The sequence below is a fragment of the Citrobacter sp. CK185 genome, from assembly GCF_030333565.1.
Lineage (GTDB): Bacteria > Pseudomonadota > Gammaproteobacteria > Enterobacterales > Enterobacteriaceae > Citrobacter_B > Citrobacter_B koseri.
Genome location: NZ_JAOWFR010000016.1, coordinates 1 through 57,233, shown reverse-complemented (window position 1 = coordinate 57,233; position 57,233 = coordinate 1). Strand labels below are relative to the sequence as shown.

The window sequence follows — 57,233 nt, the reverse complement described above, 5'->3', positions numbered from 1 at the left end:
CTGATAGCGGGTTAGCCCTTCCAGAATGAACGGCTCCGTATCGGGAATTTCACTCTCTTCCGCGCGGAAATTCACCTGTAGCCGCATCTGGAAAAACGCCCGCACCGGATGCGCCCAGAAGCGCTGAAGTTTTTCCAGCGTCAACGTCTCAGGGAGTTCATAGGGCAACGGCTGCACAAAATCAGAGTGGGCCTCGCCTGACTGACTTGCAGCAGGCAGCCATTCGCGCGCGTAGCTTTGCTGTTCACCGGGAAGATAGTTTTGCGCATCAAACGGCATCCGCGTGTGCAGGCGAGCGATATGCGCTTTCACGCGGGCCTCGCTCTCATCGCTGGTCAGTTCTTCATCTCCCGGCAAATAGTGACTTTGCCCGATATAATCCATCAGTTCCTGCACCAGGACTGACGGGAAACGTTCGCTGTTATCCTGAATAGAGCGCCCGATGTAGCTGATATAGAGCGTCTGCTGCGCAGAGATTAAGGCCTCAAGGAACAGGTAGCGGTCATCATCGCGACGGCTACGATCCCCGCGCATCGGTTTCTGACTCATCAGGTCAAAACCGAGCGGCGCCAGCTGACGCGGATAGACGCCGTCATTCATACCAAGGAGACACACAACCTTAAAGGGGATAGAACGCATAGGCATGAGCGTACAGATGTTTACCGGCCCCGCCAGAAAACGCTGGCTGATGCGTTCCTGATCCAGCCTTTGTGCCAGCTCGTCCCGTAACAGAGACAGCGGCACCGCATCGCCATACTCCGCCTCAAGCCCTTCGGTGATAATCGCCTGCCATTGCTGCTCGATAAGGGTCATCGCGGCTTCCGTTTCCGCATCGGGCAGGAAAAAGTCATTGAGCATGTCGCGGCAAACCGGGAGCCACTCTTCCAGCGGACGCGCCTGCGCCAGTCCGCGACGCCAGAGGTTCAACTGCATAAGCAGGGACGCCAGATGCCCGACCAGCTCCGCAATCAGCCCGCTGGACTCGTCATAAGGCAGCACGGACTGCCATTCGCCCTGCGCGCTTTCCATCGCGTAACCCAGCAGCATACGCGTCAGGCCAAATTGCCAGGTATGCTGCCCCGTTGCAGGAAGCGCCAGCTCGCGCACGTTGTCGTCATCAATCCCCCAGCGGATACCCGACTCATTGACCCATAAGCGAAGATAGCGCAGCCCTTCTTCGTTGATGTTAAATCGAGCCGCCAGAACCGGCACGTCCAGCAGCGCCAGCACATCTTCAGAGACAAAACGGCTGTCCGGCAACGACAGCAGGCTGATAAACGCCTGCAAAACAGGATGCGACTGACGCGCCCGGCGATCGGAGATGGCATAAGGCAGATAGCGTTCGGCAGGCGCACTGCCAAATACGGCCTGAATAAAGGGGCTATAGCTGTCGATATCCGCCACCATGACGATAATATCGCGCGGCATCAGCGTCGGGTCGGCCTCCAGCATCGCCAGCAGACGATCGTGCAGGATCTCCACTTCACGCTGCGGGCTATGGCATATGTGAAAGGTCACGCTGGCGTCATTCGGGTCAAGCAGACGCTTGTTGTCGCTTCGGGCGTACTCTTCGAGGTTCACCCCAGCCACGGCGCGACTTTCCAGCTCAAGGATGTCCGCCTGAATGTTATGAAGCAGATTGTCCGGGGGAATATCGACAAACGCATCCAGTTCCTGTGTGTTTTCCAGTTCGGAAAGCAAGTAGATGTAGTCCCGCCCCAGTTTCCCCCAGGACGCCAGCATCGGGTTCCCGACATCCTGCTCGCCGTCGCTATTAAATAACTCCCCGGCGCGTTGGTTATCGCGAAACAGCGGTAAGTCGCGCTCCTCAAAGCTGTGACGACGCTGACGAGCCACCAGTTTTGCCAGCCAGGCAGGGTCTCTGATATCCCCCCAGTAATAACGACAGGGGTTAGTGAACAGCAGATGGATTTCGATGTGCTTTCCCAGCGCCTGCAAGGCCCGGAGATACACCGGCGGCAGCGCGGAAATACCACAAATAAAGACGCGCGAAGGCAGCCCCGTCGGGCTGGTTGTCGCATTTTCCAGCGTCTGGATAAAACGCTGATACACATTCGCACGATGCCAGCGCGGCTGCCCCAGTTCAGCCGTGTATTCCACCAACGCCTTCCACAGCGGCGCCTGCCAGATCTGAGCCTCCCCTAACCCGTCAACCATCTGCCCCGCCTCCCACTGGGTAAGCCAGTCGGGGCGATAGACCAGATACTGATCGAAAAGATCGGCGGCACGCGAGGAAAGCTGGAATAGCTTGCGCTTGTCAGCGTCGTCCGTCAGATAGTGGCGCAGTAGCGTAAAATCCTCACGCTCCAGCAGTTGCGGCAGCAGCGTCATCAGCTTCCAGCTCATGTTTTGCTTGCTGAACGCGCTCTCTTTCGGGATATCAGGCAGCACGCGTACAAACATATCCCAGATAAAACTCGCGGGTAGCGGAAAATCGATATTCGCGGCGATACCAAATTTCTGCGAAAGGGTCATTTGCAGCCACTGCGCCATACCGGTACTTTGAACCAACACAATTTCGGGTTCAAAGGGATCGTCAAGCCGATCGCGCTCAACGATGAATTCCATTAACGCTTCCAGCACGTCCAGACGGTTGGAGTGGTAGACCCTTAACATAGCAACTCCTGACTACTGACTTTTCGGGCAATGTAAGCGCGACATCTGGCCTTGCCTGCCCAAAGGGGAAATGAGTTTAACGCTGATGCTGACACATCCCGCTTGTGTTGTCTGCATTCGGTTGGCCTGCCAGCTTTCGGGAGGTGAAAATGAATACAGCGCCGTTTGCTGCCAGCCGTACCGCCAGAGCTGTTGATATTGCGCCCTGACGACAAGACTCGTCATCAACGCCCGCTGATAACCCGATAACGCGGTGACGGTTATCACCAGCAGCGCCATCGCCAGTATCACTTCCGGCAGACTAAAACCACGCTGCCTGTTCAGGGTATCTGGCATAACGCCACCTCACTCAACGGGCAAAAATCGCTCCATCCATGCGGAGAAAATACAACGCCGCTTTCCTCCCGCGCTCCCAGGCGCCAGACCGATGCGCCATCATACTGCGCAATCAATAAAGCGGTGTTGTTAGCGAACAGACGCAGGCAAACGCGGGCATTTGGCGTGGCGTATTGCCGACACTCAACCGCAGCCTGCGCCGACCATGACTGCATCCTTCCCCATTCCAGCGCCGACTGCGCCACCGCCTGACGCTGCAAGGCCCGGCTTTCTGTCGCCACCAGAGTGGAAAAACTCGCCTGCTGCTGGTTTGCCCCCTGAAGCAGCAGGCTGCCCAATACCAGCAGCAAAAGCACCATCGCCAGAGAAGACACACCCCGTTCACACTTCACAGATTAAACCCGGTGACGCTGTATTGCGCCTTAACAGCGGTTTTAGAAGCCGCTTTACTGCGCCCCTGAAGAGACAGCGTCAGTACCGGCGCAAAACCGGGCATCTCCTGACGCTCAACGTTAAATGCCTCAATCTGTACCGTATCGGGATCGGTCATTTTATCCCACCCTTTATCTGCGCATGATGTTGCCCCGCGCAGTGTTTCCAGCGTTTTATTGTTTAAACGAAACCCGATCTGTTCGGCCTCTTTTCCCGGCGCAGTCTCCCAGCGCCCGTTATTATTGGCGTCCCACTGTACGATAACGCACTCCCCCTGCCCGGCAATCACCAGTCCTTTCCCTGTGCAGTTTCCCCGACAATATCCCGCGCGTTGCAGGTGTTTTGCCACGGTATAAGCACGCTGCCAGATCTCATCTTCCAGCAACAGCTGCCGCGTGGTCTGTAGAATCTCACGCTGTAGCGCGGGTAAAAATCGTGCCGCGCCGAGCAGTAGCATGCTGCTTATCGCCATCGCGATAAGTATCTCCAGCAGAGAAAAACCGCGCTCGTTCATCGACATGCTTCGGCCTCGCGTCCCTCACAGAGCCGGATTCGCCCCCAGGACGAAACCACCAGACGCCATTCGCCCGCGGCGTTTTTCAGGCGGATATGCCCGGCCCAGGCGGTATTGCGCAGACCAAAAAACGCCAGCGAGGGGGTGATCTCCACCATGTCGATATCGCGCCATGCTGGAATAAAGACAAACGGCGCGTCTGGCGTACAGGCACCTTGCGCCGCAGCAGCGCTGACAAAGCACCAGCCGCCGCGTTCTCTGATGACCTGAACAATGTGATCCCGGTTGTGCCAGTTCGCATCCTCACGCAGTTGCAGCAAATAATCCCGCAGCTGGCTGGCGGTTTGCCATAACCGTTGCTGCTGTTGCCAACGCTGCCAGCCATAGAGCCCTGTGGCGCTAAGGCTAACCATAAGAAGCATGGCGACCATTGTTTCAATGAGCGTATAGCCCTGTTGTTTTTTCATAGCGGCAGTATGCCGGGGGCGGAGAAAATGACGAGGCAAGAATGCAGATTATTCGGCGCGTTACGAGAAATAGTTATCGTATTACAGCGCGTTGCAAAAATTCGGGAAGCAGCGCCGAAGAATGGCGTACGGGATAAAAAAAACCGACGCGCAAGGGCGTCGGTTATGACAGGATGAGCTCAGATCAGATAGCGACCGGCGCTTTAATGCCAGGATGCGGGTCGTAGCCTTCAATCTCAAAATCTTCAAAACGGTAGTCGAAGATAGAGTCAGGCTTACGTTTAATCACCAGTTTCGGCAGCGCGCGCGGTTCGCGGCTTAACTGTAGGTGCGTCTGTTCCATATGGTTGCTGTACAGGTGCGTGTCGCCGCCGGTCCAGACAAAGTCGCCCACTTCCAGGTCGCACTGTTGCGCCATCATATGCACCAGTAACGCATAGCTGGCGATATTAAACGGCAGCCCCAGGAAGACGTCGCAGGAGCGCTGATACAGCTGGCAGGAGAGCTTGCCGTCCGCAACATAGAACTGGAAGAACGCATGACACGGCGCCAGCGCCATTTTATCCAGCTCGCCGACGTTCCAGGCGGAAACAATAATACGGCGGGAGTCCGGGTCATTTTTCAACTGGTTCATGACCGTGGTGATCTGGTCAATATGGCGACCGTCCGGCGCAGGCCATGCGCGCCACTGTTTGCCATATACCGGGCCTAAATTACCGTTTTCATCGGCCCATTCGTCCCAGATCGTCACATTGTTTTCATGCAGGTAAGCGACGTTGGTATCGCCTTGCAGGAACCACAACAGCTCGTGAATGATGGAGCGTAAATGGCAGCGCTTCGTCGTCACCAGCGGAAATCCTTCCCGCAGGTTAAAACGCATCTGATGACCAAAAATGGAAAGCGTTCCGGTTCCGGTACGGTCGTTTTTCTGTGTGCCTTCATCCAGCACTTTTTGCATCAGTTCTAAATACTGTTTCATGGTTCCTCAGGAAACGTGTTGCTGTGGGCTGCGGCGGTAAGCCCAAACCATCATGATCACACCAGCGACAATCATCGGGATAGAGAGAATCTGCCCCATGCTGATGTACTGTACCCATGCGCCGGTAAACTGCGCATCCGGCTGGCGGAAGAATTCAACAATGATACGAAACGCGCCATAGCCAATCAGGAACAGGCCAGAGACAGCCCCCATCGGGCGCGACTTGCGGATAAACAGGTTAAGAATAATGAACAGCACGATACCTTCCAGCACCAGCTCATACAGCTGGGACGGGTGGCGAGGCAGAACGCCATAGGTATCAAAGATCGACTGCCACTGCGGGTTTGACGGCAACAGCGCGATATCTTCCGCGCGAGAGCCCGGGAACAGCATGGCAAACGGGAAGCTCGGATCGACACGCCCCCACAGCTCGCCGTTGATAAAGTTCCCCAGACGCCCTGCGCCTAAACCAAAAGGAATCAGCGGCGCGATAAAATCGGATACCTGGAAGAAAGAACGTTTAGTGCGTCTGGCGAAGATCACCATCACCAGAATGACGCCGATCAGGCCGCCGTGGAAGGACATGCCGCCATCCCAGACGCGGAACAGATAGAGCGGATTTTCCAGGAACATCGGGAAGTTGTAGAACAAGACGTAACCAATACGGCCACCGAGGAAAACGCCGAGAAAACCGGCATAGAGTAAGTTTTCAACTTCGTTTTTGGTCCAGCCGCTGCCCGGACGGTTTGCCCGGCGAATCGCCAGCCACATTGCAAAGACAAAACCGACCAGGTACATCATGCCGTACCAGTGCAGCGCAACGGGCCCAATTGAGAAAATGACCGGATCAAATTCCGGAAAATGCAGATAGCTACTGGTCATCTGTCACCACAAGTTCTTGTTATTTCGCTGAAAATAGACAGCAATTGATATGCGCGCCAGCCGTTCACAGGCGCTCCAAAGGAGCGAATGATAGCACAAGGGGTGCATCGGTGATGCCGGGAAGATGTAAAAGATCTGTATAGGCTATCAATGACAATCCCAGGAATGCCTGATGGCGCTTACGCTTATCAGGCCTACAGCCGGCACAACATCTTTGCCTGATGGCGCTTACGCTTATCAGGCCTACGGACCGCGCAACATCTTTGCCTGATGGCGCTGCGCTTATCAGGCCTACAGACCGCGCAACACCTTTGCCTGATGGCGCTTACGCTTATCAGGCCTACAAACGGCGCAACATCTTTGCCTGATGGCGCTACGCTTATCAGGCCTACAGACGGCGCAACATCTTTGCCTGATGGCGCTTACGCTTATCAGGTCTACAGACGGCACAACATCTTTGCCTGATGGCGCCGCGCTTATCAGGCCTACAGACGGCACCGTACCGTAGGCCGGATAAGGCGCGTGCGCCGCCATCCGGCAATCAAGGGCACAGCGCCTGTCACAACCCCCCGCGTATCAGGCCTCCCATGCCACGGCGCTCCATAAACGCCGCCACCTGATGACGCACTTCCGTCGCCATTTGCGCTTCCAGACTGCGCTGCGCCAGCGTTTGCGCGTCTTCATAATCAATGTGCCGCAGCAGGTATTTCACCCGCGCGACGGAGCGACCGTTCATCGACAGATGGCGGAATCCCAGGCCTATCAGGATCGCCACGCACATCGGATCGCCCGCCATTTCACCGCATAGCCGCAAATCAAGCCCCTGTTTTTCGGCTTCCTGAGCGATCATCGCCAGCGCACGTAACATCCCCGGGTGCAGGCTGTCGTAAATACTGGCCACACGCGTATTGTTGCGATCAACCGCCAGGATGTACTGCGTCAGATCGTTAGTGCCAACGGAGATAAAATCGACCCGGTTCACCAGTTGCGGCAGCATAAATACCATCGACGGCACTTCCAGCATGATCCCAATGCGCGGTCTGGGGATCGCGTAACCGATCATCTCTTCGACTTCACGCCCGGCACGCTCAATCAGGCGTCGCGCTTCATCCACTTCATCAATGCTGGTGACCATCGGCAGTAAAATGCTCAGGTTGCCGGTCGCGGCGTTGGCGCGCAGCATCGCGCGCACCTGGATCAGGAAGATCTCCGGCTGATCGAGCGTAATACGAATGCCGCGCCAGCCCAGACATGGGTTTTCTTCGCTGATCGGCATATAGGGCAGTTGCTTGTCCGCGCCGACATCCAGCGTACGCAGAGTCACCGGTTTGTCGTTAAACATTTGCAGCATCCCCTGATACTGCGCTACCTGCTCTTCTTCCGAGGGGAAACCGCTTTGCAACATGAACGGAATTTCGGTGCGATAAAGCCCGATACCGTCGATACGGCTGCCCAGCTTCTCTTCATGTTCCGGGCTTAACCCTGCATTAAGCATCACCTTAACGCGTTCGCCGCTTTTCAGATGCGCGGGCAGATTGACATCATCTTCCGCCAGCCGGCTTAGTTCATTCTCTTCGCTGATAAGCCGCTGATATTCCTGCAACAATACCGGTTCAGGATCGACCAGCAGCTCCCCGCGATAGCCATCCACCACCAGCGTGCGGTGATGAAGAACCGAAGGCTGAATATCCGCGCCCATCACGGTCGGAATACCGAGCGCGCGTACCATAATCGCCGCATGCGAGTTAGCCGCGCCGTCGCGAACCACGACGCCGGCCAGTCTGTCCTGCGGCAGTTCCGCCAGCGTGGTGGCTGAGAGTTCGTCCGCCACCAGCACAAAACGCTCAGGCCATGTGTTCGGCCCCTGAATGGTGTCATCCAGGTGGAATAACAGACGCTGGCCCAGCGCGCGTAAATCTCCGGCACGCTCTTTGAGGTAGCCATCCGTCAGGGCGGCAAACTGCTCGGCAAACTTTTCGATGACTTTTTTGACGGCCCACTCCGCCACCGCGCCTTTATCAACTTCGGCAAACAGTTCACGACGCAGTCGGGCATCAGAAAGCAGGTGTGAATACAGATCGAAGATCGCCGCCGTCTCTTTCTGCGCGCCAGCGGCAAAGCGCTTACTGTAACGACGAAATTCGTTAGCGGCCTCTTCCAGCGCGCCGGTCAGCCGCTCGCGCTCAAGCGCCGGGTCAAGGGTGGAGGCTTCGTAGACCTGCTCCATCAGCGGCAACGTTGCATCCTGCCATCCTTCCGCTATCGCCACGCCGGGCGCGGCGGGCAGCGCACGGATGCGCGTATGGCGGTATTGACCAAATAACGCGGTTAGCTGCGTCTGCGAAAGGATAGCCGCCATCTGGGTCGCCAGCGTAACAAGGAAAGACTCTTCACTTTCATCGTACTGGCGTAGTTCACGCTGCTGTACCACCAGCACCCCCAGTAGCTGGCGGCGCTGGATAATCGGCACGCCCAGAAAAGCGCGGAAACGCTCCTCTTTTACTGACGGGATGTATTTAAAGCTGGGGTGTTTCTGCGCATCGGCAAGGTTGATCGGTTCCGCCAGCCTGCCAACCAGGCCGACGATACCTTCATCAAATGCGAGTGTGACAGTACGGCCACGCGGTTTTTTTAGCCCTCGCGTCGCCATGAGGTAGTAACAACGTCGGTCGTGATCGGCCAGATAGACCGAACAGACCTCTGTATCCATCGCAAGACAGATATCAGTGACCAGAATATTCAGCGCCTCGTTAAGGCGCGGCGCACTGGCCACCTTTTCCACTATTTCGCGCAGGCGGGTGAGCATAATTTGCGTAGCTTTAACCTCTTTTACGTCGCCAGGCAGGTGCGTTTTGTGGCTTCGGCGTACTCTCCTGAAGCGCCATCACGACACTTGCGAACTCTTTCATCACCCTGCGGTAGACATCGCGTTTAAATGACACCACCTGCCTGACCGGGTACCAGTAACTTACCCAGCGCCAGCCATCAAACTCAGGGGTGCTGCTGGTTTGCATATTGATTTCCGCATCAGCGCTCATCAATTGCAGAAGAAACCATTTTTGTTTCTGGCCGATACAAACCGGCTTCGTGTCCCAACGCACCAAACGTTTCGGTAACTTGTAACGCAACCAGTTGCGAGTAGAAGCAAGTATCCGCACATCTTTACGGCTCAACCCGACTTCTTCAAACAGTTCCCGGTACATCGCTTGTTCTGCTGACTCCCCTGAATTTATCCCGCCTTGCGGGAATTGCCAGGAGTGCTGACCAAATCGCCGGGCCCACATAACCTGCCCCTGGCGATTACAAATTACGATACCTACATTTGGGCGGTAGCCATCGTCATCAATCACCGGACTACCTCAACATAAACCTTATATATGAATGATTGTTTCACACTCCAGAGAGACGGTAAACCACTCTGTTAGGCGTACGCGCTACTAATAACAATTGAATAACTCACAGCAAATAGCCGAGTTATAAACAGAGAGGTGTGTTCACAGACGATTTTATTCACCTTTTCTGTGGATATAGTTGTGAAGAAGTACGGAATTACTACGGGAAAACCCGGAACAGTCTGAATTGGGCGGCAAACACCATCAAAAAATAGCCTCGTAAATTCATTAAGTTAAATGCAAAGCCTGCGTCTATTCGTGCTAAATCGTGACAGCCATCACATTGAAGATCGTCAGGCTGATGAAAGATCAACCACCGTCGCTTTTATCCACAGATTGTGCCAATAAGTTAGGCACAATTTGTGTAAAAATTCGATTTTCGTCGCACGTCAAGGCTGTAAATTGAAACAGTAGTGGCGGTTTTTCACAGTTATCCCATCTTTCTGTGGATAACATGGTGTAAGATCCTGTTTATTTTCAGTGACCAGATTTGGAAAACCCATTGCTCTGTTGCGCAACTTGCAGAATCAGATCCTAAAAACCAATATAAATCATGCGATTGAACATCGCGTGTGGAAATCGTTAAACTCTGTTCATACGGTATAAAATCATTGTTCACTTTTTCGCCTAAGGTATAACGTCATGCCCGGACTCCGCCCGCTACTTTCTCCGCCAGCATCTGAAGCCCTTTTGCTTGCCCAGGCGCAGCAGCTTTCAGGTTACTCGCTGGGCGAACTGGCGGCGCTGGCCGGTTTAGTGGCCCCCAAAGATTTGAAACGGGATAAAGGCTGGATTGGCGTGCTGCTGGAGATCTGGCTCGGCGCCAGCGCCGGTAGCAAACCGGAACAAGATTTCGCCGCGCTTGGCGTGGAGCTGAAAACCATTCCCGTCGATAGCCTTGGCCGCCCGCTGGAAACCACGTTTGTCTGCGTCGCGCCGCTAACCGGCAACAGCGGCGTGACGTGGGAAACAAGTCACGTCCGCCACAAATTAAAACGTGTGTTATGGGTTCCCGTAGAGGGGGAGCGCAGTATTCCGTTAGCCGATCGGCGCGTCGGTTCCCCACTGTTGTGGAGCCCAAATGAAGAAGAAGATCAGCAGCTTCGCCTCGACTGGGAAGAGTTGATGGACATGATTGTGCTGGGTCAGGTTGAGCGGATCACCGCCCGGCATGGCGAATTTTTACAACTGCGGCCAAAAGCGGCGAATGCCAAAGCCCTTACCGAAGCAATTGGCGCGCAGGGAGAGACCATTCTGACGTTGCCGCGCGGCTTTTATCTGAAAAAGAACTTCACTCGCACGCTGCTGGCCCGCCATTTCCTGTTACAGGGCTAACAGGCACAGACTGGACTTTCACCTGCCGCATTGCGCGCCTATAATTAGCGCTTCTTTTTTTTGGCAGGACTTTGTTCGATGTTATTTGCATGGGTAACCGATCCTAACGCCTGGCTCGCGCTCGGTACGCTGACGCTGCTGGAGATCGTTCTTGGGATCGACAATATTATTTTCCTCTCTCTGGTGGTGGCGAAACTTCCTACAGCGCAACGGAATCACGCCCGACGCCTTGGGCTGGCGGCGGCGATGGTGATGCGTCTGGCTTTGCTGGCTTCTATCGCCTGGGTCACACGCCTGACAAACCCGCTGTTCGAGATTTTCGGCGAAGCGATTTCCGCCCGCGATCTGATCCTGCTGCTGGGTGGGTTGTTCCTGATCTGGAAAGCCAGTAAAGAGATTCACGAATCGATTGAAGGCGAGGAAGAAGGGCTGAAAACGCGCGTCTCCTCCTTCCTGGGCGCAATTGTCCAGATCATGATGCTGGATATTATTTTCAGCCTTGATTCCGTCATCACGGCGGTGGGCCTCTCGGATCATCTGTTTATCATGATGGCGGCAGTTGTGATTGCCGTCGGCGTGATGATGTTCGCGGCGCGTCCTATCGGCGAGTTTGTTGACCGCCACCCTTCCGTAAAAATGCTGGCGCTCTCTTTCCTGATTCTGGTCGGCTTTACCCTGATTCTGGAAAGTTTCGATGTACACGTTCCGAAAGGGTACATCTACTTCGCCATGTTCTTCTCTATCGCGGTAGAGAGCCTGAACCTGATGCGTAATAAAAAGAACCCTCTCTGATTCACTCTTTCGCTCCCTGTAAGGGGAGCGAATACCCGCAATGCCTCTCCCGTTCCTCACAGTTTAAGATTTTACTGCTTTTATCAGACATAACTTCAGGTTATTACTAGACTATTATCAGACGCAGGCCACGTGAGGATAAATGGATGAAAAAATGGGCAGTTGTGATTTCCGCTGTAGGACTGGCTTTTGCTGTTTCTGGATGTAGCAGCGATTATGTAATGGCGACCAAAGATGGTCGGATGATTCTGACCGACGGTAAACCAGAAATTGACGATGATACGGGTCTGGTGAGCTACCACGATCAGCAAGGCAACGCGATGCAAATCAATCGTGACGAAGTCTCTCAGATCATTGAACGCTAATTGTTGAGGTCAGCAGCCCTGCTGGCCTTAGAATTTTCTCTTTCCCTTTTCTCTTCCCTCTGCCATTTTTATATTCCTTTGTCGGGATTTACTGACTTCATAATAAGAAGGAAACGGCTATGCACTATCACCGTATACCCCACAGCTCGCTTGAAATAAGTACACTGGGGCTGGGCACAATGACGTTTGGTGAACAAAACAGCGAAGCCGACGCACATGCACAGCTCGATTACGCCGTGGATCAGGGCATTAACCTGATCGACGTCGCCGAAATGTATCCGGTGCCTCCACGCCCGGAAACCCAGGGGCTAACAGAAACCTATGTCGGTAACTGGCTTGCTAAACACGGCAGCCGTGAGAAGCTGGTTATCGCTTCCAAGGTAAGCGGCCCATCGCGTAATAACGACAGCGGAATTCGCCCCAATCAGGCGCTGGATCGTAAAAATATCCGTGAGGCCTTACACGACAGCCTCAAACGCCTGCAAACCGACTATCTGGATCTGTATCAGGTTCACTGGCCGCAGCGCCCGACCAACTGCTTCGGCAAGCTGGGCTACAGCTGGACGGATTCGACACCGGTTGTCACGCTGCTCGAAACGCTGGACGCGCTGACGGAGTTCCAGCGCGCGGGCAAAATTCGCTACATCGGCGTCTCTAACGAAACGGCCTTCGGCGTCATGCGCTATCTGCATCTGGCGGATAAACATGACCTGCCGCGCATTGTTACTATCCAGAACCCTTACAGCCTGCTGAACCGCAGTTATGAGGTGGGATTAGCGGAAGTCAGCCAGTATGAAGGCGTCGAGCTGCTGGCCTACTCTTGCCTGGCATTCGGTACGTTGACCGGTAAATATCTGAATGGCGCCAAACCCGCCGGCGCGCGCAACACCCTGTTTAGCCGCTTTACGCGCTACAGCGGCGAGCAGGCGCAAAAGGCGGTTGCGGCCTACGTCGACATCGCCAGACGCCACAACCTCGATCCGGCCCAGATGGCGCTGGCGTTTGTGCGTCGTCAGCCGTTCGTCGCCAGCACCCTGTTGGGCGCAACGACGATGGCGCAGTTAAAAACCAACGTTGAGAGTTTGCATCTGGAGTTAAGCGAAGAGGTGCTGGCGGAGATCGAAGCGGTGCATCAGGTTTATACCTACCCGGCACCGTAATGCGTTCATCCGGCGCTTCTGCCTGATGGCGCTACGCTTATCAGGCCTACCGACAGCACCATACCCGTAGGCCGGATAAGGCACCTGTGCCGCCATCCGGCACTTCTGCCTGATGGCGCTACGCTTATCAGGCCTACCGGCAGCACCATACCGTAGGCCGGATAAGGCACTGTGCCGCCATCCGGCACCTTTGCCTGATGGCGCTGCGCTTATCAGGCCTACCGACAGCACCATACCGTAGGCCGGATAAGGCGCCTGCGCCGCCATCCGGCTCCTCTGCCTGATGGCGCTACGCTTATCAGGCCTACCGACAGCACCATACCGTAGGCCGGATAAGGCACCTGTGCCGCCATCCGGCGCTTCTGCCTGATGGCGCTGCGCTTATCAGGCCTACAGACGGCGCAACAATCACATCTGGCGGCGCTGCCAAATCCACAGCGCCGCAATCGCCAGCGCAAACAGCCCGCCAAAACCAATGCCGATCGCCACGACCGGAATGTCCACCAGTACGGCCAGCGAATAGAGACCCAGCATCAACAGCATCGCGCTGTTCTCCCCCAGGTTCTGTACCGCAATCGCGTTGCCCGCGCCGACGCTTTTCTTGCCGCGCTCCTGCAATAACGCATTGAGCGGCACCACGAAAAAGCCGCCCAGCACGCCAATAAGCGTCAACAGCGCATAGGCCGGAAGCAACGCGTGTTGCAAAGAAAAAATCAGCACCACCACGCCAATCAGAATACCCGCAGGCATACAACGCGCAACCGTCTCCAGCGTAACCAGCTTCGCCGCAGCACCTGCGCCCACAACAATACCGATCGCCACCATTGCGTTCAGGTAAGTCGGCGTGGCGTTATCGGTAATTCCCAGCGCTACCGGCACCCACAGCACCAGCAGAAAACGCAGCGTGACGCCCGCGCCCCAAAAAAGGCTGGTGCCAACCAGCGAGAAACGCGTCTCCCCGTTACGCCAGAGCGACATGCAGGCGCAGAAGAAGCTGCGCACCATCTTACGCAAATGCCAGGACTGGCCTGGCCGCGCCGCCGCAAGTTTCGGAATAAAAAGGTTAGCGACGACTGCGCCCGCATAGGCCAACGCACAGGCGACCAGCGCCGCAATCACATGCCAGTCTGCCAGTACGCCGCCTGCCACCGATCCCAGCAGAATCGCGGCAATGGTGGAGGCTTCCATCAGACCATTGGCTTTCACCAGTTTGTCGCCCGTGGTCAGCTCGCCAAGAATGCCATATTTCGCCGGAGAGTAAGCCGCCGCGCCAATCCCCACCAGCGTATAGCCGACAAAGGGATTAAAACCAAAACAGATGCTCGCAGCGCCCAACAGTTTCAGGCCGTTGGCGAACATCATCACCCGACCTTTGGCAAAGCTGTCCGCCACCTGCCCGACAAAGGGAGCAAAAAGAATGTAAGCGCCTACAAACACCATTTGCAGGATCGGCTGGCTCCAGTCCGGGTAGAACTGCGCCTTCAGCAACGCCAGCGTCGCGAACAACAGCGCGTTATCGCCAAACGCAGAGAGAAACTGCGCGGCGATAACCGACATCATCCCTTTCGACCAGATCGAAGTGTTAGTATGTACTGACTCACGCATGTTGTTTTTCCGGTTCATCAACCCAGCTTTTCAGCGTCACAAAGTCCGGCTTGCCGCTGCCCAGTAACGGAAGTTGTTTCAGATAGCGGATATCACGCGGTACGGCAAGTTCAGGAATGCCGTGTGTGCGGGCATATTGCAGCAGGCTTTCACGCGTCAGCTCGCCGTCTGTCGTGAACAGCACCAGCGCTTCGCCCTTGCTGGCGTCGCTTTTAATCGCCGTGGCGTGCATTTTATCTGGCGAGACGCCCAGCGCCAGCTGTTCGACCATCTCCAGCGAAACCATCTCTCCGGCGATTTTCGCAAAGCGCTTCGCTCGCCCCTGGATCTGCACAAAACCGTTTTCATCGAAACGCACAATATCGCCCGTGTCGTACCAGCCCTGTTCAACGTCGCCCAGCGCATTTTCCGCCGCAGGCGCTTCCAGCACGCCCGGTTTTTCAACCCGCAGGTAGCCGTTCATGATATTAGGCCCTTTGAGTTGCAGACGCCCGCCGTCATCAATGCCTGGAACCGCCAGCAAGCGCGCATCCATGCCTGGCAAAATGCGCCCAACGGTGCCCGGCTTCGCCGCCATCGGTACGTTAATCGACACGACCGGCGCGCATTCGGTCACGCCGTAACCTTCCAGAACGCGCAGGCCGAATTTGTCCTGCCAGAGCTGTCGGGTGCTGTCCTGCAATTTTTCCGCGCCGGCGACGACATAGCGCAGACGATAGAAATCATACGGGTTGGCAAACCGCGCGTAGTTGCCCAGAAACGTCGACGTGCCAAACAGCACCGTGCAGTTCCGGTCATAGACCAGCTCCGGCACAATGCGATAGTGCAACGGGCTGGGATAGAGAAACACCTCAGCGCCGGTCAGCAGCGGCGTCAACAGGCCGACGGTCAGACCGAAGGAGTGGAACAGCGGCAGCGCTGACATAAAGCGGTCGTTCGCCGTGAAATCGGCAATGGTTTTTATCTGCTCAACGTTCGCCAGAAGGCTTTTATGGCTGTGCACCACGCCTTTCGGGTGCCCTTCCGAACCGGATGTAAAGAGGATCATTGCCGCCTCTTCCGGCCGCTGTTTGACCTGCGCCAGGCGCGGCATCAGCAGATGTGCAAAAATCCAGAGCTTATCGGCGAGCGTCACATCAGCTTTTAAATCTTCGAGATAAATCCAGCGAACCTGCGTCAGTTGCTCCGGCAGATGCCAGAGCTTGCCTTTCTCAAGAAACTGACGGGAGGTGAATACGGTTTTGATCTCCGCAGCGGTAATGGCGCTGGTCAACCCTTTCACACCCGCCGTGTAGTTCATCATCGCCGGGATACGGCCACGAGAAACCGCGCCAAAAATGACGGCGGCGCTGATGGCCGCGTTTGGCAGCATCAGGCCGATGTTTTCGCCCTGCGCGCTGTATTTTTCCAGAATGCGGCCGACAAACAGCGTTTTTGTCAGCAATTTGCGATAAGTGTCCGGCGTGAAGTTAATATCTTCAACACAGTTTTTACCCGCCCCGTAGCGGTACTGCGCAGCTAACAGTGATTCATACAGCGTTTCACGCGGGCGCACCGCCATGCGCGCTTCCATCATAATTTGATGCAGCATTTCTCCGGCCAGTTTGCGGCGCTCGCGCGCTCGCGGCGCCTCCGGCATCGGCAGATGGGTAGGCGGCAGGATATGCAGGTGAATGCGCGGGAAAAAGCGCTGTTTTACCAGACCTTTCAGGCGGCTAAAGTACGTAAGCTCTGCGCCTTCAATACGAACCGGCACCACCGTTGCGCCAGACTTCGCCGCCACAAACCCGGCGCCGTCGTAGATTTTCATCAACGAACCGCTCACCGAAATTCGCCCTTCCGGGAAGATAACCACCGGGCGGCCCTGCTCTACCAGGCGTACCAGGTGCTTAATCGCCATCGGCTTCGTCGGGTCGAGCGGCACAAAATCAATCAGCGACTTTAACCAGCGCATATACCATTGCTGGCTGATAGAGGAATAGACCGCGAAAACAGGGCGAACCGGTAAAAACAGGGCGAGTAAAATACCGTCGATAAAAGAGACATGGTTTGGCGTGATCAGGATGCGCTCACCCTGTAGCGCCCTGGCATCCCCGGTGACGCGTACACGATAAAGCACGCGGAACAGGTTGCGAAAAAATCCAAAAAGCATGTCAACTCCCTTTGCTCACAGTTCGGTAAAGATGCATGGTTGCAGATTATACGAGATGGGGAACAGGCGCGACAGGTAAATGGAAGGACGAAAAAAAACCTGCGCATCCGCGCAGGTTGGTGCAAGAGACAGGTACGAAGAGCGTACCGAATAATCTCACCAATCAATACCTCTGGGATCTTGATTGTGGTCTCCGGCGACGCTGCGCGCCACCAGCAAAACGCAAAGGAATGAACACAAATGCAACGAGTTGTGTAAATTATCGGTTACTGTTACAGATTGGTGTAAGCGCAAAAAAAACCTGCACATGATGCGCAGGTTGGTGTAATTCTTGTGATCAACCCGAAAGCTGATTTCACCTATCAATACCTCTGGGATCTCAACTCTAGCAATCCGCCCGACGCCCTCACCAGCGAACAATCGCAACAGCGCTTCGCAAAGTGTAACCAAAGGTTTGCATTCTCCCTTTTCTGTCTTACTTCCCCGGCGTGCGCTCACATTTGCGCGTTCCCGTCAGGCAATCTGCTTGAACAGATAGCCATTTTCCGTAACACTGACGAAATGTAAGCGTTTACCCACTATAGGTACTGTCATGGCGACCATAAAGGATGTAGCCCGACTGGCTGGTGTTTCAGTCGCCACCGTTTCTCGCGTTATTAATGATTCCCCGAAAGCCAGCGAAGCATCCCGCCTCGCGGTCACCAGCGCGATGGAATCGCTCAGCTATCACCCCAACGCCAATGCGCGAGCGCTGGCGCAGCAATCCACGGAGACAATTGGTTTAGTCGTGGGGGATGTCTCCGACCCTTTCTTTGGCGCGATGGTTAAAGCGGTCGAGCAGGTGGCCTACCACACCGGTAATTTCTTACTGATTGGCAACGGCTACCACAATGAACAAAAAGAGCATCAGGCGATTGAACAACTGATCCGCCATCGTTGCGCGGCGTTAGTCGTACACGCCAAGATGATCCCGGACGCGGACCTGGCGTCATTAATGAAACAGATGCCTGGCATGGTGCTGATTAACCGCATCCTGCCTGGGTTTGAGCAGCGCTGCGTGGCGTTAGATGACCGTTACGGCGCCTGGCTGGCAACGCGTCACTTAATTCAGCAGGGCCATACCCGCATCGGCTATATCTGTTCCAACCATTCGATTTCTGATGCGGAAGACCGGCTCAAGGGTTATTACGACGCGCTGGAAGAGAGCCATATTCCGGCTAACGACAGGCTGGTCACGTTCGGTGAACCGGATGAGAGCGGCGGTGAACAGGCAATGACCGAACTGTTAGGTCGCGGAAGAAACTTCACGGCGATCGCCTGTTACAACGATTCGATGGCCGCAGGCGCAATGGGCGTATTAAATGACAACGGTATTGACGTGCCGGGCGAAATTTCACTGATTGGTTTCGATGATGTGCTGGTCTCGCGCTACGTGCGTCCACGTCTGACCACGGTACGCTACCCGATCGTGACCATGGCGACCCAGGCCGCCGAACTGGCGCTCGCGCTGGCGGAAAAACGGCCTGTACCCGAAATCACCCATGTCTTTAGCCCTACTCTGGTACGTCGGCATTCCGTTTCGACGCCGTCGGAAACCGGGAATTCTTCGTCAAACGATTAATCAGGATAGCGTCATGACAACAATGCTGGATGTTTCACGTCGCGCGGGCGTATCAAAAGCGACGGTTTCTCGCGTGCTGAACGGAACGGGACAGGTGAAAGAGAGCACGCGCCAGAAAGTCTTCAAAGCGATGCAGGCGTTAGATTACCGACCCAATTTTTTGGCGCGATCGCTGGCGAACCGCACCAGTAACAGCATTGGGCTTGTTGTCTCGACCTTTGACGGATTTTACTTCGGGCGTTTGCTGCAACAGGCGTCACGCCAGACGGAGTCGCACGGTAAGCAGCTTATCGTGACCGATGGTCATGACACGCCGGAACGCGAGCAAGAGGCGGTGCAAATGCTGGCCGACAGGCAGTGCGACGCGATCATTCTCTATACCCGCTATATGAGCGAAAAAACGATCATCTCGTTGATTAATACCATAGAGACGCCGCTGGTCGTGATCAACCGCGATGTCAGTCTGGCCCGCGATCGCGCCATATTCTTTGAACAGGAAGATGCCGCGTTTCAGGCGGTGGATTACCTGATCTCACAAGGCCATCGGGATATCGCCTGCATTACCGTACCGAATCACACGCCAACGGGAAAATCCCGTCTGACGGGCTACCGCAAGGCGCTGGAGAAAAACGGGATCGCCTGGGACCCGGCGAAAGTGAAATACGGCGACTCCAGTATGACACGCGGGTACGAAGCGTGCCGTGAACTGCTGGAGGAAGGGATCGCCTTTACCGCGCTCTTTGCCTGTAACGACGATATGGCGCTTGGCGCATCAAAGGCGCTGCATCAGGCCGGGCTGCGAATACCGCAGGATATTTCGCTGTTTGGCTTCGATGACGCGCCCAGCGCGAAGTGGCTGGAACCGGCGCTGTCCACCGTTTATCTGCCGATCGACAGTATGATTACCACCGCAATCGATCAGGCGATTCGGCTGGCGAGCGGCGAGGAGCTGGAGCCGATCCCGCCGTTTACAGGAACATTAGTGCTGCGTGATTCAGTGACCACCGGGCCATTTTTTCAGTCGGATTGCTGATGGTTTGCCGGATGGCGGCGCAAGCGCCTTATCCGGCCTACGATATTGCGCCGTCTGTAGGCCTGATAAGCGTAGCGCCATCAGGCAAAGGCGCCTTATCCGGCCTGTGATATAGCACCGTCTGTAGGCCTGATAAGCGTAGCGCCATCAGGCAAAGGCGCCTTATCCGGCCTGTGATATAGCACCGTCTGTAGGCCTGATAAGCGTAGCGCCATCAGGCAAAGGAACCTTATCCAGACTGCCGGTTAAAAAACTTCCAGCGCCAGCAACTCTTCAATCGTCTGGCGGCGGCGAATCAATCGCGCTTTACCGTTATCAAACAGCACTTCCGGCAGCAGCGGTCGGCTGTTGTAATTTGATGACATGGACGCGCCGTACGCGCCGGTATCGTGCAGAACCAGGTAATCCCCCGGCGCGACCGCAGGCAGCGCACGCGTTTCCACGTTACCGCCTTCCTGCTGCGTAAAGACATCGCCAGATTCGCACAACGGCCCCGCCACCACGGTGTCCAGCAGCGGCGCATGTTCAAGCGAGCGACCGTCCGCCGCCAGCGCCGTAATATGGTGGTAGCTGCCGTACATTGCCGGGCGCATCAGGTCGTTGAAACCGGCATCCACCAGCACAAAATGACGGCGCCCCATCTCTTTCACGCTGCGTACCTGCGTCACCAGCACGCCGGATTGCGCCACCAGAAAACGTCCCGGTTCAATTTCCAGCTTCACCCGATGCCCCAGATGGCGAGCGATTTGCTCGCGGGCGGCGTTCCACAGTCCGAAGTAATGCTGCGTATCGACCGTCTCTTCTCCCTCGTGATAAGGGATCGACAGCCCGCCTCCCGCCGAAATCGCCTCCAGATCCTGCCCAAAATCGATAACCTGGCGCACCATCGCACCGCACACCTGCTCCAGATGACCGTAATCAACGCCGGAACCAATGTGCATGTGGATCCCAACAAGCTGAAGCCGATGGCGCTGCATCACCGCCAGCGCGGCAGGCAGATCGGTATGCCAGATGCCGTGTTTGCTGTTCTCGCCGCCGGTATTGGTTTTCTGGCTGTGCCCGTGACCAAAACCGGGATTGATACGCAGCCAGACGCGATGACCCGGCGAAACCTGCCCCAGCTGATCCAGCATATCCACCGACCCGGCATTCACCGGAATGCGCAGTTCGCTGACGCGGGCCAGCGTGGCGGCGTCAATGACATCAGCCGTGAAGACAATATCATCAGGGTGGTTTTGCGGATCGTATCCCGCCGCCAGCGCGCGCTCAATTTCACCCAGCGAGACGGAATCCACCTTTACGCCCTGCTCACGCATCAGGCGTAAAATATGAATATTCGAGCAGGCCTTTTGCGCAAAGCGCACCACATCAAACTGTTGCAGGGCCGCGATCTGACGGCGAATAATCTGCGCGTCATAGACCCATACCGGGCAGCCGAATTCCGCCGGTAGTCTGAGCAGATTTTCAGCGTTGAGGTCAGTATCAGTGCAATTCAGTGAATGTGGCATAGCAGGCTCCGGGCAAGACATTTTTTATGATTACGCCACAAACTGAAGGGAATAAAAAATATCGTTTTATGGCGAGTCTATGCAAAAATGATATAGATAATATCCACTGAGGGGAAAGCCAACGATGGCAGCCGTGAACCTGCGCCACATTGAAATCTTTCATGCCGTGATGACCGCCGGAAACCTGACCGAAGCGGCGCGCCTGCTGCATACCTCGCAGCCCACCGTCAGCCGGGAGCTGGCGCGGTTCGAAAAAGTATTGGGTCTTAAACTGTTTGAGCGCACGCGCGGACGCCTGCACCCGACGGTGCAAGGATTACGGCTATTCGAAGAGGTGCAGCGTTCCTGGTATGGGCTGGATCGCATTGTAAACGCGGCGGAGAGCCTGCGTGAATTTCGCCAGGGCGAGCTGTCGATTGTCTGCCTGCCCGTCTTCTCCCAGTCCTTTTTACCCACGCTGCTGCAACCGTTTCTCGCCCGCTATCCTGATGTCAGCCTGAACATCGTGCCGCAGGAGTCGCCGCTGCTGGAAGAGTGGCTTTCCGCTCAACGCCACGACCTCGGCCTGACGGAGACGTTGCATACCCCGGCAGGCACCGAACGCACCGCGTTGTTGACGCTAAATGAAGTGTGCGTGCTGCCGCCCGGCCACCCGCTGGCGACCAAATCCGTGCTGACGCCGGGCGACTTTCAGGGAGAGAATTACATCAGCCTGTCGCGCACCGACAGCTATCGCCAGCTGCTGGATGCGCTGTTTAACGAACACCAGGTTAAACGCCGGATGGTCGTGGAAACCCACAGCGCGGCGTCGGTTTGCGCGATGGTGCGCGCGGGCGCCGGGCTCTCGGTGGTTAACCCGCTCACCGCGCTGGATTATGCCGCCAGCGGAGTGACCGTGCGGCGGTTCAGTGTCGACGTTCCGTTTACCGTCAGTCTGATCCGCCCGCTGCACCGGCCATCATCCGCGCTGGTGGATGCGTTCAGCGAGCACCTGCAAACCAGCCTTCCGCGTCTTGTCGATCCGCTGGAGGCCATTCTGGAGCCGGTTACGAAAGCATAAATTCCACGGCGTCAGCCGCATGGATCGCCGCAGTATCAAACACCGGCAGCGCGCTCTGCGCTTCCGGCACCAGCAACCCAATCTCGGTACAGCCGAAAATCACGCCCTGAGCGCCCTGCGCCGCCAGACGTTCGATCACCTGCAAATAATACTGGCGGGAGCGTTCGCTAAACTCGCCGAGGCACAGTTCGTCAAAGATTATCTGGTTGATCTGCGCGCGGTCGTCAGTTTCCGGCACCAGGGTTTCAATCGCAAACCGCTGCTCCAGACGCCCGCGATAAAAATCCTGCTCCATCGTGTAGCGCGTCCCCAGTAGCGCCACGCGCGTCATGTTTTTGCGCGCAATCGCCCGCCCTGTCGCATCCGCAATATGTAAAAACGGCAGTGAACAGCGCGACTCAATCGTCTCCGCCACTTTATGCATGGTATTAGTACACAGCACTATCGCTTCTGCGCCCGCCTGCTGCAAACCCAGTGCGGCCTGCGCCAGAATATCTCCCGTTTTATCCCACTCGCCCTGGCGCTGACACTCTTCAATTTCATGGAAATCAACGCTATGCAGCAACAGGCTGGCGGAATGCAAACCGCCCAGGCGTGCTTTGATTCCTTCATTAATCAAACGGTAATAGGGGATCGTCGATTCCCAACTCATGCCGCCCAGCAGTCCAATCGTTTTCATTACCTTCTCCTTCTCACCTTGATGACAGCAGTGAAGCAAACTTGTGATCAAGTTTCCAGTTCATTTGGTCTGCCATTTTCTTTTCCCCCGGTATGAACTAATTTAGTTGAAACATTGTTTCAATAAATAACAGGATCACCGCATGTTTATTTTTCATAATGAGACGACGCTTGAGGATCTGGGAAATGGCGTTACCCGGCGTATTCTGGCTCACGACGGTAACATGATGGCGGTAGAGGTAAATTTCGAAAAAGGCGCAATCGGGCCGTTGCACAATCATCCTCATGAACAGCTGACTTACGTTTTGTCTGGTGAATTTGAGTTTACTATTGGTGAAGAAAAGCATGTGGTGCGCGCCGGCGATACGCTATATAAACAGCCCAATATCATGCATGGCTGCGTGTGTTTACAACCGGGAACACTGCTGGATACCTTCACGCCAGTACGCGAAGATTTCCTCAACGCGTAAGCCATACGCATCCGGCCTGTACAGGAACCCCTGCGCAGGCCGGATGTTATCGCCTCACCGGGGCGAGGCTTTTACGACATCAGAATTAACGCGCCAGCCAGCCGCCATCCACCGCAACGGTATAGCCGTTAATATAGTCAGATGCGCTGGATGCCAGGAACACCACCGGCCCCATCAGATCGCTCGGCAGACCCCAACGCCCCGCCGGAATACGGTCGAGGATTTCCGCGCTACGCTGCTCATCAGCACGCAGTTGCTGAGTATTGTTCGTCGCCATGTAACCCGGCGCGATAGCGTTCACGTTGATGTTATGTTTCGCCCATTCGTTCGCCATCAGGCGCGTTACGCCCATAACGCCGCTTTTAGACGCGGTGTAGGAAGGAACGCGAATCCCGCCCTGGAAGGAGAGCATAGAGGCGATATTAATAATTTTGCCGCCGTTACCCTGGGCGATGAAGTGCTTCGCCGCAGCCTGAGACATAAAGAACACGCTCTTAATGTTCAGGTTCATGACGTCATCCCAGTCTTTTTCACTGAAGTCGATCGCGTCTTCACGGCGGATCAGACCGGCGTTATTCACCAGAATATCGATGTGACCGAACTCCGCCACCGCACGTTCAAGCAGGGCTGGAATACCGTCAATCTGACGCAAATCCGCCGTCAGACTTAAAAAACGGCGACCCAGCGCGGTGACGCGTTCAATGGTTTCCGTCGGCTCAACAATGTTGATCCCGACAATATCGCAGCCCGCTTCCGCCAGCCCCAGCGCCATCCCCTGACCCAGACCGGTATCACAACCTGTGACTACCGCGACCTTACCTTCAAGAGAGAATGCATTCAAAATCATTGTTAATCCTTATTTTCTTAGTGCCTGTCACGGACAGACATGATTGCCGTCCGCGACTAGCGCAGATCTTTTACTGCAACGTGGTCCATATCATCAAAGACCTGGTTTTCACCCACCATCCCCCAGATGAACGTATAGGCCTGGGTGCCGACGCCGGAGTGAATAGACCAGCTTGGGGAGATAACCGCCTGCTCGTTATGCATCACGATATGACGCGTTTCCTGAGGCTGCCCCATCATATGAAAGACGCAGGCGTTCTCTTCCATGTTGAAATAGAAGTACACTTCCATGCGGCGTTCATGGGTGTGACAAGGCATGGTGTTCCACAGGTTGCCGGGCGCCAGTTCGGTCAGGCCCATGCTCAGCTGGCAGGTCTCCAGTACGTCCGGCACGAAGTATTTGTTAATGGTGCGGCGGTTACTGGTGAGGTTGTCGCCCAGAGTGACCGGCGCGACATCGGCTGGCGTCACTTTTTTAGTCGGGTAAGTGGTATGCGCCGGCGCGCAGTTGTAGTAGAACTTCGCCGGTTTTGCGCCATCAACGCTGGCGAAAACAACTTCTTTCGCACCTTTACCGACGTATAAGGCATCGCGGTGGCCGATCTCATAGCACTGACCATCAACAGCGATCGTGCCCGGCCCGCCGATGTTGATCACCCCCAGTTCACGACGCTCCAGGAAGTAGGTAACGCCCAGCTGTTTACCAACTTCACCGCCAACGGAAACCGTTTTCGCTACCGGCATGATGCCGCCGACAATAATGCGGTCGATGTGGCTGTAAACCATGGTGTATTCATCAGCAACAAACACTTTCTCGACCAAAAACTCGTTGCGCAGCCCCTGGGTGTCCAGCGTTTTAGCGTGCGCGCTGTGGATGCTCTGTCTTACGTCCACATCAACCTCCAATAATAAACCGACCGTGAATGTCAGAACGGAAGGCGAAACACCGTTCCGTTTTACTTTATGCGGTAATGATATCCCTCCAGAAACGGGTTTTCAATTACAAATAAAACGTTGTTTCAGTTTTTCTGCATCTTATTATCAAAAGTGTAATTGCGATCACGTCAGCGCGAGATTTCCCTTTAGCAGGCACAGGCGGAGATGCTTAAAATAAAATTAAAAACAATAAGATAGGTTTATCAGGTGGATATGGGAGCAGCGTGCGTTCCTGAAAAGAAACGCCGGATTGCTGCAACCCGCGGCGTCAGGGAGGGGAAATATCAGCACATATTGCGGCTGGCGCGGTTGGCAGCGCCAGTACGGGGGAAGCGGAAAATGAAGGCGGTTTTAATCTCGTTCGATAGCAAGCGCCACGCCTTGCCCGCCGCCAATGCAGAGCGTCGCCAGGCCCTTTCGTGCATCACGTTTAACCATCTCATGCACCAGCGACACCAGAATCCGGCAGCCGGATGCGCCAATGGGATGACCGAGCGCAATCGCTCCGCCGTTAACGTTCACCCGGCGTTCGTCCCACTCCAGCATTTTGCCGACGGATAACGCCTGCGCAGCAAAAGCCTCGTTAGCCTCGATAAGATCCACGTCCGCCAGTTGCCAGCCTACCCGTTCAAGACAACGTCGGGTGGCGTAAACGGGTGCGATGCCCATCAGTGCGGGATCGACGCCGACGCTGGCAAAAGCGCGAATACGCGCCAGTACGGGTAAATCCAGTTCCTGCGCTTTGGCTTCGCTCATCATCATGACGGCAGCCGCGCCATCGTTAATTGACGAGGCATTGCCCGCCGTGACCGAGCCGAGGAGATCAAATGCCGGGTTCAACTGGGCCAATCCTTCCGCGCTGGCATCGGTTCTTGGCTGCTCATCAGTATCGACAACAACAGACTGGCCGTTACGCTGGGTGACAACCGGGACAATCTCAGCTTTAAAACGCCCGGCATCAATGGCCGCCCGCGCTTTTTGCTGGGAACTGAGGGCATAGGCGTCCTGCAATTCGCGGCTGATGCCGTATTCCCGCGCCAGATTTTCAGCGGTAACGCCCATGTGGTAATCGTTAAACGCATCCCACAAGCCGTCGTGAACCAGGCTGTCCACCAGTTGGCTGTTACCGAGCTGCGCCCCTGTGCGGCTGTCGGTAAGAACGTGCGGCGCCCGACTCATGTTCTCCTGCCCGCCGGCAATGACAATATCCGCCTCGCCGCACTGAATCGCCTGCGTAGCCAGATGCAGCGCTTTCAGGCCGGAACCGCAGACATCGTTGATGGTGATAGCAGAAACGGTGTTGGGCAGCCCACCTTTGATGGCTGACTGCCGCGCCGGGTTTTGTCCTGCGCCCGCCGTGAGCACCTGACCGAGGATAACTTCATCGATAGCATGTACATCAACGCCGGTACGCTCCATCAACGCTTTTACCACCATGCTGCCCAGTTCAACGGCAGAATGGCGGGACAGCGTTCCCTGGAAGCATCCGATCGGCGTACGTAAAGCCCCAACTATCACAACCTCTTTCATCACCACCTCAGCGCAAAATAACACCGCAATAGTAGAGGATTGTTAAAGATAATTATCCTGCTTGTTTAAAAATGGTGAGTTTTATCACAAAGGAAATTGCAGCTATTTTAATCAGCCGGTATACGCCCCTGCTGTAAATGATCGCGGAGCCAGCTTCCCGCCGCGCCCGGCGGCGACTTCTTGTTCCAGAGAAGATCAATCGAGATCGCCTTTGGCCAGCCGGGTACATCCAGTTGCACCAGCGGTTTTTCAGCCGCGAACTCTTCCACCAGCGCGCAAGGCAATGCGCACCAGCCAAATCCCTGCACCGCCATACTCAGTAATAACAAATAGTTAGGTGCAGACCAGGCCGGGCCGCGCGCCACGCTGGCGCCACTTTCCAGATAGGTATTCAGCCGCAGTTCACGCCAGGTATGCAGCTGATCCCATTGCAGGGTTTTCTGCGCGGCCAGAGGATGTGAGGCCGCCACGTAGAGTCCCATCCAGGTCTGCATGGGCAGGCGCGTCACCCCCATCTCGGTAGGGTAATGATTGCGCGCTTCAATCAGCCCAACCTGCGCGCGTCCCTTTTGCAGGAGATCGATGACATCTTCATCTTCGCCGATCAGACATTCAAATTCCGTATGGGGAAACTGGCGGTCGAACTGCACCATTAATTCTTCCAGAACGTCTGGATGCAGGGTGTCGGATAGCACGAATGTCAGACGGGTTTCCGTTTCGCCAGACAGGGATAACGCCACCTCATCCAGACGATCGCTTGCTGACAGAATAGCCTGCACATAGCTGAGCGCCCGCTTGCCCTCTTCCGTCAGCACCGGCTGTCGTGAAGATCGATCAAACAGTGAAAACCCCAGATCGGCTTCCAGGTGGGCAATCGCCGTACTGACGGTGGACTGACTTTTCCGTAACCGGCGCGCCGCAGCGGAAAACGAGCCGCAGGAGACCGTCTCAACAAATGCGATCAATGCTTCGGGAGAGTAGCGCATGAACTATCTACTTTATCGATGGATTCTATCTTTTAGATATCATATTAAACGATAAAATGCCTGACATTCCGTTTTCCCGGAGATGAAAAAAGGTTTGATCCTATGCAACATGACTTAGTCCAACGCCGTTCGCTACTTGAACGCATTTTCCATGCGGTCTGCTTCGAAGGCATTGCCACCGCCATTCTGGCCCCGACTACCGCCTGGCTGATGCAGCGCTCAGTGCTGGAAATGGGAGGCTTAACCATTCTGCTGGCAACCACGGCGATGATCTGGAATATCATCTATAACGCGCTGTTTGACCGCTTCTGGCCGTCACACGTAGTGACGCGCACCGCTAAAGTTCGCGCACTGCACGCGCTGGGATTTGAAAGCGGCTTTATCGTTATTGGTGTGAGTATTGTCGCCTGGGCGCTGAACGTCAGCCTGTTACAGGCCTTCACGCTGGAAATCGGTTTCTTCCTTTTCTTCCTGCCATACACCATGTTCTACAACTGGGCCTATGACACGTTGCGTCTTCGCGTAGTAAGACGCCGCCAGCAGCGCGTTACTGCCTGATAATGCTCTGTTTAGCCGGAACATTCCCCGTTCCGGCGCTTCCTGCCTGCCCTCGCACACCGCTTTAGTTTCCCCAGCCCCATGCCATTTATGGTAAATTGCGCTTCTTTTTGTTTATTTTATAGTTGATACGTTCAAATAATGTCGAAAATTTGGTCAAAAGAAGAAACTCTCTGGAGTTTTGCACTATATGGGACTGCGGTCGGCGCAGGCACCCTTTTCCTCCCCATTCAGTTGGGTTCCGCGGGGGCCATCGTGCTGTTTATTACCGCACTGGTTGCCTGGCCTCTGACTTACTGGCCTCATAAAGCGCTGTGCCAGTTTATCCTCTCTTCGAAAACCTCCGCTGGCGAAGGGATCACCGGTGCGGTAACGCATTACTACGGCAAGAAGATCGGCAGTCTCATCACCTCGCTATACTTTATTGCGTTTTTCGTGGTGGTCCTGATTTACGCCGTGGCGATAACCAATTCTCTGACGGAACAGCTGGCAAAGCAGATGACGATAGACCTGCGGGTGCGTGTTCTGGTCAGTCTGGGCGTCGTATTGATTCTGAATCTGATTTTCCTGATGGGACGACATGCGACTATCCGCGTGATGGGCTTTTTAGTGTTTCCGCTTATCGCCTATTTCTTATTTCTGTCGCTTTATTTGACCGGAAGCTGGCAGCCCGCGTTATTGACCAGCCAGATGTCTTTCGATCGGCACACACTTCATCAGGTATGGATATCCATTCCGGTGATGGTTTTCGCTTTTAGCCATACGCCCATTATCTCCACGTTTGCTATCGACAGACGTGAAAGATACGGCGAGCAGGCCATGGGTAAATGCAAAAAAATCATGAAGGTGGCTTATCTGATCATTTGCCTGAGCGTGCTGTTTTTCGTTTTCAGCTGTCTGCTCTCCATTCCGCCATCCTATATTGAAGCCGCGAAACATGAAGGCGTGACCATCCTGTCAGCGCTGTCTATGATGCCAGCCGCACCGGCATGGCTCTCCATTTCAGGGATTATTGTCGCCGTTATCGCGATGTCAAAATCGTTTCTGGGCACCTATTTTGGAGTGATTGAAGGGGCGACAGAGATAGTACGAACGGCGTTACTTCAGACTGGCGTGAAGAAAAGCCGGGCATTTAATCGCGCCCTGTCTATCATGCTGGTCTCGCTGATTACCTTTGTCGTTTGCTGCATTAATCCCAACGCCATTTCGATGATTTATGCGATCAGCGGCCCGCTTATTGCCATGATTTTGTTTATCATGCCGACGCTGTCAACCTATCTGATCCCCGCGCTCAAACCATACCGCTCTCTGGGAAATCTGCTTACCCTGATTGTGGGTCTGCTTTGCGTGTCCGTGATGTTTTTTGGCTAATCTCAATACAAAACGGCTCATCCACCTGAAGAGGGGCGAGCCGTTTTACTCAGTCTTTAATCTATCGGCATAATAGTGAGGGCGACCCGACTGTCGTAAACGTCCAGCCTTCCCGCCAGGGTTGTATCAAAAACGAGAACGTCGCGTCCTTTGATAAATAAATAAGCGGCATAGCCTTGCGTTCATGGCTGCCCTGTAATTCGTCAGACGGATATCGGACCAGATTATGCGTCGTAATAATATAGTTTTGCTGCAACTTCTGGTACGTAAAATAAATAATCCGGCTAATTTTATAAGAATGAGCGTCGGGCGTATTCAACACGCCGGTTAATGTCACGATCCCCTGATGATTATGCATCTGGTAGGTAATATCACCAGCAAAAAGTTCATGATCAATATCCCAGACGGCATAACCACTGCAATCAATTTTCGGATTAATGCTGTGCGCATACCAGAATCCTCCGCCACCCACAATGAAGATCGTGATAATAATAGCCGCTGCCAGTATTTTAATTTTCATCATTTATCGAATAGTAGGTTATACACTTTACGGACGGATTTTCTCTGGCATCCTCCGGGCATATAATCGCCGTGATATTTTTTGCGCTGCTCATTCCTGAGAGAAACACATAGTTATTGTTATCGCAAATCTCGCGATGTTTGTGCATAAAGCGAATATAATTTAGCTCCAGCACATCATTCCCTTTTTGCAGGACGGTACAGGATGAAAAAGTCTCGGAGTCCAGAACCTCATAAGACGACAGCAGCGACTCTGGAGACATATAAAACAGGCTGGCGGCAATGCTTATCATCACCACCAGAAGCGCCAGTCCGCAAAGCGTCGCAGGCAACGAGAGATGGCGCTTTTTTATTGGCGTGTCTCCCTTCGGCTCCATTTGGGGTGCAACAATCTGCGCCGGCGCTTCGGTCGCTGATGCTTTTGCGGTTATCTCATCCGTCTGAATATTCGCTGAAATCATCATACCGCGACGGGCAATGGTTTTTATAAGATCGCGCGGTAACCCAATATAACTTAACGCATTTCTTAGAATGAGAATCGTCTGATAAAAAGTATTCGCCGAGGTAACATGATTCTTCTCTCCCCAACCCGCTGTAATCAGCTGGTTTTGAGAAACTACCGTGTTGTTATGCTGAATAAGATATAAAAGGATAAGGCTTGCAGGACTTTGTAACGTTACGGTCTTCTGCATTGTGCTATTCGATAACGCCCGATTTCCAGGGTGAAAGTCAACCAGGTTATTAATTGTGTAACATCTGGCGTGTTTTAACAAATCCGACACAGTATTCCTTCTGGCATTCACATGATGAATGCCATGCTACAAAATTCTTATATCGAGATCACTATAAATATTTGATTATGCGATTACTGTCAAACGCCAGTGGTAAAATTACTTATAAATCAAAAACCTTAAGTCAAAAAAGATCATTTGTTCTTAATTAAGACTATTTTTAAAGCATTTTCATGCTCTCCTGATATTATTACGATAAGCTTAAAAAGCACACAAATACATAATTTATTAATTATGAAAAACAATAGCGATTTTACAATTAAGATACAGTAATTAACATTAATGCAACTTTTGTCCATAAATGCCATTTAACAAAATATCTTAAACATTTTTGCAATATAACTATTCCTGGATTTTGCTATAAAAGTCCTGGATGCTAAATTGTTTCTGTCTCTGACGAGACACTGCCCCAGGAAAATAAGCAGCATGTAAATAGCCACTATTATAAATGCATCGCAAGGCTTTAAGAAAAATAGCAATAAGTGATATACATCGATTTTTTACGCACGCTAATTGCCGTCTGGCAAAGTATTGACATATTTAAAAACGGATGAAATTATGAAATTATCTACGGATAGGGAGGTTCCTGTATGGAGCTGGATGTTAAATTAAAAAACCTTACGTGCAGTAGTTGTTCTTTACATTGTAAAATAATGCCAGAAAAATCACCTCGTTTACAATATTGTGCTAACGCATGTTTTTGTATGTGGCCGGAAGAAAGTATCTACTTTAACAGAGGTGTTATTGAGGGCATTTTAAATAATAATCATAATGCCCGATTAAATGGTTATATTTTTGTCGATTTCTCTATCAGCTTTTTGCGGCTGTTTCTCGACAAACAGTGGATTGATTATCTCGCCAGCACACGTATGGGTATTGTACTGGTGAGCGATCGGAACATGCAGTCGTTAGCCAACTACTGGCGTAAACATCATCCGGCGGTTTCTGTCGTCATTTATCACGATGATGGACTGGCGGTTGCAAATGAAAAAATCAGACAAGTATTTATTGGGCGACATCTGTCTTTTACAAAAGGGAATACCCTGACCCAGACGGAATTCATCATTATGGGTAACATGGTTGCAGGGAAAAATCCGCATCAAATCGCCGAGTTACTGAGTATGGATATCCGCAGCGTCTATGCTTATAAACAGAGGATCGAGAAAAGAATGGGCGGGAAGATAAACACGCTGTTTATTCATTCGCATCCACTCTCCAATGAAAAAGCCGCATTCCCAATGATCACAAAGGAATGCAAAGGCTCGCTTATTCATCTGCAAAGACGGCGTTAACATTGAAGACAACAGTCGGGCACCGGTCCCGGCTATTTTATATAGGAATCCAGCACCTTCAGGATCACTTCCAGATCGTCTTCGCGCTTCACTTCATCGCTCTGGTGAACAATGTGTTCGGTCAGATGCCCTTTGATCACCTCACGCATTAATCCGTTCACCGCGCCGCGTATCGCCGCGATTTGCTGCAATACCGCGGCACATTCGTGAGGTTCATCCAGCATTTTTTTCAGTGCGACAACCTGCCCCTGGATTTTACTGGCGCGAGCTTTAAGTTTTTGTTTATCCCGGATCGTATGTGACATAACAACGCCTTATTAACATAAATCATTATGGATTATAGCATTGTGACGCTACTGGGGGGTAGTATTTGGTACTGGGGGGGAGTAGAATGCGGGGAAATAAGACAACTAAGAATCATTCTCATGGGCGAATTTTCAACATTACTTCAGCAAGGAAACGCCTGGTTTTTCATTCCCAGCGCCATTCTGTTGGGCGTATTACATGGGCTGGAACCCGGGCACTCCAAAACGATGATGGCGGCGTTTATCATCGCCATCAAAGGGACGATTAAGCAGGCTGTGATGCTGGGGCTGGCAGCCACGCTTTCACATACCGCCGTTGTGTGGCTTATCGCCCTGGGTGGCATGTACATCAGCAGAGCGTTTACCGCAGAATCCGTGGAACCCTGGCTACAACTGGTCTCCGCCATCATTATTCTGAGCACGGCGTTCTGGATGTTCTGGCGTACCTGGAAAGGGGAGCGGGACGGGTTGGCTAACAGGTTTCCTGCCCACACTCACCACCATCACGACCATGAGCACCACCATCACGACCACGACCATCACCACGACCACCAGCATGTTCATATTTCCCTGAAGGGGCTAACGGACGGATCGCACGCCTGGCAGGATGCCCATGAACGGGCACATGCGACCGATATTCAGCGCCGCTTTCACGACCAGGAAGTGACAAACGGACAGATTTTACTGTTTGGCCTGACGGGCGGCCTGATTCCTTGCCCGGCAGCCATCACCGTATTGCTGATCTGCATCCAGCTTAAAGCCTTCACGCTGGGAGCCACGATGGTACTGTGCTTCAGCATTGGTCTGGCGTTAACGCTGGTAGCCGTTGGCGTAGGCGCAGCCATCAGCGTGCAACAGGCCGCAAAACGCTGGAACGGATTTAATACCCTGGCGAGAAAAGCCCCCTATTTCTCCAGCATACTGATCGGTCTGGTGGGGCTTTATATGGGAATGCATGGTTATCTGGGCATTATCCACTAATTGTTCCCCGCCTGTTTCCACAAACGTGCAGCGACCCGGGCGCTGCACGTCCGTTCATATCAATTTTTCGCAAGCCATGAGCAGACCGTAGACGAGCGGTAAGCCGCTCTGATGAGTGAGGCGCATTAACAAATCTTTCCAGAAAGTCGCCTGGCCGTATAATTCGATGCTATTACCCGGCGCGTATTGCAGTTCCGCGCTTTTGCGACAAGCGCGCAGGCATTGCGGATTTATTGCGGAAAAATTGTTCTCTCCCACGCTCAACATCAGCATAATTCCGCGCAGAAAACACGCTTCATGCGAACAAAACGCACTATATCAACTGGCAACTTAAATACGATTGCATCAATTGTTGATCTTAATCAAATGGGGTTTATTGGAAACTAAGCCTTTTAAGCTCCAAAAGATCCAACAAAATAAAATAAAATTCCTAAAGTAAAGAGTACGCACCTAATAGTCAGCAACAGAAACAATATAGTGATGCTGATGATTACTATAAAACCGGTATCTATTTACATCACAGATTCAATTAATTAACACACCGACATGGAACGACTTTACGGCTAAATCATTAATACCAATAAAGCGAATATCTAATTATCTTAATATCGACGCAACCGATCTATTTCCAGTTTTTAATAGCCACCACCTATTACAAAAGATTTATTCGGATGTTTTAAACGATTTTCATATTTAAGATTACTGTCGTTAAAATTCCGGCATAAGAAAAAAGATATATTTTCAGATGGGCTATTTGTCGCCTGGGACGCATTGTTGAATAAAAACGGAGAAGGCGCGTGCAGCAGCACATTTTTCTATTTCAACGCCTCAACACCAGGATTAATACCAATATTTTCGCCAACACTGACTTAATACAGCAACATTCCAGCACAGTGCCATTTTTATGAATGTCCCTGAGCATTGGGAACACCCTGAATTCTCAGGGTAAATCAACACGACTGAATGAAAATGGAGTTTAGTTATGAAACTGAATCGTGCCCTAATTCCGGCGCTGGTGATCTCCGCGATCTATTCTGCGGGCGCGCTGGCTTCTGATAATACCATTACATTTATGGGAGAAGTTTCTGATGAAACCTGTTCCGTATCGGTAAATGGTTCTGAGGCCTCACCTGTCGTCTTACTGCCTACCGTCACGGTAAACACCTTGAACACCAATCAGGTTGCAGGACAAACGACCTTCGACATCGGCGTCAGCGGATGCACCGGCTCAGCCTCCGGGATCAATATTTCAACCGTCTTCGTCGGAAATAACATCAGCGCCACGACCGGAAACCTGGCCAGCAATGGCTCGGCGAGCGATGTTGAAATTCAGATCCTCGACACCAGTGATACAGAGATCGATTTCCGCAACGCGTTTAATGGCGGCGGAGATTTAGCGCTGGCGGCAAATGAGACATCAGCCACGGCAACCTACAAGGCCCAATATTACTCAGGGGGCGCAGCAACCACCGGTACGGTACAAGCCTCCATGCAATACGCGGTTTCTTACCAGTAATTTAACCCAGGCGGGAATTTCGTCCCGCCCTCTTTCGGCCAGGGAGTAATAAATGAACCCCATTCGCGACGCCCTGTATTCTCTCGCGGGGTTTCTGTTTATCTTTTTTACACTCTGGAGTGAACACGTCGCCGCCAGTATTACCATGACCGGGACGCGAATTATTTATAATGGTTCAGCCAACTCTGTCGATGTTCATTTAAAGAATAAAGATTCCTTCCCTTACGTGGTCTCAACCTGGTTCGATAATGGCAATATGGCAGACGGGCCGGAGAAATCAGCTCAACTTCCCTTTATCGCCACGCCGCCGGTATTTCGTATTCAACCCGGCGAAGGGCAAATTATTCGGATTGTTTTTACGGCGGCCCAGTCCCTGCCACAAGACAGGGAATCTCTGTTCTATTTTAATTTTATGCAAGTTCCGCCCGCGAATGTGGGCCAACGTAGCCCGGATCAGGGCAATCAAAACAGCCTGCTGATCATGCTACGCAACCGGGTGAAGTTATTTTATCGTCCGGCTGAATTAAACGGTAATCCACAAAAAATGCTGGCGAACCTTCAGGTCACGCGGACAGGTCAAACCGGCATCACCATTAAAAATAATCAGCCTTATTACATCACCATCGCCGGGCTACAGTTGATCAATGCCTCAGAAACCCGCGCCCAAAAAGCAGGCATGATTGCCCCTTTCAGCAGTGAACGTTATGTCTTTACCGACGCCCGATCGACTGCAAATCAGCGTGTTCGCATCACGTTGATTAACGATCAGGGAGCCAGAATCAGTGAAGATTTTCCTCTTTAATCGCCCGGCGGGTTTCGGCCTGATGGTATGCGTTACGGCATTTTCCGCTGCGGCCAGGGCTGATTACTATTTTGATCCCGCGCTGCTCCAGGGGTCCGCATACGGTCATGGTCTGGATCTCCAGCGCTTTAATCATACCCAAGACAGCGTGCCTGCTGGTGAATACGTGCTGGATGTTTATCTTAATAACCAGTTGATTCGCCAGCAGGAAAAGATCGAACTTATCGCATCCGCCACGCCGGATAACGCCGTCGAACCCTGTCTGCCGTTTGAGGTGGTTCGAGCCAGCGCGATTCGCACGCGCTCCTCTGCGGCGTCTTCAACGCCGCACTGTCTGCGCATCAGCGAGACCGGGCAAAAAATCAGTTGGCAAGTGGATATGGCGAAGCTGCGCCTGAATATGACGATTCCTCAGGCCGGGCTTTACCACGCTCCCCGGGGGTATATTCCCGTTTCCGAATGGGACGCCGGAGAAACCGCGCTGTTTTTGCGCCACAATACCAATTTTTATCATACGGAAAATACAGACTCACACCTGCGCTACGACTACCTGTGGAGCAATATCAATGGCGGTTTCAACATCGGGCTGTGGCAATTTCGCCATCAGGGGAACCTCCGCTATGCCGATGACAACCAGACGGGTAGCCACTACAAATACAATGCGGTAGCGACTGCGATTCAGCGCCCTCTTCCTCAGTTTGAGAGCGTGATAGCGTTTGGGAACAATTACACCAACAGCAGCCTGTTCGGCAGCCTCTCATTCAACGGCATAAAACTGAACACCGATCAACGGATGTGGCCGCAGGGCAAACGCGGTTATGCGCCGGAAGTGCGCGGCGTGGCGACCACAACCGCCCGCGTGGTGGTACGCCAGCAGGGTAAAGTGATTTACGAAACCACCGTCGCGCCCGGCGCTTTTGTTATTAACGATCTCTACAATACCCGTGGCCAGGGCGATCTGGCCGTCGATGTCATCGAAGCGAACGGGCAAATCTCAAGTTTTACCGTTCCCTACTCGGCGGTTCCTGATTCCGTTCGGCCGGGAAACTGGAACTATGAGCTGGCAATGGGCTACGTTCGCCACTACTACAGCGTGGAGAATAAATTTGTCGAAGGCGTTTTACAGCGCGGGATGAGCAACACGCTAACCGCCAATTTGGGTTCACGGCTGGCCGATGATTATCAGGCGTTTCTGCTGGGCGGGGTAATGGCAACATCCGTCGGGGCATTCGGCCTCAATACCGTTTACTCAAACGCCAGAGTCGAAAACGACGATAACGAGCAGGGCTGGCGCATTGAGGCCAGCTACAGCAAAACGTTTACCACCGGCACAAATCTGGTGCTGGCGGCCTACCGTTACTCCACCAGCGGTTATCGTGATTTACAGGATGTGCTGGGCGTGCGCCGTCAGCAGAAAAACAGCGTGGCGTATTATTCGGATACGCTGCACCAGCGTAATAACTTTTCCGCTACGCTCAGCCAGCCGATGGGCGACTGGGGCATGGTTAGCTTCACCGGCAGTACGTCAGATTACTACAGCGACGCGTCGCGCATCACCCAACTCCAGTTTGGCTATAGCAACAGCTGGCACAACATCACCTTTAATCTTAGCGCCGCCAGGCAGCGCAGCAGTTATGCCAGCCGCTACAACACCAGCGTAAACGACCGGGATTTTGACCGCGAAAACCAGCGTAAATACACCGAAAACACGCTTTCACTGGGGATCTCCATCCCCTTCGATGTTGGCGCCAGCCGCACGCAGCTAAATCTGGATATGAATCGCAGCCGCGACGTTCGCACCGCCACGGTGGGGATAAGCGGCGCCACGGGCGAGAACAGCGCCACATCCTGGGCCGTTTATAGCGGCCTGGAGCGAGATAAGCACGATGGCAGCAGCGCAACCTGGGGCGGCAACGTGGAGCAACGAACCGCCGTCGGCGCGTTTCGCGGTTTTGCCTCCCGCGGCAGCGATTACCAGCAATATGGTCTGGGGATGTCCGGCACGCTGGTTGCGCACCGCGGCGGGATCACCGCTGGCCCCTACACCAGCGATACATTTGCGCTTATCGAAGCGCCAGGCGCACGCGGCGCGGCGGTACGTAACGGGCAAGGCGCAACGGTCGATTATTTCGGCTATGCCCTGCTCCCTTCCATGACCCCCTATCGCTATAACACCGTAAGCCTGGACAGCGGAAACATGAATGCCGAAGTTGAGCTACAGAGCGGCAGCAAGCGCATCGTGCCCTACGCCGGCGCGATTTCCCGCGTGAAATTCACGACCACCAGCGGTAAAGCGGCGCTCATCAACACAACGCTTCCCGATGGCGACCAGCCGCCGATGGGCTCTGACGTGACGGACGGCCACGGCGAATCCGTGGGAATGGTCGGCCAGGGCGGGCAAATTTACGCCCGACTGGCGGAACAGTCCGGCGTGCTGTTCGTACAGTGGGGGCAAAAATCCACGCAGCGGTGCCAGGTCTGGTATCAACTACCGGCTAAAACGCATGCGCCGCTGTATCAGCTCACACTACCTTGTCGTCAGGAATAACGTATGAAAATCAGACAGCTCTTTTACGGCCTGTTATTCAGCGGCATGGTTGCGCATCCTGCCCTGTCCACCTGCATTAAGGTCACGTCAGCCAGCCCCCTTTCTCAGGCGGCGAAAGACGCAGGCTATGTGGGCGCCAGTTGGGGCGGCGTGGGGGACGGCGATGTAAAAGGGAAACTGGGCTTGCCCGGCGTCATTACCTTAAGCAACGGGGCGGGATTTCAGAGCGAAGGCACGTTGCTGGGCAGCGCCGCTGCCAGTTTCGTCCCCAATGGACGAACGCAGGGCGTCACGGCCAATCAGATTATGTTTCGCTGTACCGTTTCCGAAATCGGCCAGGTATATGAATACTACGCCACCAACGGCGACGATTACTGGGGAGGCATGGTCGACGTACCGGGAATCGACGGCGCTTACTACACCTACGTTAAAAACGTGGCGGTCAGGCTGACCAATCTAAAAACCGGAGAATATTACTCCCGTTACTGGAAAGCGCGTGCAATCCCGGAAAGTGAAATGTTCAATGACGGCACCTATATCTACATCCCAGCCAGCGCCTTTAGCGACGTATTTGTTGAACTGTTTCGGGTTGATGACAGCGCCAGAGGCGTTGATGGTTCCAACCGTTATACCTATCCCTACGCGGGACCGGCAGGCTATATCGCTTTCCACGGTGGCGGCATGAGTTCAGGGCTTTTCGAGGGCGCTGACAGCCGAACCAACTATAGCGGCTGGGGCGCGGCGCAGTGGCCCGGCGGCTGGACGTTAACCAGCCAGACCGTGTTCGTGCGCGGCGCCGCCTGCCGGGTCAACGACTACCCCGCCATTGTCAGGTTACCGCCAGCTAGCGTTGGCGAACTCATCAGCGGCAGCAGCAGTCAGGCTCCTTTTAGCATTAGCGTTGAATGCGAAACCGGGGCGTTGTCCGGCACGACGGCGTCCACCAGCTTAAGAGCATATGTGGCGATGGGATTCCTGGTCAGCAATCCCACCGCAGCCAATGCGGCCTCTCAGTTGGGCCTCAAGACCGGCTCCGGCGCTTATACATGGCTACTCGACAATCATTATGGCGTAAACGGCGTTGCATCAGGCGTCGGCATTCGCCTCTACAGCGACAAGCAAAATGGCAATGCGCTGAATCTTCTGCCCAACCAAATAGCCACAGCCACGGGCAACGCGGGCGGCTGGTACGGCTATCAGGATCTGACCACGCAAACCGCCAGCGGCTCAACCAGCCTCTACAGCGGCGACTTTACCGCCTCTCTGGAAGCGATTCCGGGGGAAAACGTGACAGCAGGAACAGTCTATGCACAGCTCCAGGTGGTGGTCAGTTTTCAGTAACTGGCCCACATACACGCTTCTTATCGTCTGGACAGGATGGACGGCGACTCCCGCACGAGCCGTGGTCAATACGGAAGTGACTCGCGTTATTTTTAACGCTGGGGAGAGCCATTATTCGCTGGCGCTGGCAAATTCAGCGCAGCACCCTGCCCTGGTTCAAATCTGGACGGATGAAGGCGATCCGCTGAGTCAGCCTGCTGAGACCATCACGCCCATCGTCGCGATACCGCCCGTATTCAAAATGCAGCCGACGGAAATTCGGACGGTAAAGTTACAGCTCGCAGAGAAACCTGGGTTAGCGCGCGAGCGGGAGTCGCTTTACTGGCTGAATATCTACCAGATCCCGCCGATGACCGTTCAGGATGCGAAAACGCGACAAAAACTCGTGCTGCCGCTGCGCATCCGCATGAAAGTGTTTATTCGTCCACAGGGCGTTGGGTCATTGAGAGAGCAGGATGGCGAACGGCTGACCTTCACATTCCAGCCGCAGGAGACGCAGCTTTATGTTAATAACCCGACGCCGTGGTACATCACGCTGGCAGCGCTGGCGTGCGACAACACCAGCGCAACGCCGCTGATGATCGCTCCACTGTCTTCACAACCGCTAGCATTATCCGGGAAGGCAGGACATTGTCGTACCGTCAGGTACGAGCTTATCAACGACCACGGTAATCGCTGGGTTTATGAGAAACCGATAATAAACAGCGGAGCGCCGGAAAATACCGTGGGCAGAAACCCACGGCGATGACCGGTAAAACGCATCAGGCGCGGATATCGTCATACTCGCGCGTTTTATCAAACTCATGTTTGGCAAAAGGACAAAGCGGAATAACCTTGCGGTTCTCCTCGCGCATCTTTTCAACCACCTTCGCGACAAGCTGTTTACCGACGCCCTGCCCCTTCAGGCTGGGATCGACATCCGTATGCTCAATAATGCTCAGATGTTCGCCCGTCGGTACAAATACGATTTCGGCGACCTGATTACCCGCAGCATCATTCACATAAAATTTGTTGTGGCCTTCGAGTATCTCCATCATTTCCTCACTTATTTCTGGCGGTATTTCAGCGCGCCGCTCGGACAGGTATCAATAACACGCACAACCGTTGCCACATCCACTTCATCCGGGATGATCCACGGCTTACGTTTCAGATTAAAGAGCTTCGCGCTACCGCGCACGCAATTACCCGAATGCTGACAAATGGCCGTATTGAAATAGACATCGATTTTCTCGCCGGTATAGGCCCGGTAACCCGCATCCAGTAGTTCCTGATCCATGACATTGCCTCTGTAATTGTTATGTTTTCGCTAGTAAGCATAGCCCCGTCAAAGTGGCGTGGCTACAGGAAAACAGAGGCATTTGCCAGTTGATGAGCAGTCGTCGTTGCGCAAAATAACGTTAAGTCATAAACCAGTAATAAAAGAGACCAACTTTTAATCCAAGGATCACAATATAGGCACAGCAGTACTTCATGGTGCCGGACATTATCTGATTCGCCTGTCCTTCCATTTTGGTTGCCGAAACCGCAATGGCGATACTTTGCGGTGAAATCATTTTCCCGCCTGTTGCGCCGGAGGTATTTGCCGCAGCCAGCCAGTTTGGATCAATATTTAATTTACTGGCGGCAATGGTTTGTAGTTTGCCAAACAGAATATTCGAGTTGGTGTCGCTGCCGGTAACAAACGTTCCCAGCGCACCAATCACCGGAGCGAGAAAAACGTACGAGCTTCCGGTCAGATCGACAATCGACTGGGCCAGCGTGGAGATAATACCGCTGAGATCCATTACCGTTGCCAGAGCGACGATCGCCATAATCGCGACAATGGAATTTTTAAGCTGGAATACGGTTTTGACAAACACTTCCAGCATACCGCGTGCTGATGCCCCCTGAATAAAACCGCCAATAATGGTCGCAAAGATAATCAACATTCCGGGCGTGGTGACCCATTCAACTTTCAGCGCCAGCGTTTTGCCATCGGCCAGCGTAAAATGCAGCACCGAAGCCAACTGAGAAGCCGCCGCTTTTATCGTTGGAAATAACGGCGAGCACAGCAGAATAAAGACAAAAATAAACAGGTAGATAGAACCGACCCGGAACAGCACTTTCGCCGAGCGCGGCGTCGTTTCACGGGTGTGGCTGACTTCAATGCGCCACTCGGGATCTGTTTTCCCTTTGCGCAGGCGGCTGGCAATTGCGACGGCAAAAAGACTGACCAGGCTGCCGGCAAAGGCGGGTAATTCTGCCCCGAGATGTATGGCGACAAAATACTGCGGAACAAGCGTTGTGATACCGCAAAGCAGCGTAATAAGGAACACGCCGCGAATGGCTTTCAGGCCACCGCCAATAATGCAAATTATGACAAACGGCAGCAGGATATTAAAAAGGGCTAATTGCAGAATAATCGTTCCGCCTAAGGTGTAAACCGGCAGATTAACCTGTTCAGCCAGGATAGAGACCGGAATACCAACCGCCCCGAACGCCGTGGGTACGGTGTTGGCCACAAGTGAAGCAATTGCTGCCTTCAGTGGGTTGAATCCCAGCGCGATGAGAATACCGATAGGTATCGCGACCGCCGTACCGTACCCGGCAGCCGCTTCAAGGAATCCACCGAAACACCACGAAATCAGCAGTACCTGAATACGCTTATCTTCGCTAATACTGGCGAGAATATCGCGGAGAATATCCAGCGCTTTGGTCGCCTGCATGACGTTATAACTGAATATAGCGCCGAGGATCACAATCACGATCGGCCATAATCCTTTCAGTGCGCCATAACCCATCGAGGCTTTAAGATTTTGTACTGGCATGTCCCAGAATATTGCAGACAGCGCGGCAGTGAATGCCAACGAAATCAAAACTGAATAATGGATGGGCATTTTCAATTTCAGAATTAAAAATACCATAAGCAGCAAAGGAGAAAGTGCCAGGGCAAACATAAAATATTCGTTCATTACTATTCCTGATTGGTTCATTAAACCTGATTTATATTTATGGTGGGGAGGCTACATTGCCGGTCAAATGAAATATGTAAACTGAATCGCTTCAGTGAATAAAGTAATTATGATTTGTAGTTTTGTAACTATTGTAATCTTTTAATTAAAATTCAATGCCAGGCAAATATACTTAAGAGCAAGACAGATACCTATAAATAGTTATTTAACAACCTGTTTAATAATGATATTGACGAAATTAGTAATCACTTGAAACTATTTTTCGGACGTTCACATCGCTGTAGTTTTCATTATAAAAATGTGAGCGATGCCGAAATAAATAAACCCGGGTATTGCATATGGGTATTGATTGGTGGATTATTCTATTTTGTCATACAAATGAACGTAGAGTAGGATAAACCGAAAAACAATGGTCGTTTTTATTATTGATTTATGACCCGGTGGCCGGTTGCCATCGGGGCTAAATAGAAGTGAAGCAATGGAGCATTGATTGTGAATGTAAATTTCTTTGTTACCTGTATTGGTGACGCGCTGAAATCACGGATGGCACGAGACTCCGTATTGCTGCTGGAAAAACTGGGCTGCCGCGTTAATTTCCCTGAGAAGCAAGGGTGTTGCGGCCAGCCAGCCATCAACAGCGGCTACATCAAAGAAGCGATCCCTGGGATGAAAAACCTGATCGCAGCGCTGGAAGACAACGACGACCCGATTATCTCTCCTGCTGGCTCCTGTACCTACGCGGTAAAAAGCTACCCGACATATCTGGTCGATGAACCTGAATGGGCGTTACGTGCGGAAAAGGTCGCCGCGCGCATGCAGGATCTCACCTCCTTTATCGTTAATAAACTGGGTGTGGTGGATGTGGGAGCCAGCCTTCAGGGCAGAGCCGTCTATCACCCATCCTGTAGCCTGACCCGCAAGCTGGGAGTGAAGGAAGAGCCGCTCACGCTACTGAAAAACGTGCGCGGGCTGGAGCTGTTGACGTTTGCCGATCAGGATACCTGCTGCGGATTTGGCGGGACGTTCTCGGTCAAAATGGCCGAAATATCCGGCGAGATGGTGAAAGAGAAAGTCTTACACCTGATGGATGCCCGGCCTGAATATTTGATTGGCGCAGACGTCAGTTGCCTGCTGAACATTGGCGGTCGACTGCAACGGGAAGGCCAGCCGGTCAAAGTGATGCATATTGCTGAAGTGCTGATGAGCCGCTGAGGGGAAAGAGATGTCGATAAAAACCAGCGATGTAGAATTTAAACTGCGCATTCGTCAGCAAATTGAAGATCCGATCATGCGCAAAGCCGTGGCCAATGCGCAGGAGCGTATCGGCGCGAATCGGCAAAAAATGGTCGATGAGTTAGGGCACTGGGACGAATGGCGTGACCGTGCCAGCCAGATCCGCGATCACGTTCTGAGTAATCTCGACGCTTACCTGTATCAACTCACCGAGAAAGTGACGGAAAACGGCGGGCACGTCTACTTCGCCAAAACCAAAGAAGAAGCCACCCGCTACATTTTACAGGTCGCACAAAGTAAAAACGCGCGCAAGGTAGTAAAGTCCAAGTCGATGGTGACCGAAGAGATTGGCGTCAATCATGTATTGCAGGATGCCGGAATTCAGGTGATCGAAACCGATCTGGGCGAATATATTCTCCAGTTGGATCAGGACCCGCCTTCACACGTTGTGGTTCCGGCAATCCATAAGGATCGCTATCAGATCCGCCGCGTGCTGCATGAACGTCTGGGCTATGACGGCCCGGAAACGCCAGAAGCGATGACCTTATTCATCCGCCAGAAGATCCGCGAGGATTTCCTCAGCGCTGAAATCGGTATTACCGGCTGTAATTTCGCCGTGGCGGAAACCGGATCGGTGTGCCTGGTGACCAACGAAGGCAATGCGCGGATGTGTACCACGCTGCCGAAAACGCACATTGCGGTGATGGGGATGGAGCGTATCGCCCCCACCTTTGCCGAGGTGGACGTACTGATCACCATGCTGGCGCGCAGCGCCGTTGGCGCACGTTTGACGGGATACAACACCTGGCTGACCGGCCCGCGCGAGGCTGGCCACGTTGACGGGCCGGAAGAGTTCCACCTGGTTATCGTGGATAACGGGCGCTCCCGGGTACTCGGTTCTGAATTTCGCGACGTGCTGCGCTGCATTCGCTGCGGAGCCTGTATGAACACCTGCCCGGCATACCGCCACATTGGTGGACACGGCTATGGCTCTATCTATCCCGGCCCTATCGGCGCGGTGATTTCCCCGCTGCTCGGCGGCTATAAGGATTTTAAAGATCTGCCGTATGCCTGTTCATTATGCACGGCCTGCGACAGCGTCTGCCCGGTGCGCATTCCGCTGTCAAAACTGATCCTGCGCCATCGCAGAGTGATGGCCGAAGAGGGCATTACCCCGAAAGCCGAGCGACGGGCGATCAAAATGTTCGCTTATGCCAATAGCCATCCTGGGCTGTGGAAAGTCGGGATGATGGCGGGCGCTCATGCGGCAAGCTGGTTTATTAATGGCGGTAAAACGCCGCTTAAAGTCGGCGCTATTGGTGACTGGATGGAGGCACGAGATCTCCCTGATGCTGACGGAGAGAGTTTCCGTAGCTGGTTTAAGAAACATCAGGCAGAGGAGAAAAAGAATGGATAACCGTAGCGCGTTTTTAAACACCATCGCCCAGGCGCTGGGCCGCCCGCTGCGATTCGAACCGCAGGCAGATACGCTGCCGGTTAACAGCTATGCGAACGAGCGACTGACCGAACTTAGCCAGCAGCAGCGCTGCGACGCGTTTATCCAGTTTGCGAGCGATGTCATGCTGGTACGCTGCGAACTGACCAGCGAAGCGCAGGCGCCGGAAGCGGCGTTACGCCTGTGTGAAGAACTGGGACATAAATCGGTGGTACTCAGCGGCGATAGCCGACTGGTGGAACTGGGGATCACCGAACGCTTGCAGCAGGAATGCAACGCCGTGGTCTGGGACCCGACCCGGGGAGCAGAAAATGTTACCCAGGCCGAGCAAGCGAAAGTCGGCGTAGTGTATGCCGAATATGGCTTAACGGAATCGGGCGGCGTGGTGCTGTTTTCCGCGCCAGAGCGCGGGCGTTCATTAAGCCTGCTGCCGGAATCCTCGATTTTCGTGCTGCGTAAAAGCACCATCCTGCCGCGCGTGGCGCAACTGGCGGAAAAACTGCATCAGAAAGCGCAGGCCGGTGAACGCATGCCATCGTGTATTAACATCATCAGTGGCCCCAGCTCAACGGCGGATATCGAACTGATCAAGGTGGTCGGCGTGCATGGCCCGGTTAAGGCGGTATATCTGATTATTGAAGATTGTTGATACGGCTGTGAATGACCGCACTACTGGCATGGACGCCATAATAGCGGGCAGTTAATCCTGTTGGGTGTTGAATGCGGAGTTCAGGAAACTTGAAGCTGGAGCGGGCGAAGGGAAATCACCCCCACTCCAAAGATCTCGTAATCCCATGGATTTATTAGCAAAAACTTGGTGCATGTTACGCTCTTACGTTCCAATCGTCCGTATACTGGACATTACCATCAACATAACGCTAGGTGATTTTGTCATACATCAGGGAAACAGATTCCATGTGGTTGATCTGCGAGTTCCCTGCCATTTTAGCGTTTGGCATCCCTGGATTAATGCCCGTCACTTTCACGCCCTCAATGGTCATGACGAAGTAACACTCTTCTTGTCCTGCATGGTTAATTCGATACCAGCGAATCTCCGCACTTTTCAACGTTTGACCAGTGGCAACGGCTTTGTATAGATACGGGCTGGAGCTATCAAACTCCTTTTCAATCATCATCGGAGAATGTGAACGCTTGCCAGTGATCTTACCGTTGGCACTGTCTACTGGAATGTTCAGACCATGACTAAAGCCAACAATTTCTATACTCCCCTCACGATCCTGAACGTCTACAGATCCTTTAATGTCTGCGCCGCCATCGTCTTTAAGCCACATGTAAGCCGGAATAGGCATTTTACAAACGCCTTTTAGTTGTGATTTTCTTCGTGATGAACCAGTAGCAAACAATCGTCAAGAGCAACTGAAAGCCCACAATCGCCGCCATTGTGAAATTTGAATACGTTTGATCTGGGAATAAAGACTGATAAGGCAGCAAGCGAAACAACGCCCAAAACAGGAAGGTAAACCCGAAGATTTTAGCTAACCGCCGCAACGTAGAACTGCCCCACTCTCTGGGGATACCTGCTGGACTAACTTTGTGTGTCACGCCACTGTACGCCGTGATAATGGCGCTCATGACAGGTACGCTGATTAATGTGTTAATTAAGATGCTAAAATAGTCGCCTAACGATTCCCAAACTTCTAAATCAGGTTCACCCAAAATGAAGCGGGTAAACTTGTCGGCACTCTGGAAATCGAAAAGCCCCGTAATAGAATTAACTAATCCCTCATACGGAACCATTTTAGCAACGATCAGCATAACAACAGCGAACAGCACTATCTTGATGAACAAACTAAGGGCATGTTTTGCCATTGGCGATCACCTCAATCGTGCCGTATGCCTGTAGCTTCCTCATGCAAGGAACATCTATTTTTCGGGTTCTCAACAGAGCATTACGCAACATGGCAAAATCAGAATCATGTGGGAGAGTGATACAACCTTCTGATAGTACGCCTGGATGCAAACGGAAATTGCCACGCTTAACGCTCTCAATCCATGTGTAATCGTCGTTCCCCCAATCATCACGCCATAATGCGAACCATTCGGAATGTTTGAATGTTGCGCCACTGGTGAAGTGATTATAAATGTCTCTCACCCCTGCGTTTAGCTGTGACTTGAGTCCACCTTGAGGGCGGTCAACAATCCAGTATTTACCCGCTGGTACTGGCCCTCTTTGGGGATCATTCCACATGCCCCACGGTTACGGTAAGCACCATTACCAGAGAAAGCTAAAAACGTGCCTACACCAGGAAACGATAAAGGGGAGTAGTACGCATCATTAATTACGAACTTTCCATGTAGAGCCACAGATAACCCTTTTATCTATAATGATTTGTTGGCTTATCGTACTCCTAAGCAATTGGACATAGGAAGGTTTTCTTCCGAGAAGCCTCTGATTTTCAGACAATAGCAGCCATAAAGCCCCGTTAGTGATACAGCAGCAAGCGTAGCGACTTCATCAGACTGTCAGAGGGATCACACCTTATCAGAATAACCGTGTACCCTTGCGGGAGCGTGGCTGAAACGCTGATAGAGCCTACATGTCGTTTGTAGGCACGTTACACCATAAACCTGTTTACGTGGCTCATAAGGCCGCACATCGGGCTTGAATGCGTGTGATCAGTCTGGTGTAAGAGACAATGTACCTCTTGTTGGTACTTCGTCGTTCAATGGTAGAACGATCACGACAGCTTATGTTAAGTAAGTTGTTGAAAGAAAAACGAGTTTTATAGAAGTTTTGCCACAAGGGGAGAGATCTGGAGCGGGCGAAGGGATTAGAATAGGCTCTCCAATAAATTGAAAAATATGAAATTTTCAAGTTATAACTTTACTTATACCCCCAAAGATACCCCCAAAGAACAGAGGCTTTGAATTCAAGCAATTACCTTTATCGATAAATCAGCAGGAAGCGAGATGATACCAAATGGCAGGCATACTCAAAAGCAGCGATACCGTTAGCATCAGACTAATTACGATTCATTAAACCCAGATCGCGACGGGCCCTCATGATATCAATAATCGTGAGATATGGCGTTTGTTCTTGCCAGCTAAACCCTCTGCGATCGATACGAACCAGTTCGTACTTTTCGACTAGAAAGTTAATGGCATTAGCGAGAGTGATACCGGCATCTATATGTTCCTGTATGACGGTTTCATCACAGAAAGGTGTATCGTTTAGTGTCAAGCCATAATGCTGTTCCAGCAGACGACTAAGTAGCATTTGCCAGATAGTCACGGGCGACAGGCATGGCTTCGCCGCCCGCATATTTGTTGTAGGTAGAAATTTCATTTTTTCTCTCGTGAAAGTAATTAACGTTGAGTGGGATAAATGGTGATGTATACGTAGCCACAACTACCAAGCGTATCGGCTTCGCAGGTGAGTCCGTTGTGATAGAGGGTGACACAGTACTGATGGCGGGGGGAGAGTTCTCCGCTGGTGAGTATCAGCTCCAGCTGCTTGAGTATCAACGGAAAGGCCTGGTCGAGGCGCAACGCATGCTCGTTGCTGAAAGCACCGTTAAACCCGGCGCGGTCAGCGAGAAAATGCAGGCGGTAGCCTTCCTGCACCAGACGTGCTCCAAAACAGGGTGTGATCGTACTCTTTAGCCCCCACTGCTGGCAGGAGGGATTCTCCGGTATGGCACCGGATTCTGAGTGATTGTTCATTATTGTTTCTGATTAAAGTGAAGGATTAATTGAGAGTAACGCTTCGAAGAATGACATAGGGACCATTGCGGTCCTGACGACGTTCAGCAAACACGGCCAGAACGCCGCGTATGTCCTCCACCTCGCGGCCAGCATAATGGCAGATACTACCTAACCATTTATGTTTGCTCGTACTGAAGCGAAACAGTCGGGAGCCAGGATGTTGCCGGTACAGGGTCATTGCCTGGCGTTTGCTGATGATTTTCATATCCAGCCTCGCTCAGCGAACGACACAATGCCCTCTGAACCGATGACCAGATGATCGAGCGTGTTCACATCAACCAGTGCCAGCGCTTCTTTAAGCCTGCCCGTAATGTTGCGGTCGCATTGGCTGGGCTCCGGGTCACCGGATGGATGGTTATGCGCCAGTACGACAGCTGCAGCATTGAAGCGAAGCGCTGACTTCACCACCTCACGGGGATGGACCTGGACATGGTTAATCGAACCGGCAAATAGCGTTTCACCCTCCAGTAAACGATGCTGGTTATCGAGATAGAGCACCATAAACACTTCCCGTTCTTGTCCTGCCAGCTGTAACCGAAGCCAGTCACGGGCTGCCGTACTTGAGGTAAAGGATATGCCGGGCTGGCGCAGATATTTTTCCAGCAAGTTGATAGCGCGGCGGATGGTCCGTTGGGCATAGGGTGTCAATCCGGATGTTGCGGGGAGCTGGCAATCATGCTGGGCCATAACCGTCAGTGGAAAAAGTTCAGGCTGTGATGACACCGGGGATAATGCGGTATTCATGTCAGGCATTCCTCAGTCGATGAGATGCATAATGGAGTTGCACTCTGGATGGTTCAGCGCGAAGTCGCGTAAGCGATAATAGTGCTCAGTCATCGCATCACACTCGGTGCGACAGGCGTGGTGACTGTATGTCATCAGACAGGCGACTATTCCTGCTGCTTCACTGGTGAGTTCTGCTCCATTGCCGTTCATGCTGTTAAACAATGCCCACTTTTCATCATCCTCCGACTCAGGAGACATAAAAGCACCGCCGTTGCTGAGCGTCGAAAAGTTCCAGATGCCACCGTGGTAATCGGCACACAGACGGCCCATCCAGCCAAAGATTCGGGGCTCAAGGGTTATCCATTGTGGGATGGAGCCAAAGTGCTGCGGCCAGAAGCCGATGCGTAACTCGTCAGGGACCACTGAGGCAGTAATTGTGGTATGCTCCGCGAACTGATGATTTTGTGTATTCATTAAACTATCTCCTTATGCCGGAACTGTTGTTTAACGCCCGAAAAAATCGAGCATGTTTTCTGCCATTACCCACAGGGCGCGATTGAGCTTCACATCGCCATCAATACCGGTAACAGCACGGGTGCGGCTGCTTTTCCCCTGAGTGGTTCGCCCTGACAATCCACCTTTCATCGGGTTCTCCTGCACGCGCTGGTATACGGTCCACAGGTCATCGCTGTAGTCCTCCCGACGACGTGGGGTAAGCAACTGCGATACCGTGACCGGCTGGTGGTCTTCACCAAAGTGATACTTCAGCGCGGCATTCGCCAGGGCGTTACGGGCTGGTTCTGGCAGTGCCAGAGACTGCATTGCATCGCGCTTCTCCTCCACCCGGTCAAACACACCGAGCACTTCGTAAGCCCCTTCAATCACCTTCTCAACAACATTCCCTTTATGCGGTACCCGCACTTCTCCGAATGACTGGCCGCAGACCAGGCCGTTGGTACAAACGCCACGAAATAACCCCGGCAGCATCTGGTAGCTTGATGAGCCGTCATGGCTGTTAAGTAGAATGATTTCCTGCACCTGATGGCCGGTCAGTTGACCGGCACGACGCAGGCGAAGCATGTGTTTGGTGTGCTCCCTCTTGCTCTGGTCGCGAACCTTTGTCTGGCAGGCAAAGAACGGCTCAAAGCCTTCACGCTGCAGGCTTTCGAGGATGGTGATGGTCGGGATGTAGGTGTACCTGTCTGAACGAGATTCATGCTTGTCACTCCCGAACACGCTGGGTACATGACTCATCAGCTCTTCGTGGGTCAGAGGCCGGTCACGGCGTATCTGGTTTATACGGCCAAAGCGGCTGGCTAATCGCATGGCTAACTCCTTATCTGATAATGAAATAAAAACAAAAAGGCCATGTTCCCGAAGGAGCATGGCCTGTTGCTATCTGGTGTTGGTGCGTAGCGGGCTGGAGAGGTCTGAAATGTGAATTATTAATCGCTGTAGTGTGTGGTCCGACACTCACTGAGGTCAGACAGCTCTTTTTGCGTATTTTTCAGGCCCGGACTAAAGGAGCCAACTTTGTTATTGTTGACGTAGACATCGAAATGAGACGACTGACCCAGCGCGTCAATAAATGACACCCAGGCGTTATCGCCATTCCTCCAGCCGAGGGACGAAGGTAACGGATACTGGCTGTTATCCATGACCACCGTTATTTCTGTCCCGTCGTCGTGAGAATCCAGCATCGTACCATTGGGCAGGGTTACTAATACGCCATGCTGCAGAATGTTCTGTTCATCGGGATTACCAGTACAGTTGAGGTTAAAAATCACCTTCTCAGGGCTACTGATAATGTATTCCGTCACCCCCATACCAAAACCGCTGGCCCACATATTGGGGATCGCGTGTGCGACGCCAGTGAATGCCAGTAAGGCGAACAAGACAGATAAGTAACGTTTCATGACACCCCCTCTTTTTATTTTATTCTGAATAGTCGAGAACCTCGACGATTTTGCCTTTGTAGTACAAAGCAACAGACGCCAGGGTGTTACGGTTAGTAGGTTTAATAAAGCCCACTTTAAAATCGGTAGAACAGACCTGGTCGATGTTCAGTTGACCTTTGGTTGGAAAGACATCCATCGCGTCACCGTTAGCACGGTCTACGACGCCGTAGAAGCCACCTGCGCAGGCCTTACTACCAGTGTGGCTGGTAACAATGGCAACCCGCTTATTGGAAGAGATGGAGACAACGGAACAACTCTTCTGCAGCAACTTACGCTGGGTACACCAGTAAGGCTTATTGTTCGCATTGATATCGCGAGTGTAGGCAGGGATCCCGCCATCGATACTCCCCTGGAAGCCACTGAAGACATCAGCCTGCACATGGTTGATGTTAAACCCAACGGCAATAGCCATTAAGGCTGAAGTGAGTAATTTCATACCTGTTCCTTATGGATAAGTTGCCCGTAACTGCCGTCACCGAGCAGTGAATGAAAAACATGAAAATGAGGTAGCGCTTGTAAAAATTCGGAGCGAGACAGGATGTCCCGCACATTGGCTTCAGGAGTAAAACTGTCGGGATGGGAAGTGACAGCCCGAATATCCGCCAGTGGCAGCGCGATGATGCGAGTCTGGTGCGTTCCTGTCAGATACCAGCCACCGTCATACAGAACCAGTCGGTAGGGAGCGACATCTGTATAGCAACACCCGTTACATCGCAGGGTCACTTTCCTGCATTCCTGGACGGCATTCACCAGCCGGGTAAAGACTCCACTATCGGTGACTGCCGGAGAAGGGCTCCCCTGCCAGATGAGGCAGGGAGATTCGCCCGAGCCACTCAGAAGTGAACTGACAAGATGACCATCCAGTTCCGGAAACAGCGATTCGACGCCTGACTGGCGGGCAAAAGCCATCACTACCAATTCCCGCTGGCGACTGCCGGACAGCAGACGGCACCGGCCCTGACGATACTCGAGGTCCAGATACATCAGCCGTTCGCGGAAATCCCGGCGCAGTGTGCGGACCGACACACCAAACTCGGCGGCCAGTTTGCACATATCCAGCGTTTCACCCGCCACCAGACGACCAATAATCATCGACAGTCTGACCGCAAGCCGGTCATGGCGACGTTCAGCCTGAGTCATAAGACTTCGTTCTCCGGTAAGCTAATTCACTGAAAAGATGCGGATTAGTGTAACAAGGGGGTATGGCAGGGTATGGACACAGAAAGACGATTTTTTAAATCGGTTGATTCGAGGAAGGGCGCGGTCTGCCCGGGAATTCAGCTCTTTACCCGGTGTAAATCCGCCATAAACGGACAGGGTATGTCCTCGCATTATTGCCTTGCCTGCATAGTGTCAGAAGAAAATCCAGTCCCAGACGACCCGGGCAACCGATAACACAGCATCACGTACGGTACGAATCACAGTTTTCAGGGGAGCGGGCAGGAGCGACGATGATTCTGCCGTATCAAACACCCTCCCCACCGCTTCACCGAAATCGTTACGGGCTTGCGACTTTACCGGCTCTGTGCATAGCCTCCCGTGCAGTTGCGTCGCTACCGGACTGGTGGCTCGATCCGGCAGGCAGCGCATCATGGTTGCCACCATCTCCTCAACGCCCCATCCACTACAGGCTGACACCACACAGACCGGATGACGGGGGCGAAACATCGCAGCAATGGCGGCCTGCTTTTCCTGAAGATTAACCCGTTGCTGTGCTGAAGGCGTGCTGGTACGGGTATCCCATTCGTGGCAGGGTTCGATTTTGTCGGCCTGGTTCAGCACAAACAGCACCTGTTGCTGATAAGGCTGCATTACTCCGAGCCAGAACTGCTCGTCCACCGACAGCGCCCGGTCATCAGCCTTCATGACCCACAGCACCAGGTCCAGTTCTGGTAGCATACGCCGGTACAAGGCGCGATATTCATGGTCCCGCTGTCCGCTTTCTCCCACGCCCGGCAAATCGACAATCACCAGGCTGTGACGCCCGCTGCGTAACCGGAATCGCAGTACGTCGCGGGTACAGGCGTTTACATCGCTGACGGGGGAGACCTCACCCCGGAAGAGTTCATTACAGAGCGAGGACTTACCGGCCCCGCTTTTGCCCATGATGCCAATCACCGGCTCGTAGTGGGTGAGGCTCTGAATGCGTTCAAGAATAAGCTGGCGAAGCGTATCGGGCAGCGACGCCAGCGGTTGTTCGAAGGCCTGAAGGCCGTGAGGTTTAGTCATACAGGGTTCTCAGCGTGAAAAACAAAAATCCCCGCTCACCGGATAAGGAGGCGGGGGATTCACGTAGATAATATCTGTCTGAAATTATTTTGAATGAAGCTTATTGTCACCATCATGTTGCTTTATGATTGCCGGGATTTACTCTTCGCATCATTAAAAGCATTATTAATCAGGTCATTAAGAATGTCCTTTGATGTGCTTTTCTCTAAGTGCGCAATAAACTCAAGCTTTTTTTGAGCCGCTTTTGTCAACTTCGCAGCGGTTGGTTCCTTCGCTCTTCTGGCTCTTCTTTCCTTTTGCTCCCATGCATTTTTGAGTTCTTCAAGCAGGATCATTTTGTGTCCAATTTCTTTGTTGCTTGGATCCAGACCGCCAGATAGTAGCTTTCCTGGTTTTCGCTTTGGATTTTTTATTGTTAAATACTCCTCCTGAGGTATTGTCCAGCCTTTCCAGTTATCGAATGTCGCGATAACAAAATTCCATCTCTGGGTTTGATTCCGGGGTTGAAATGGAATGCCAATACAACGTTTATGCATTTCATCCCAAAGCCACTGGCAATGATCTTTGTTTTTATAATTAAGCCAGGAAAAAGGGGACGGGAATCTGTTATATTGCTCTGTCCATAAGGCAGTGATTTCAGATATTAATTTTAGGATCTGATTATTAGTTCTATATCTGATGCGTAATTGATCAATAACACTAAGAAAACTATCTTGTATAATTTTGCTGTTCTTTGAATACGTATTAGAAACACCATTTGCATGGATTAAGTTTACTGGCGGAAGGTTGTTATAATTCTTACTGTCAACCACTTTTTTACCATCGATGAAATTAATATTTACTATCGAAGAATTCTCCAGGGACACGGTTTTTTCATGTGCAGTTTCAATTCCAAGATAATGACCAGGTTGTGGAATTAATACCTCTGGTAATTCTGGTGGAGGTGGAAGCTCCCCAGCTTCTGCCTGCTGTAAAGGGCCATCAAACTCTGACATCAATGATTGAGCCCAGTCTTGTTGTTCGCTCAAATCTGAACTGTCCTTAACCTGCAGAGCAATGCCCTGTTTTGCCCGTGCTGAAAAATCCGTAATCAAATGGAACAAAAAAAAGTGACACGCTCTCTGTTCTTTTTTTAACCAACTTAGTTCTCTTACCAACCCCTTCACTACTTTCATTCTTCATTTCTCAAATAATTATCATTTGCATTTGCATTGATTTAAGAAAATTTTAACATCAACAATATAGTGAATAAAGTACAGATGATCACATAGTGAAAGCAAACATTAAACAAAGAAAATATGATTCAAAAGCATAATAAATTCGTAGGGTATTTTATTGGTTAAACAGCATAAAAATGGGCTTTGTAGCTATTTTTTTACGGATTTTTCCATCGTGTTACCAGCTTTGGTTGCTTTGCTTTTTCATGTCTGGCTTTACGGAAAAAGATCGTGGTAATTGGCTTGTTCCTGCGCAGGTATTTGTTTGAGCGGGCCCGGGCATGCGGTCACAAAAACGGTTATGAAATGAGGTGGCCACTTCCTGCAGTTGACGGGAGGCGACAGGAGGTCAATGTACCTCGCTTTTTTTACGTATCAGCCCGGTAGGTATGTCGGAGCAGTGGTCGTTATCAAACATCACTCATCCGGCTTACCTTTCTTAACCGGAGATACAAATCATGACTACCCGCCTTTCACTTACCGAAGACCAGTTCGTTGACATGGCATTTATCACCAGCCTACTGCAAATGACAGACAAGTGGATTTACAAGCTCATTAAGGACGGCGTCTTTCCCAAACCCATCAAGCTGGGGCGAAGCTCCCGATGGTTAAAAAGCGAAGTCGAAAACTGGCTACAGGAAAGAATCGACCAGTCCCGTAAATAACCTCCCGCCAGACTAAACCCTCAGCAGAATAATGACTATCCGGTTGCTCCGGAGGTTTTCTGCTGTCTGTCATTTAAGCCAGAAGGAATATGAACCATGAAAGATTACAAACCGCGTTACGAAGAACTTTATAAATATTATCAGGTCTGGTTGACCGATTTTACGAAACTGATGGTCAGATCGGGTATGTGCCATCAGAATATCTACCACCACCATACCCTGACGGTTGGCAGCCTTAAGTTTCCGGGAGAGGAAGAGGTTATTGCTGTTGTTCCCCAGTGTCTGCACCGGATTATTTATGGCAGAGCAGCAGCCCCACTGACTGTTAATGATGACCTGAGTGTCAGTTTATTTACCCAGGAACACTTGCTGGCCCACCATCCCATGCTGGAGGGGATTTTGCTGTCTGAGTGCGTGCGTTTAAAACAACGCCCTCTGGCAAATAAGCTCATCAGTTTGTTCCGCCAGTTCAGCGGTAGCGAGCTGCGTCTGAAGCTGGTCTGGCTGTGCTGGTACGATTTGATGCTAGGGAATTGTCTTGATGACTGGACCGATAATCTCAGGTTCAAAAAAGACAAAGAGATGGATATCTGGATCAATGACCGGCAGGCTGAAAACCCTGCGCTGACCAGTCTGATGGACGAGTATGTCTGCTTTGCATGGCGGACGACTGCCGAACCACTTAATTAGACTCCGATGGCTGAGAGTAAATACAGCTTCTGCAGGGTAAAACAATGGCCATTTCTGAAGAGACTACCTTTGGAGTGGTTTTTGTTCAGAAAATATTCTGCGAAGCTGCATATTCAGTCGTTGGTGATACTGGCTTAAACATCAACTGATGCGATCAGAAATGAATAATTAAGGTTAATTAATATTATTTATAGAAGTCAGTAAGTTATGCCTGTCTCACTGTAAGTCTCCATGTGTAGCTATGTCGTGCAACCCCATGCCCGGTAGTCGTAATCCAGTCAGTCACCACCGTGTCTGGCTAGTAACAATCCGCTCATATCAATAGCCCTCTGCGAAGTCAGTCCTGCACTGGCGAATGTTGTTGGTAACAGTTGCCAGTGCAGCTTATTGCCTGGAAGGGTATTCGCATGAGATCGAACATCAGTTTGTGAAAACAAGATTAACAACAGGCGGGTATACGTCACATGGCATTGTTACCGCAATTGCGGTCTGCTGTTGCCACATCATTCTACCCGATACACCCGATTCCATGGGGAGGTGTTCATAAATTACGCCACACCCATTTCCTTTGACTCAACACGAGGAATTCCAATGAAGCCTTACAACGCCAATCCCAACTACGTCATGAACGGTCCTCTCCTG

General features: G+C 52.6%; 59 protein-coding genes and 1 pseudogene (1 of these 60 running past the window's edge). 22 read left to right on the top strand and 38 right to left on the bottom strand.

The genetic code is table 11. From position 1 onward, the window contains the following. The 10 genes from recC to OGV79_RS21670 form a co-directional block, all read right to left on the bottom strand. On the bottom strand, positions 1–2,637 hold the 5' portion of the coding sequence (recC, locus tag OGV79_RS03630; RefSeq protein WP_286467641.1) for an exodeoxyribonuclease V subunit gamma. The gene continues 732 nt to the left of window position 1, outside the view; only the first 2,637 of its 3,369 coding nucleotides appear in the window; its start codon is at positions 2,635–2,637; the stop codon falls past the left edge of the window. A 12-nt stretch (positions 2,638–2,649) separates the two neighbouring features. Beyond that, a complete protein-coding gene (locus tag OGV79_RS03625; protein ID WP_012134939.1) occupies positions 2,650–2,973 on the bottom strand; it encodes a prepilin-type N-terminal cleavage/methylation domain-containing protein in 324 nt (107 codons plus the stop codon). Further along, positions 2,958–3,365 carry a DUF2509 family protein gene (locus tag OGV79_RS03620; RefSeq protein WP_096753902.1) on the bottom strand — a complete coding sequence of 136 codons (408 nt, stop codon included), beginning with the start codon at positions 3,363–3,365 and terminating at the stop codon, positions 2,958–2,960. Before OGV79_RS03620 ends, OGV79_RS03625 begins: the two co-directional genes overlap by 16 nt. Beyond that, positions 3,362–3,925: a prepilin peptidase-dependent protein gene (locus OGV79_RS03615; protein ID WP_058668040.1), complete on the bottom strand. Its 564-nt coding sequence runs from the start codon at positions 3,923–3,925 to the stop codon at positions 3,362–3,364. The genes OGV79_RS03620 and OGV79_RS03615 overlap by 4 nt, the downstream gene beginning before the upstream one ends. After that, complete coding sequence (locus OGV79_RS03610; RefSeq protein WP_058668041.1) at positions 3,916–4,386, bottom strand: prepilin peptidase-dependent protein; 471 nt, start codon at positions 4,384–4,386, stop codon at positions 3,916–3,918. The genes OGV79_RS03615 and OGV79_RS03610 overlap by 10 nt, the downstream gene beginning before the upstream one ends. A 184-nt stretch (positions 4,387–4,570) precedes the next feature. Then, the gene (gene thyA / locus OGV79_RS03605) at positions 4,571–5,365 is read right to left on the bottom strand and encodes a thymidylate synthase (RefSeq protein ID WP_012134943.1); all 795 of its coding nucleotides are present in this window, start codon (positions 5,363–5,365) and stop codon (positions 4,571–4,573) included. A gap of 6 nt (positions 5,366–5,371) precedes the next feature. Next, positions 5,372–6,247 (bottom strand): prolipoprotein diacylglyceryl transferase, encoded by an 876-nt coding sequence (gene lgt, locus OGV79_RS03600; RefSeq protein WP_071257899.1) that lies wholly within the window; start codon positions 6,245–6,247, stop codon positions 5,372–5,374. 559 nt (positions 6,248–6,806) lie between these two features. Beyond that, a complete protein-coding gene (ptsP, locus tag OGV79_RS03595) occupies positions 6,807–9,053 on the bottom strand; it encodes a phosphoenolpyruvate--protein phosphotransferase (RefSeq protein WP_275165330.1) in 2,247 nt (748 codons plus the stop codon). Positions 9,054–9,066: 13 nt separating this feature from the next. Continuing rightward, on the bottom strand, positions 9,067–9,597 hold the full coding sequence (rppH, locus tag OGV79_RS03590; protein ID WP_024130909.1) for an RNA pyrophosphohydrolase: 531 nt from the start codon (positions 9,595–9,597) through the stop codon (positions 9,067–9,069). A 351-nt stretch (positions 9,598–9,948) separates the two neighbouring features. Further along, the gene (locus OGV79_RS21670; protein WP_047461519.1) at positions 9,949–10,095 is read right to left on the bottom strand and encodes a hypothetical protein; all 147 of its coding nucleotides are present in this window, start codon (positions 10,093–10,095) and stop codon (positions 9,949–9,951) included. Positions 10,096–10,281: 186 nt separating this feature from the next. Here OGV79_RS21670 and mutH point away from each other — a divergent pair, with 186 nt between their 5' ends. The 4 genes from mutH to OGV79_RS03570 all read left to right on the top strand — a co-directional run bounded on the left by mutH (position 10,282) and on the right by OGV79_RS03570 (position 13,291). After that, positions 10,282–10,974: a DNA mismatch repair endonuclease MutH gene (gene mutH, locus OGV79_RS03585; protein WP_112001587.1), complete on the top strand. Its 693-nt coding sequence runs from the start codon at positions 10,282–10,284 to the stop codon at positions 10,972–10,974. 78 nt (positions 10,975–11,052) lie between these two features. Further along, positions 11,053–11,766, top strand: a complete 714-nt coding sequence (locus tag OGV79_RS03580; RefSeq protein ID WP_012134949.1) for a TerC family protein — start codon at positions 11,053–11,055, stop codon at positions 11,764–11,766. A gap of 146 nt (positions 11,767–11,912) precedes the next feature. Continuing rightward, the gene (gene ygdR / locus OGV79_RS03575; RefSeq protein WP_012134951.1) at positions 11,913–12,131 is read left to right on the top strand and encodes a lipoprotein YgdR; all 219 of its coding nucleotides are present in this window, start codon (positions 11,913–11,915) and stop codon (positions 12,129–12,131) included. 119 nt (positions 12,132–12,250) lie between these two features. Then, complete coding sequence (locus tag OGV79_RS03570) at positions 12,251–13,291, top strand: NADP(H)-dependent aldo-keto reductase (RefSeq protein ID WP_115625871.1); 1,041 nt, start codon at positions 12,251–12,253, stop codon at positions 13,289–13,291. A gap of 408 nt (positions 13,292–13,699) precedes the next feature. On the opposite strand, the gene lplT is transcribed toward OGV79_RS03570, so the two are convergent. Together lplT and aas are read right to left on the bottom strand one after the other, a co-directional pair. Then, a complete protein-coding gene (gene lplT / locus OGV79_RS03565; RefSeq protein ID WP_114848289.1) occupies positions 13,700–14,896 on the bottom strand; it encodes a lysophospholipid transporter LplT in 1,197 nt (398 codons plus the stop codon). Beyond that, entirely contained in the window at positions 14,889–17,048 is a 2,160-nt protein-coding gene (gene aas / locus OGV79_RS03560; protein ID WP_047461507.1) for a bifunctional acyl-ACP--phospholipid O-acyltransferase/long-chain-fatty-acid--ACP ligase, read from the bottom strand. Before aas ends, lplT begins: the two co-directional genes overlap by 8 nt. 592 nt (positions 17,049–17,640) lie before the next feature. Here aas and galR point away from each other — a divergent pair. Both galR and OGV79_RS03550 read left to right on the top strand, forming a co-directional pair. Further along, complete coding sequence (gene galR, locus OGV79_RS03555; RefSeq protein ID WP_012134956.1) at positions 17,641–18,669, top strand: HTH-type transcriptional regulator GalR; 1,029 nt, start codon at positions 17,641–17,643, stop codon at positions 18,667–18,669. A gap of 13 nt (positions 18,670–18,682) precedes the next feature. Beyond that, a complete protein-coding gene (locus OGV79_RS03550; RefSeq protein ID WP_047461502.1) occupies positions 18,683–19,702 on the top strand; it encodes a LacI family DNA-binding transcriptional regulator in 1,020 nt (339 codons plus the stop codon). 245 nt (positions 19,703–19,947) lie between these two features. On the opposite strand, the gene lysA is transcribed toward OGV79_RS03550, so the two are convergent. Continuing rightward, positions 19,948–21,210 (bottom strand): diaminopimelate decarboxylase, encoded by a 1,263-nt coding sequence (gene lysA, locus OGV79_RS03545; RefSeq protein WP_286467605.1) that lies wholly within the window; start codon positions 21,208–21,210, stop codon positions 19,948–19,950. A gap of 124 nt (positions 21,211–21,334) precedes the next feature. Here lysA and OGV79_RS03540 point away from each other — a divergent pair, with 124 nt between their 5' ends. After that, positions 21,335–22,270, top strand: a complete 936-nt coding sequence (locus tag OGV79_RS03540) for a LysR family transcriptional regulator (RefSeq protein WP_012134960.1) — start codon at positions 21,335–21,337, stop codon at positions 22,268–22,270. On the opposite strand, the gene OGV79_RS03535 is transcribed toward OGV79_RS03540, so the two are convergent. Then, a complete protein-coding gene (locus OGV79_RS03535; RefSeq protein ID WP_058668045.1) occupies positions 22,257–22,949 on the bottom strand; it encodes an aspartate/glutamate racemase in 693 nt (230 codons plus the stop codon). The genes OGV79_RS03540 and OGV79_RS03535 overlap by 14 nt on opposite strands. 142 nt (positions 22,950–23,091) lie before the next feature. Here OGV79_RS03535 and OGV79_RS03530 point away from each other — a divergent pair, with 142 nt between their 5' ends. Then, on the top strand, positions 23,092–23,418 hold the full coding sequence (locus OGV79_RS03530) for a cupin domain-containing protein (protein ID WP_047461492.1): 327 nt from the start codon (positions 23,092–23,094) through the stop codon (positions 23,416–23,418). Between the two features lie 85 nt (positions 23,419–23,503). Here OGV79_RS03530 and kduD read toward each other — a convergent pair whose 3' ends face one another. The 4 genes from kduD to OGV79_RS03510 all read right to left on the bottom strand — a co-directional run bounded on the left by kduD (position 23,504) and on the right by OGV79_RS03510 (position 27,716). After that, entirely contained in the window at positions 23,504–24,265 is a 762-nt protein-coding gene (gene kduD, locus OGV79_RS03525; protein ID WP_005123393.1) for a 2-dehydro-3-deoxy-D-gluconate 5-dehydrogenase KduD, read from the bottom strand. A 56-nt stretch (positions 24,266–24,321) separates the two neighbouring features. After that, entirely contained in the window at positions 24,322–25,158 is an 837-nt protein-coding gene (gene kduI / locus OGV79_RS03520; RefSeq protein WP_058668046.1) for a 5-dehydro-4-deoxy-D-glucuronate isomerase, read from the bottom strand. A gap of 393 nt (positions 25,159–25,551) precedes the next feature. Then, the gene (locus tag OGV79_RS03515) at positions 25,552–26,730 is read right to left on the bottom strand and encodes an acetyl-CoA C-acetyltransferase (RefSeq protein WP_286467593.1); all 1,179 of its coding nucleotides are present in this window, start codon (positions 26,728–26,730) and stop codon (positions 25,552–25,554) included. Between the two features lie 107 nt (positions 26,731–26,837). After that, positions 26,838–27,716 (bottom strand): LysR family transcriptional regulator, encoded by an 879-nt coding sequence (locus OGV79_RS03510; protein WP_286467584.1) that lies wholly within the window; start codon positions 27,714–27,716, stop codon positions 26,838–26,840. Positions 27,717–27,818: 102 nt separating this feature from the next. Between OGV79_RS03510 and OGV79_RS03505 the strand changes: the two genes are divergently transcribed. Both OGV79_RS03505 and OGV79_RS03500 read left to right on the top strand, forming a co-directional pair. Further along, positions 27,819–28,274, top strand: a complete 456-nt coding sequence (locus tag OGV79_RS03505; RefSeq protein WP_024130912.1) for a multidrug/biocide efflux PACE transporter — start codon at positions 27,819–27,821, stop codon at positions 28,272–28,274. A gap of 141 nt (positions 28,275–28,415) precedes the next feature. After that, positions 28,416–29,645 carry an amino acid permease gene (locus tag OGV79_RS03500; RefSeq protein ID WP_012134968.1) on the top strand — a complete coding sequence of 410 codons (1,230 nt, stop codon included), beginning with the start codon at positions 28,416–28,418 and terminating at the stop codon, positions 29,643–29,645. Positions 29,646–29,706: 61 nt separating this feature from the next. Here OGV79_RS03500 and OGV79_RS03495 read toward each other — a convergent pair whose 3' ends face one another. Further along, positions 29,707–30,168, bottom strand: a complete 462-nt coding sequence (locus OGV79_RS03495; RefSeq protein ID WP_071257892.1) for a YqeJ family protein — start codon at positions 30,166–30,168, stop codon at positions 29,707–29,709. Further along, positions 30,155–30,856, bottom strand: coding sequence for a winged helix-turn-helix domain-containing protein (locus OGV79_RS03490; protein WP_286467575.1), 702 nt, complete (start codon positions 30,854–30,856; stop codon positions 30,155–30,157). Before OGV79_RS03490 ends, OGV79_RS03495 begins: the two co-directional genes overlap by 14 nt. A gap of 689 nt (positions 30,857–31,545) precedes the next feature. Between OGV79_RS03490 and OGV79_RS03485 the strand changes: the two genes are divergently transcribed. Then, on the top strand, positions 31,546–32,247 hold the full coding sequence (locus tag OGV79_RS03485) for a helix-turn-helix transcriptional regulator (RefSeq protein ID WP_024130913.1): 702 nt from the start codon (positions 31,546–31,548) through the stop codon (positions 32,245–32,247). Between the two features lie 32 nt (positions 32,248–32,279). Here OGV79_RS03485 and rcnR read toward each other — a convergent pair whose 3' ends face one another. Beyond that, positions 32,280–32,552 (bottom strand): Ni(II)/Co(II)-binding transcriptional repressor RcnR, encoded by a 273-nt coding sequence (gene rcnR, locus OGV79_RS03480; RefSeq protein ID WP_012134972.1) that lies wholly within the window; start codon positions 32,550–32,552, stop codon positions 32,280–32,282. A 120-nt stretch (positions 32,553–32,672) separates the two neighbouring features. Here rcnR and OGV79_RS03475 point away from each other — a divergent pair, with 120 nt between their 5' ends. The 6 genes from OGV79_RS03475 (at position 32,673) to OGV79_RS03450 (ending at position 40,488) form a co-directional block, all read left to right on the top strand. Then, positions 32,673–33,533, top strand: a complete 861-nt coding sequence (locus tag OGV79_RS03475) for a nickel/cobalt efflux protein RcnA (protein WP_286467559.1) — start codon at positions 32,673–32,675, stop codon at positions 33,531–33,533. 982 nt (positions 33,534–34,515) lie between these two features. Then, positions 34,516–35,049: a fimbrial protein gene (locus OGV79_RS03470; protein ID WP_012134978.1), complete on the top strand. Its 534-nt coding sequence runs from the start codon at positions 34,516–34,518 to the stop codon at positions 35,047–35,049. Between the two features lie 52 nt (positions 35,050–35,101). Beyond that, positions 35,102–35,851: a fimbria/pilus periplasmic chaperone gene (locus OGV79_RS03465; RefSeq protein WP_101744095.1), complete on the top strand. Its 750-nt coding sequence runs from the start codon at positions 35,102–35,104 to the stop codon at positions 35,849–35,851. After that, entirely contained in the window at positions 35,832–38,399 is a 2,568-nt protein-coding gene (locus OGV79_RS03460) for a fimbrial outer membrane usher protein (protein WP_286467552.1), read from the top strand. The genes OGV79_RS03465 and OGV79_RS03460 overlap by 20 nt, the downstream gene beginning before the upstream one ends. 3 nt (positions 38,400–38,402) lie before the next feature. Continuing rightward, the gene (gene stbD / locus OGV79_RS03455; RefSeq protein WP_286467545.1) at positions 38,403–39,740 is read left to right on the top strand and encodes a fimbrial usher protein StbD; all 1,338 of its coding nucleotides are present in this window, start codon (positions 38,403–38,405) and stop codon (positions 39,738–39,740) included. Then, positions 39,706–40,488 (top strand): fimbria/pilus periplasmic chaperone, encoded by a 783-nt coding sequence (locus tag OGV79_RS03450; protein ID WP_286467541.1) that lies wholly within the window; start codon positions 39,706–39,708, stop codon positions 40,486–40,488. Before stbD ends, OGV79_RS03450 begins: the two co-directional genes overlap by 35 nt. Positions 40,489–40,501: 13 nt before the next feature. Here the strand turns inward: OGV79_RS03450 and OGV79_RS03445 are convergent, their stop codons facing one another. The 3 genes from OGV79_RS03445 to OGV79_RS03435 form a co-directional block, all read right to left on the bottom strand. Further along, entirely contained in the window at positions 40,502–40,774 is a 273-nt protein-coding gene (locus OGV79_RS03445) for a GNAT family N-acetyltransferase (RefSeq protein ID WP_058669118.1), read from the bottom strand. Positions 40,775–40,785: 11 nt separating this feature from the next. Next, on the bottom strand, positions 40,786–41,016 hold the full coding sequence (yjdI, locus tag OGV79_RS03440; RefSeq protein WP_047461459.1) for a 4Fe-4S mono-cluster protein YjdI: 231 nt from the start codon (positions 41,014–41,016) through the stop codon (positions 40,786–40,788). Between the two features lie 121 nt (positions 41,017–41,137). Further along, positions 41,138–42,691, bottom strand: a complete 1,554-nt coding sequence (locus OGV79_RS03435; protein ID WP_058668056.1) for an L-lactate permease — start codon at positions 42,689–42,691, stop codon at positions 41,138–41,140. A gap of 492 nt (positions 42,692–43,183) precedes the next feature. On the opposite strand from OGV79_RS03435, the gene OGV79_RS03430 reads away from it, so the two are divergent. The 3 genes from OGV79_RS03430 to OGV79_RS03420 are packed head-to-tail and all read left to right on the top strand — an operon-like array spanning position 43,184 to position 46,029. Further along, positions 43,184–43,903 (top strand): (Fe-S)-binding protein, encoded by a 720-nt coding sequence (locus OGV79_RS03430; protein ID WP_024130919.1) that lies wholly within the window; start codon positions 43,184–43,186, stop codon positions 43,901–43,903. Positions 43,904–43,913: 10 nt separating this feature from the next. After that, complete coding sequence (locus tag OGV79_RS03425) at positions 43,914–45,341, top strand: LutB/LldF family L-lactate oxidation iron-sulfur protein (RefSeq protein WP_110493855.1); 1,428 nt, start codon at positions 43,914–43,916, stop codon at positions 45,339–45,341. After that, positions 45,334–46,029, top strand: a complete 696-nt coding sequence (locus OGV79_RS03420) for a LutC/YkgG family protein (protein ID WP_286467522.1) — start codon at positions 45,334–45,336, stop codon at positions 46,027–46,029. The genes OGV79_RS03425 and OGV79_RS03420 overlap by 8 nt, the downstream gene beginning before the upstream one ends. Positions 46,030–46,258: 229 nt before the next feature. Here OGV79_RS03420 and OGV79_RS03415 read toward each other — a convergent pair whose 3' ends face one another. From OGV79_RS03415 to OGV79_RS03350, 14 genes and pseudogenes are all read right to left on the bottom strand, one after another. Continuing rightward, positions 46,259–46,690, bottom strand: coding sequence for an Hcp family type VI secretion system effector (locus OGV79_RS03415; protein WP_286467519.1), 432 nt, complete (start codon positions 46,688–46,690; stop codon positions 46,259–46,261). A 1-nt stretch (position 46,691) separates the two neighbouring features. After that, positions 46,692–47,210, bottom strand: a complete 519-nt coding sequence (locus OGV79_RS03410; RefSeq protein WP_114848302.1) for a hypothetical protein — start codon at positions 47,208–47,210, stop codon at positions 46,692–46,694. Further along, a pseudogene (locus tag OGV79_RS03405) lies at positions 47,191–47,705 on the bottom strand (DUF2778 domain-containing protein). Before OGV79_RS03405 ends, OGV79_RS03410 begins: the two are co-directional and overlap by 20 nt. A gap of 658 nt (positions 47,706–48,363) precedes the next feature. Beyond that, entirely contained in the window at positions 48,364–48,687 is a 324-nt protein-coding gene (locus OGV79_RS03400; protein WP_001546951.1) for a TA system toxin CbtA family protein, read from the bottom strand. A gap of 20 nt (positions 48,688–48,707) precedes the next feature. Continuing rightward, entirely contained in the window at positions 48,708–49,064 is a 357-nt protein-coding gene (locus OGV79_RS03395) for a type IV toxin-antitoxin system YeeU family antitoxin (protein WP_286467489.1), read from the bottom strand. Positions 49,065–49,089: 25 nt separating this feature from the next. Next, a complete protein-coding gene (locus tag OGV79_RS03390) occupies positions 49,090–49,311 on the bottom strand; it encodes a DUF987 family protein (protein ID WP_286467483.1) in 222 nt (73 codons plus the stop codon). Further along, the gene (gene radC / locus OGV79_RS03385) at positions 49,308–49,850 is read right to left on the bottom strand and encodes a RadC family protein (protein ID WP_286467472.1); all 543 of its coding nucleotides are present in this window, start codon (positions 49,848–49,850) and stop codon (positions 49,308–49,310) included. Before radC ends, OGV79_RS03390 begins: the two co-directional genes overlap by 4 nt. Before the next feature lie 12 nt (positions 49,851–49,862). After that, on the bottom strand, positions 49,863–50,306 hold the full coding sequence (locus OGV79_RS03380; RefSeq protein ID WP_097448420.1) for an antirestriction protein: 444 nt from the start codon (positions 50,304–50,306) through the stop codon (positions 49,863–49,865). A 30-nt stretch (positions 50,307–50,336) separates the two neighbouring features. Further along, on the bottom strand, positions 50,337–51,158 hold the full coding sequence (locus tag OGV79_RS03375) for a DUF932 domain-containing protein (RefSeq protein ID WP_286467457.1): 822 nt from the start codon (positions 51,156–51,158) through the stop codon (positions 50,337–50,339). Positions 51,159–51,277: 119 nt separating this feature from the next. Then, positions 51,278–51,748 carry a YfjT/YkfB family phage-associated protein gene (locus OGV79_RS03370; RefSeq protein WP_286467448.1) on the bottom strand — a complete coding sequence of 157 codons (471 nt, stop codon included), beginning with the start codon at positions 51,746–51,748 and terminating at the stop codon, positions 51,278–51,280. Between the two features lie 19 nt (positions 51,749–51,767). Continuing rightward, positions 51,768–52,226, bottom strand: a complete 459-nt coding sequence (locus tag OGV79_RS03365) for a hypothetical protein (protein ID WP_048281172.1) — start codon at positions 52,224–52,226, stop codon at positions 51,768–51,770. Continuing rightward, the gene (locus tag OGV79_RS03360) at positions 52,223–52,930 is read right to left on the bottom strand and encodes a WYL domain-containing protein (protein ID WP_048281173.1); all 708 of its coding nucleotides are present in this window, start codon (positions 52,928–52,930) and stop codon (positions 52,223–52,225) included. The genes OGV79_RS03365 and OGV79_RS03360 overlap by 4 nt, the downstream gene beginning before the upstream one ends. Before the next feature lie 213 nt (positions 52,931–53,143). Then, entirely contained in the window at positions 53,144–54,019 is an 876-nt protein-coding gene (locus tag OGV79_RS03355; RefSeq protein ID WP_286467417.1) for a GTPase family protein, read from the bottom strand. A gap of 122 nt (positions 54,020–54,141) precedes the next feature. Further along, entirely contained in the window at positions 54,142–55,194 is a 1,053-nt protein-coding gene (locus tag OGV79_RS03350) for a hypothetical protein (protein WP_048281175.1), read from the bottom strand. Between the two features lie 500 nt (positions 55,195–55,694). Between OGV79_RS03350 and OGV79_RS03345 the strand changes: the two genes are divergently transcribed. Both OGV79_RS03345 and OGV79_RS03340 read left to right on the top strand, forming a co-directional pair. Then, positions 55,695–55,901, top strand: a complete 207-nt coding sequence (locus OGV79_RS03345) for a helix-turn-helix transcriptional regulator (RefSeq protein ID WP_048281176.1) — start codon at positions 55,695–55,697, stop codon at positions 55,899–55,901. Positions 55,902–55,997: 96 nt separating this feature from the next. Continuing rightward, the gene (locus OGV79_RS03340) at positions 55,998–56,591 is read left to right on the top strand and encodes a hypothetical protein (RefSeq protein WP_286467401.1); all 594 of its coding nucleotides are present in this window, start codon (positions 55,998–56,000) and stop codon (positions 56,589–56,591) included. Positions 56,592–57,233 lie beyond the last annotated feature (642 nt).

Coding starts and splice junctions, on each gene's coding strand:
- OGV79_RS03625 (WP_012134939.1), bottom strand. CDS start 2,973: ATGCCAGATACCCTGAACAGGCAGCGTGGTTTTAGTCTGCCGGAAGTG.
- OGV79_RS03615 (WP_058668040.1), bottom strand. CDS start 3,925: ATGTCGATGAACGAGCGCGGTTTTTCTCTGCTGGAGATACTTATCGCG.
- OGV79_RS03610 (WP_058668041.1), bottom strand. CDS start 4,386: ATGAAAAAACAACAGGGCTATACGCTCATTGAAACAATGGTCGCCATG.
- thyA (WP_012134943.1), bottom strand. CDS start 5,365: ATGAAACAGTATTTAGAACTGATGCAAAAAGTGCTGGATGAAGGCACA.
- lgt (WP_071257899.1), bottom strand. CDS start 6,247: ATGACCAGTAGCTATCTGCATTTTCCGGAATTTGATCCGGTCATTTTC.
- ptsP (WP_275165330.1), bottom strand. CDS start 9,053: ATGCTCACCCGCCTGCGCGAAATAGTGGAAAAGGTGGCCAGTGCGCCG.
- OGV79_RS21670 (WP_047461519.1), bottom strand. CDS start 10,095: ATGTTATCCACAGAAAGATGGGATAACTGTGAAAAACCGCCACTACTG.
- mutH (WP_112001587.1), top strand. CDS start 10,282: ATGCCCGGACTCCGCCCGCTACTTTCTCCGCCAGCATCTGAAGCCCTT.
- OGV79_RS03580 (WP_012134949.1), top strand. CDS start 11,053: ATGTTATTTGCATGGGTAACCGATCCTAACGCCTGGCTCGCGCTCGGT.
- ygdR (WP_012134951.1), top strand. CDS start 11,913: ATGAAAAAATGGGCAGTTGTGATTTCCGCTGTAGGACTGGCTTTTGCT.
- OGV79_RS03570 (WP_115625871.1), top strand. CDS start 12,251: ATGCACTATCACCGTATACCCCACAGCTCGCTTGAAATAAGTACACTG.
- lplT (WP_114848289.1), bottom strand. CDS start 14,896: ATGCGTGAGTCAGTACATACTAACACTTCGATCTGGTCGAAAGGGATG.
- aas (WP_047461507.1), bottom strand. CDS start 17,048: ATGCTTTTTGGATTTTTTCGCAACCTGTTCCGCGTGCTTTATCGTGTA.
- galR (WP_012134956.1), top strand. CDS start 17,641: ATGGCGACCATAAAGGATGTAGCCCGACTGGCTGGTGTTTCAGTCGCC.
- OGV79_RS03550 (WP_047461502.1), top strand. CDS start 18,683: ATGACAACAATGCTGGATGTTTCACGTCGCGCGGGCGTATCAAAAGCG.
- lysA (WP_286467605.1), bottom strand. CDS start 21,210: ATGCCACATTCACTGAATTGCACTGATACTGACCTCAACGCTGAAAAT.
- OGV79_RS03540 (WP_012134960.1), top strand. CDS start 21,335: ATGGCAGCCGTGAACCTGCGCCACATTGAAATCTTTCATGCCGTGATG.
- OGV79_RS03535 (WP_058668045.1), bottom strand. CDS start 22,949: ATGAAAACGATTGGACTGCTGGGCGGCATGAGTTGGGAATCGACGATC.
- OGV79_RS03530 (WP_047461492.1), top strand. CDS start 23,092: ATGTTTATTTTTCATAATGAGACGACGCTTGAGGATCTGGGAAATGGC.
- kduD (WP_005123393.1), bottom strand. CDS start 24,265: ATGATTTTGAATGCATTCTCTCTTGAAGGTAAGGTCGCGGTAGTCACA.
- OGV79_RS03515 (WP_286467593.1), bottom strand. CDS start 26,730: ATGAAAGAGGTTGTGATAGTTGGGGCTTTACGTACGCCGATCGGATGC.
- OGV79_RS03510 (WP_286467584.1), bottom strand. CDS start 27,716: ATGCGCTACTCTCCCGAAGCATTGATCGCATTTGTTGAGACGGTCTCC.
- OGV79_RS03505 (WP_024130912.1), top strand. CDS start 27,819: ATGCAACATGACTTAGTCCAACGCCGTTCGCTACTTGAACGCATTTTC.
- OGV79_RS03500 (WP_012134968.1), top strand. CDS start 28,416: ATGTCGAAAATTTGGTCAAAAGAAGAAACTCTCTGGAGTTTTGCACTA.
- OGV79_RS03495 (WP_071257892.1), bottom strand. CDS start 30,168: ATGATGAAAATTAAAATACTGGCAGCGGCTATTATTATCACGATCTTC.
- OGV79_RS03490 (WP_286467575.1), bottom strand. CDS start 30,856: ATGCAGAAGACCGTAACGTTACAAAGTCCTGCAAGCCTTATCCTTTTA.
- OGV79_RS03485 (WP_024130913.1), top strand. CDS start 31,546: ATGGAGCTGGATGTTAAATTAAAAAACCTTACGTGCAGTAGTTGTTCT.
- rcnR (WP_012134972.1), bottom strand. CDS start 32,552: ATGTCACATACGATCCGGGATAAACAAAAACTTAAAGCTCGCGCCAGT.
- OGV79_RS03475 (WP_286467559.1), top strand. CDS start 32,673: ATGGGCGAATTTTCAACATTACTTCAGCAAGGAAACGCCTGGTTTTTC.
- OGV79_RS03470 (WP_012134978.1), top strand. CDS start 34,516: ATGAAACTGAATCGTGCCCTAATTCCGGCGCTGGTGATCTCCGCGATC.
- OGV79_RS03465 (WP_101744095.1), top strand. CDS start 35,102: ATGAACCCCATTCGCGACGCCCTGTATTCTCTCGCGGGGTTTCTGTTT.
- stbD (WP_286467545.1), top strand. CDS start 38,403: ATGAAAATCAGACAGCTCTTTTACGGCCTGTTATTCAGCGGCATGGTT.
- OGV79_RS03450 (WP_286467541.1), top strand. CDS start 39,706: ATGCACAGCTCCAGGTGGTGGTCAGTTTTCAGTAACTGGCCCACATAC.
- OGV79_RS03445 (WP_058669118.1), bottom strand. CDS start 40,774: ATGGAGATACTCGAAGGCCACAACAAATTTTATGTGAATGATGCTGCG.
- yjdI (WP_047461459.1), bottom strand. CDS start 41,016: ATGGATCAGGAACTACTGGATGCGGGTTACCGGGCCTATACCGGCGAG.
- OGV79_RS03435 (WP_058668056.1), bottom strand. CDS start 42,691: ATGAACGAATATTTTATGTTTGCCCTGGCACTTTCTCCTTTGCTGCTT.
- OGV79_RS03425 (WP_110493855.1), top strand. CDS start 43,914: ATGTCGATAAAAACCAGCGATGTAGAATTTAAACTGCGCATTCGTCAG.
- OGV79_RS03420 (WP_286467522.1), top strand. CDS start 45,334: ATGGATAACCGTAGCGCGTTTTTAAACACCATCGCCCAGGCGCTGGGC.
- OGV79_RS03415 (WP_286467519.1), bottom strand. CDS start 46,690: ATGCCTATTCCGGCTTACATGTGGCTTAAAGACGATGGCGGCGCAGAC.
- OGV79_RS03410 (WP_114848302.1), bottom strand. CDS start 47,210: ATGGCAAAACATGCCCTTAGTTTGTTCATCAAGATAGTGCTGTTCGCT.
- OGV79_RS03400 (WP_001546951.1), bottom strand. CDS start 48,687: ATGAAATTTCTACCTACAACAAATATGCGGGCGGCGAAGCCATGCCTG.
- OGV79_RS03395 (WP_286467489.1), bottom strand. CDS start 49,064: ATGAACAATCACTCAGAATCCGGTGCCATACCGGAGAATCCCTCCTGC.
- OGV79_RS03390 (WP_286467483.1), bottom strand. CDS start 49,311: ATGAAAATCATCAGCAAACGCCAGGCAATGACCCTGTACCGGCAACAT.
- radC (WP_286467472.1), bottom strand. CDS start 49,850: ATGAATACCGCATTATCCCCGGTGTCATCACAGCCTGAACTTTTTCCA.
- OGV79_RS03380 (WP_097448420.1), bottom strand. CDS start 50,306: ATGAATACACAAAATCATCAGTTCGCGGAGCATACCACAATTACTGCC.
- OGV79_RS03375 (WP_286467457.1), bottom strand. CDS start 51,158: ATGCGATTAGCCAGCCGCTTTGGCCGTATAAACCAGATACGCCGTGAC.
- OGV79_RS03370 (WP_286467448.1), bottom strand. CDS start 51,748: ATGAAACGTTACTTATCTGTCTTGTTCGCCTTACTGGCATTCACTGGC.
- OGV79_RS03365 (WP_048281172.1), bottom strand. CDS start 52,226: ATGAAATTACTCACTTCAGCCTTAATGGCTATTGCCGTTGGGTTTAAC.
- OGV79_RS03360 (WP_048281173.1), bottom strand. CDS start 52,930: ATGACTCAGGCTGAACGTCGCCATGACCGGCTTGCGGTCAGACTGTCG.
- OGV79_RS03355 (WP_286467417.1), bottom strand. CDS start 54,019: ATGACTAAACCTCACGGCCTTCAGGCCTTCGAACAACCGCTGGCGTCG.
- OGV79_RS03350 (WP_048281175.1), bottom strand. CDS start 55,194: ATGAAAGTAGTGAAGGGGTTGGTAAGAGAACTAAGTTGGTTAAAAAAA.
- OGV79_RS03345 (WP_048281176.1), top strand. CDS start 55,695: ATGACTACCCGCCTTTCACTTACCGAAGACCAGTTCGTTGACATGGCA.
- OGV79_RS03340 (WP_286467401.1), top strand. CDS start 55,998: ATGAAAGATTACAAACCGCGTTACGAAGAACTTTATAAATATTATCAG.